Annotated in this window: 55 protein-coding genes and 1 tRNA gene (2 of these 56 only partly in view); 29 read left to right on the top strand and 27 right to left on the bottom strand. The window is 71.2% G+C overall.

Features of this window, described 5'->3' with window-relative positions:
* Positions 1–89, top strand: partial view of a glycosyl hydrolase family 28-related protein gene (locus ACIOEW_RS35625; protein WP_401969158.1) — the final stretch only. The gene continues 1621 nt to the left of window position 1, outside the view; only the last 89 of its 1710 coding nucleotides appear in the window; its start codon lies off the left edge, out of view; the stop codon is at positions 87–89.
* Between the two features lie 24 nt (positions 90–113).
* Here ACIOEW_RS35625 and ACIOEW_RS35630 read toward each other — a convergent pair whose 3' ends face one another.
* Positions 114–1124, bottom strand: a complete 1011-nt coding sequence (locus tag ACIOEW_RS35630; RefSeq protein WP_401969160.1) for a phosphotransferase family protein — start codon at positions 1122–1124, stop codon at positions 114–116.
* 245 nt (positions 1125–1369) lie between these two features.
* On the opposite strand from ACIOEW_RS35630, the gene ACIOEW_RS35635 reads away from it, so the two are divergent.
* Positions 1370–2170 (top strand): hypothetical protein, encoded by an 801-nt coding sequence (locus ACIOEW_RS35635; RefSeq protein WP_401969161.1) that lies wholly within the window; start codon positions 1370–1372, stop codon positions 2168–2170.
* Positions 2171–2192: 22 nt separating this feature from the next.
* Here ACIOEW_RS35635 and ACIOEW_RS35640 read toward each other — a convergent pair whose 3' ends face one another.
* Entirely contained in the window at positions 2193–2435 is a 243-nt protein-coding gene (locus tag ACIOEW_RS35640; RefSeq protein WP_350998131.1) for a hypothetical protein, read from the bottom strand.
* Positions 2432–2680: a hypothetical protein gene (locus ACIOEW_RS35645; protein WP_401969163.1), complete on the bottom strand. Its 249-nt coding sequence runs from the start codon at positions 2678–2680 to the stop codon at positions 2432–2434. The genes ACIOEW_RS35640 and ACIOEW_RS35645 overlap by 4 nt, the downstream gene beginning before the upstream one ends.
* A 183-nt stretch (positions 2681–2863) precedes the next feature.
* Here ACIOEW_RS35645 and ACIOEW_RS35650 point away from each other — a divergent pair, with 183 nt between their 5' ends.
* Positions 2864–3034 carry a hydrophobic protein gene (locus ACIOEW_RS35650; protein ID WP_350998125.1) on the top strand — a complete coding sequence of 57 codons (171 nt, stop codon included), beginning with the start codon at positions 2864–2866 and terminating at the stop codon, positions 3032–3034.
* Between the two features lie 282 nt (positions 3035–3316).
* The gene (locus tag ACIOEW_RS35655; protein WP_362557640.1) at positions 3317–3670 is read left to right on the top strand and encodes a PRC-barrel domain-containing protein; all 354 of its coding nucleotides are present in this window, start codon (positions 3317–3319) and stop codon (positions 3668–3670) included.
* Between the two features lie 150 nt (positions 3671–3820).
* Here the strand turns inward: ACIOEW_RS35655 and ACIOEW_RS35660 are convergent, their stop codons facing one another.
* The 3 genes from ACIOEW_RS35660 to ACIOEW_RS35670 form a co-directional block, all read right to left on the bottom strand.
* Positions 3821–5869, bottom strand: coding sequence for a CocE/NonD family hydrolase (locus ACIOEW_RS35660; RefSeq protein WP_401969248.1), 2049 nt, complete (start codon positions 5867–5869; stop codon positions 3821–3823).
* Positions 5870–5904: 35 nt separating this feature from the next.
* Positions 5905–7218, bottom strand: coding sequence for an acetyl-CoA carboxylase biotin carboxylase subunit family protein (locus ACIOEW_RS35665; protein ID WP_401969166.1), 1314 nt, complete (start codon positions 7216–7218; stop codon positions 5905–5907).
* Positions 7219–7349: 131 nt separating this feature from the next.
* Positions 7350–8111 carry a phosphoglyceromutase gene (locus tag ACIOEW_RS35670; protein WP_350998119.1) on the bottom strand — a complete coding sequence of 254 codons (762 nt, stop codon included), beginning with the start codon at positions 8109–8111 and terminating at the stop codon, positions 7350–7352.
* 206 nt (positions 8112–8317) lie between these two features.
* Here ACIOEW_RS35670 and ACIOEW_RS35675 point away from each other — a divergent pair, with 206 nt between their 5' ends.
* Positions 8318–9640 (top strand): MDR family MFS transporter, encoded by a 1323-nt coding sequence (locus ACIOEW_RS35675; RefSeq protein WP_401969169.1) that lies wholly within the window; start codon positions 8318–8320, stop codon positions 9638–9640.
* 86 nt (positions 9641–9726) lie between these two features.
* On the opposite strand, the gene ACIOEW_RS35680 is transcribed toward ACIOEW_RS35675, so the two are convergent.
* Together ACIOEW_RS35680 and phoU are read right to left on the bottom strand one after the other, a co-directional pair.
* Positions 9727–9876: a hypothetical protein gene (locus ACIOEW_RS35680; protein WP_351003609.1), complete on the bottom strand. Its 150-nt coding sequence runs from the start codon at positions 9874–9876 to the stop codon at positions 9727–9729.
* A gap of 314 nt (positions 9877–10190) precedes the next feature.
* Complete coding sequence (gene phoU, locus ACIOEW_RS35685) at positions 10191–10868, bottom strand: phosphate signaling complex protein PhoU (protein ID WP_362557733.1); 678 nt, start codon at positions 10866–10868, stop codon at positions 10191–10193.
* 198 nt (positions 10869–11066) lie between these two features.
* On the opposite strand from phoU, the gene ACIOEW_RS35690 reads away from it, so the two are divergent.
* Both ACIOEW_RS35690 and ACIOEW_RS35695 read left to right on the top strand, forming a co-directional pair.
* Positions 11067–12341, top strand: a complete 1275-nt coding sequence (locus ACIOEW_RS35690; protein ID WP_362557735.1) for an ATP-binding protein — start codon at positions 11067–11069, stop codon at positions 12339–12341.
* Positions 12338–13018, top strand: coding sequence for a response regulator transcription factor (locus ACIOEW_RS35695; RefSeq protein ID WP_073733027.1), 681 nt, complete (start codon positions 12338–12340; stop codon positions 13016–13018). Before ACIOEW_RS35690 ends, ACIOEW_RS35695 begins: the two co-directional genes overlap by 4 nt.
* Positions 13019–13120: 102 nt before the next feature.
* Here the strand turns inward: ACIOEW_RS35695 and ACIOEW_RS35700 are convergent, their stop codons facing one another.
* Positions 13121–13798 (bottom strand): DUF461 domain-containing protein, encoded by a 678-nt coding sequence (locus tag ACIOEW_RS35700; protein WP_401969172.1) that lies wholly within the window; start codon positions 13796–13798, stop codon positions 13121–13123.
* A 791-nt stretch (positions 13799–14589) separates the two neighbouring features.
* Here ACIOEW_RS35700 and ACIOEW_RS35705 point away from each other — a divergent pair.
* From ACIOEW_RS35705 to ACIOEW_RS35755, 11 genes are all read left to right on the top strand, one after another.
* Positions 14590–15072, top strand: coding sequence for a CarD family transcriptional regulator (locus tag ACIOEW_RS35705; RefSeq protein WP_006380568.1), 483 nt, complete (start codon positions 14590–14592; stop codon positions 15070–15072).
* Positions 15073–15498: 426 nt separating this feature from the next.
* The gene (ispD, locus tag ACIOEW_RS35710) at positions 15499–16245 is read left to right on the top strand and encodes a 2-C-methyl-D-erythritol 4-phosphate cytidylyltransferase (RefSeq protein WP_401969174.1); all 747 of its coding nucleotides are present in this window, start codon (positions 15499–15501) and stop codon (positions 16243–16245) included.
* A complete protein-coding gene (gene ispF, locus ACIOEW_RS35715; protein ID WP_362556049.1) occupies positions 16235–16792 on the top strand; it encodes a 2-C-methyl-D-erythritol 2,4-cyclodiphosphate synthase in 558 nt (185 codons plus the stop codon). Before ispD ends, ispF begins: the two co-directional genes overlap by 11 nt.
* A 144-nt stretch (positions 16793–16936) precedes the next feature.
* On the top strand, positions 16937–17545 hold the full coding sequence (locus ACIOEW_RS35720) for a GNAT family N-acetyltransferase (RefSeq protein ID WP_401969177.1): 609 nt from the start codon (positions 16937–16939) through the stop codon (positions 17543–17545).
* Between the two features lie 30 nt (positions 17546–17575).
* Complete coding sequence (locus ACIOEW_RS35725) at positions 17576–19099, top strand: ABC transporter substrate-binding protein (RefSeq protein WP_401969178.1); 1524 nt, start codon at positions 17576–17578, stop codon at positions 19097–19099.
* 4 nt (positions 19100–19103) lie between these two features.
* Complete coding sequence (locus ACIOEW_RS35730) at positions 19104–20852, top strand: ABC transporter permease subunit (RefSeq protein ID WP_401969180.1); 1749 nt, start codon at positions 19104–19106, stop codon at positions 20850–20852.
* The gene (locus ACIOEW_RS35735; RefSeq protein ID WP_401969182.1) at positions 20849–22117 is read left to right on the top strand and encodes an MFS transporter; all 1269 of its coding nucleotides are present in this window, start codon (positions 20849–20851) and stop codon (positions 22115–22117) included. Before ACIOEW_RS35730 ends, ACIOEW_RS35735 begins: the two co-directional genes overlap by 4 nt.
* The gene (locus tag ACIOEW_RS35740) at positions 22114–22518 is read left to right on the top strand and encodes a PPOX class F420-dependent oxidoreductase (protein WP_362556040.1); all 405 of its coding nucleotides are present in this window, start codon (positions 22114–22116) and stop codon (positions 22516–22518) included. Before ACIOEW_RS35735 ends, ACIOEW_RS35740 begins: the two co-directional genes overlap by 4 nt.
* A gap of 113 nt (positions 22519–22631) precedes the next feature.
* The gene (gene cysS, locus ACIOEW_RS35745) at positions 22632–24038 is read left to right on the top strand and encodes a cysteine--tRNA ligase (RefSeq protein ID WP_401969185.1); all 1407 of its coding nucleotides are present in this window, start codon (positions 22632–22634) and stop codon (positions 24036–24038) included.
* Positions 24039–24124: 86 nt separating this feature from the next.
* Positions 24125–25081 (top strand): 23S rRNA (guanosine(2251)-2'-O)-methyltransferase RlmB, encoded by a 957-nt coding sequence (gene rlmB / locus ACIOEW_RS35750; protein ID WP_362556036.1) that lies wholly within the window; start codon positions 24125–24127, stop codon positions 25079–25081.
* A gap of 207 nt (positions 25082–25288) precedes the next feature.
* Positions 25289–26965, top strand: a complete 1677-nt coding sequence (locus ACIOEW_RS35755; RefSeq protein ID WP_401969186.1) for a DoxX family membrane protein — start codon at positions 25289–25291, stop codon at positions 26963–26965.
* 116 nt (positions 26966–27081) lie between these two features.
* On the opposite strand, the gene ACIOEW_RS35760 is transcribed toward ACIOEW_RS35755, so the two are convergent.
* From ACIOEW_RS35760 to ACIOEW_RS35770, 3 genes are all read right to left on the bottom strand, one after another.
* A complete protein-coding gene (locus tag ACIOEW_RS35760) occupies positions 27082–27792 on the bottom strand; it encodes a nucleotidyltransferase family protein (protein ID WP_306071059.1) in 711 nt (236 codons plus the stop codon).
* Between the two features lie 35 nt (positions 27793–27827).
* Positions 27828–28241, bottom strand: a complete 414-nt coding sequence (locus tag ACIOEW_RS35765; RefSeq protein WP_362556032.1) for a hypothetical protein — start codon at positions 28239–28241, stop codon at positions 27828–27830.
* A 276-nt stretch (positions 28242–28517) separates the two neighbouring features.
* Positions 28518–29654, bottom strand: a complete 1137-nt coding sequence (locus ACIOEW_RS35770; RefSeq protein ID WP_350994509.1) for a sn-glycerol-3-phosphate ABC transporter ATP-binding protein UgpC — start codon at positions 29652–29654, stop codon at positions 28518–28520.
* A 181-nt stretch (positions 29655–29835) separates the two neighbouring features.
* Between ACIOEW_RS35770 and ACIOEW_RS35775 the strand changes: the two genes are divergently transcribed.
* A tRNA-Thr gene (locus ACIOEW_RS35775) sits at positions 29836–29912 on the top strand.
* A gap of 112 nt (positions 29913–30024) precedes the next feature.
* On the opposite strand, the gene ACIOEW_RS35780 is transcribed toward ACIOEW_RS35775, so the two are convergent.
* The 3 genes from ACIOEW_RS35780 to ACIOEW_RS35790 form a co-directional block, all read right to left on the bottom strand.
* Positions 30025–30276, bottom strand: a complete 252-nt coding sequence (locus ACIOEW_RS35780; protein WP_401969188.1) for a hypothetical protein — start codon at positions 30274–30276, stop codon at positions 30025–30027.
* Between the two features lie 191 nt (positions 30277–30467).
* On the bottom strand, positions 30468–31859 hold the full coding sequence (locus ACIOEW_RS35785) for an NAD(P)/FAD-dependent oxidoreductase (RefSeq protein ID WP_401969190.1): 1392 nt from the start codon (positions 31857–31859) through the stop codon (positions 30468–30470).
* 47 nt (positions 31860–31906) lie between these two features.
* Positions 31907–32581 (bottom strand): rhomboid-like protein, encoded by a 675-nt coding sequence (locus ACIOEW_RS35790; protein ID WP_401969251.1) that lies wholly within the window; start codon positions 32579–32581, stop codon positions 31907–31909.
* 33 nt (positions 32582–32614) lie between these two features.
* On the opposite strand from ACIOEW_RS35790, the gene ACIOEW_RS35795 reads away from it, so the two are divergent.
* A complete protein-coding gene (locus ACIOEW_RS35795; protein WP_401969192.1) occupies positions 32615–33517 on the top strand; it encodes an aminoglycoside phosphotransferase family protein in 903 nt (300 codons plus the stop codon).
* A gap of 31 nt (positions 33518–33548) precedes the next feature.
* Positions 33549–34022: a GNAT family N-acetyltransferase gene (locus ACIOEW_RS35800; RefSeq protein WP_362556024.1), complete on the top strand. Its 474-nt coding sequence runs from the start codon at positions 33549–33551 to the stop codon at positions 34020–34022.
* Positions 34023–34032: 10 nt separating this feature from the next.
* Here the strand turns inward: ACIOEW_RS35800 and ACIOEW_RS35805 are convergent, their stop codons facing one another.
* On the bottom strand, positions 34033–35034 hold the full coding sequence (locus tag ACIOEW_RS35805) for a zinc-binding dehydrogenase (RefSeq protein WP_401969195.1): 1002 nt from the start codon (positions 35032–35034) through the stop codon (positions 34033–34035).
* Positions 35035–35082: 48 nt separating this feature from the next.
* Positions 35083–36282, bottom strand: a complete 1200-nt coding sequence (locus ACIOEW_RS35810) for an NAD(P)-binding protein (protein WP_401969197.1) — start codon at positions 36280–36282, stop codon at positions 35083–35085.
* A 114-nt stretch (positions 36283–36396) separates the two neighbouring features.
* Here ACIOEW_RS35810 and ACIOEW_RS35815 point away from each other — a divergent pair, with 114 nt between their 5' ends.
* A complete protein-coding gene (locus ACIOEW_RS35815) occupies positions 36397–37098 on the top strand; it encodes a pentapeptide repeat-containing protein (protein ID WP_362556018.1) in 702 nt (233 codons plus the stop codon).
* Between the two features lie 37 nt (positions 37099–37135).
* Here the strand turns inward: ACIOEW_RS35815 and ACIOEW_RS35820 are convergent, their stop codons facing one another.
* From ACIOEW_RS35820 to ACIOEW_RS35830, 3 genes are all read right to left on the bottom strand, one after another.
* A complete protein-coding gene (locus ACIOEW_RS35820) occupies positions 37136–37633 on the bottom strand; it encodes a hypothetical protein (RefSeq protein WP_350994493.1) in 498 nt (165 codons plus the stop codon).
* 108 nt (positions 37634–37741) lie between these two features.
* Positions 37742–38380, bottom strand: coding sequence for a response regulator (locus ACIOEW_RS35825; protein WP_401969201.1), 639 nt, complete (start codon positions 38378–38380; stop codon positions 37742–37744).
* The gene (locus ACIOEW_RS35830) at positions 38377–39687 is read right to left on the bottom strand and encodes a sensor histidine kinase (protein ID WP_401969202.1); all 1311 of its coding nucleotides are present in this window, start codon (positions 39685–39687) and stop codon (positions 38377–38379) included. The genes ACIOEW_RS35825 and ACIOEW_RS35830 overlap by 4 nt, the downstream gene beginning before the upstream one ends.
* A 171-nt stretch (positions 39688–39858) precedes the next feature.
* Between ACIOEW_RS35830 and ACIOEW_RS35835 the strand changes: the two genes are divergently transcribed.
* The 4 genes from ACIOEW_RS35835 (at position 39859) to ACIOEW_RS35850 (ending at position 43729) form a co-directional block, all read left to right on the top strand.
* The gene (locus tag ACIOEW_RS35835; RefSeq protein WP_362556012.1) at positions 39859–40416 is read left to right on the top strand and encodes a heme-binding protein; all 558 of its coding nucleotides are present in this window, start codon (positions 39859–39861) and stop codon (positions 40414–40416) included.
* A gap of 33 nt (positions 40417–40449) precedes the next feature.
* Positions 40450–41109: an ankyrin repeat domain-containing protein gene (locus ACIOEW_RS35840; RefSeq protein ID WP_401969204.1), complete on the top strand. Its 660-nt coding sequence runs from the start codon at positions 40450–40452 to the stop codon at positions 41107–41109.
* Positions 41106–42233: a YncE family protein gene (locus ACIOEW_RS35845; protein WP_401969207.1), complete on the top strand. Its 1128-nt coding sequence runs from the start codon at positions 41106–41108 to the stop codon at positions 42231–42233. The genes ACIOEW_RS35840 and ACIOEW_RS35845 overlap by 4 nt, the downstream gene beginning before the upstream one ends.
* Positions 42234–42301: 68 nt before the next feature.
* Positions 42302–43729: a M1 family metallopeptidase gene (locus tag ACIOEW_RS35850; RefSeq protein WP_401969209.1), complete on the top strand. Its 1428-nt coding sequence runs from the start codon at positions 42302–42304 to the stop codon at positions 43727–43729.
* A gap of 36 nt (positions 43730–43765) precedes the next feature.
* On the opposite strand, the gene ACIOEW_RS35855 is transcribed toward ACIOEW_RS35850, so the two are convergent.
* A complete protein-coding gene (locus ACIOEW_RS35855) occupies positions 43766–45349 on the bottom strand; it encodes a M4 family metallopeptidase (protein ID WP_362556004.1) in 1584 nt (527 codons plus the stop codon).
* A 278-nt stretch (positions 45350–45627) separates the two neighbouring features.
* On the bottom strand, positions 45628–46203 hold the full coding sequence (locus tag ACIOEW_RS35860; RefSeq protein ID WP_148019381.1) for a TerD family protein: 576 nt from the start codon (positions 46201–46203) through the stop codon (positions 45628–45630).
* A gap of 192 nt (positions 46204–46395) precedes the next feature.
* Between ACIOEW_RS35860 and arfB the strand changes: the two genes are divergently transcribed.
* Positions 46396–46830, top strand: coding sequence for an alternative ribosome rescue aminoacyl-tRNA hydrolase ArfB (gene arfB, locus ACIOEW_RS35865; RefSeq protein WP_362556002.1), 435 nt, complete (start codon positions 46396–46398; stop codon positions 46828–46830).
* A gap of 71 nt (positions 46831–46901) precedes the next feature.
* Here the strand turns inward: arfB and ACIOEW_RS35870 are convergent, their stop codons facing one another.
* Positions 46902–47408 carry a flavin reductase family protein gene (locus ACIOEW_RS35870; protein WP_362556000.1) on the bottom strand — a complete coding sequence of 169 codons (507 nt, stop codon included), beginning with the start codon at positions 47406–47408 and terminating at the stop codon, positions 46902–46904.
* A gap of 429 nt (positions 47409–47837) precedes the next feature.
* Here ACIOEW_RS35870 and cdgB point away from each other — a divergent pair, with 429 nt between their 5' ends.
* Positions 47838–49487, top strand: a complete 1650-nt coding sequence (gene cdgB, locus ACIOEW_RS35875) for a diguanylate cyclase CdgB (protein ID WP_401969212.1) — start codon at positions 47838–47840, stop codon at positions 49485–49487.
* A 164-nt stretch (positions 49488–49651) separates the two neighbouring features.
* Complete coding sequence (locus tag ACIOEW_RS35880) at positions 49652–50644, top strand: carbohydrate-binding protein (RefSeq protein ID WP_401969214.1); 993 nt, start codon at positions 49652–49654, stop codon at positions 50642–50644.
* A 61-nt stretch (positions 50645–50705) separates the two neighbouring features.
* Here the strand turns inward: ACIOEW_RS35880 and ACIOEW_RS35885 are convergent, their stop codons facing one another.
* From ACIOEW_RS35885 to ACIOEW_RS35900, 4 genes are all read right to left on the bottom strand, one after another.
* Positions 50706–51557, bottom strand: a complete 852-nt coding sequence (locus ACIOEW_RS35885) for a ketose-bisphosphate aldolase (protein WP_401969216.1) — start codon at positions 51555–51557, stop codon at positions 50706–50708.
* 55 nt (positions 51558–51612) lie between these two features.
* A complete protein-coding gene (locus tag ACIOEW_RS35890) occupies positions 51613–52554 on the bottom strand; it encodes a 1-phosphofructokinase family hexose kinase (RefSeq protein WP_401969218.1) in 942 nt (313 codons plus the stop codon).
* A gap of 198 nt (positions 52555–52752) precedes the next feature.
* A complete protein-coding gene (gene nagA / locus ACIOEW_RS35895; RefSeq protein ID WP_401969221.1) occupies positions 52753–53907 on the bottom strand; it encodes an N-acetylglucosamine-6-phosphate deacetylase in 1155 nt (384 codons plus the stop codon).
* Positions 53907–54776, bottom strand: partial view of an ROK family protein gene (locus ACIOEW_RS35900; protein WP_362555989.1) — the 3' portion only. It continues 63 nt past the right edge of the window; only the last 870 of its 933 coding nucleotides appear in the window; its start codon lies off the right edge, out of view — the gene reads right to left on this strand; the stop codon is at positions 53907–53909. The genes nagA and ACIOEW_RS35900 overlap by 1 nt, the downstream gene beginning before the upstream one ends.

A 54776-nucleotide genomic window follows, 5' to 3' on the forward strand; every position in this document is an offset into this window, starting at 1 on the left:
ACACCCGCCTGGAGGCCTACGGCACCCCGGAGACCGTCCGCCCGCGCAACCTCCACGACGCCCAGCGGGCCCTGAGGATCCGGGGCTGAAGAGTGTCGGGGCCGCGGTCGCCTTCAGGGCCGCAGCCCCGACTCCACATCGTCGAGGGCCTTTTCGAGCCGCGGCGCCACCTCGTTCCACGTCCACGCGAGCTGCTCCGCGTCGGCCTCCCGCGGCACCGTCTCCACCAGCATGATCAGGTAGAGATACGCGCGGTACAGCGCAAGCCGCAGCCGCAACGAGCCGTCGAAATCCACCCGCCCGCCCGGCGCCGACTCCCCGTAACCGGCGAGGAATTCCTTGTCCTGCTCCATGTCCCCGAACAGGGCGAGCGACACGAAGTCGGCGGCCGGGTCGCCCCAGAACATCCGCTCCCCGTCGATGATCCCCCCGATGCGCCGCGCTCCCGGCTCCCCGGCGACCAGGACGTTGCCCTGCCACAGGTCGAAGTGGACCAGGGCGGGCCGGGTGACGTCGTCCAGTACGTACGAAGCGGCCCCGAGCCGACGGCGGATGTCCGCGGGCGTACGCGGCAGCCGCGCCCCGTACGTCTCCGCATCGTCCAGCACCGCACCGGTCATCGCGGTGAACGCGCCGCGCCACGTGGGGACCAACGGGCCGAGAGCCGTGGACGGATAGCCGAAACCGCCCGGCCCCGGCACGGTGTGCAGCCGGCCGACGATCCGTCCGAGCTCCGTGCGCAGCCGCCGCGCCTCACCGTCGGTCAGGGCTTCGGCCACCTCGTGCCAGGGCTGCCCGGGACGCTCCGTCATGATCACGTAAGCGCCCCCGGGGGCCGCCGGGTCCAGCCCGCTGTGCACGACGGCGGGGACGGCGGTCTCCTCGGCGAGCCCGGCCGCCGCGGTGTAGAACGCGACCTCGTTGACCAGCAGATCGCGCTCGTAGGTGAGACAGCTCGCGAGGGCCGGCGGCGGAGTCTTCACCACCCACCGGCGGCCGTCGGTGAGGCCGACGCGGGTGACGGCGTTGTACGTGCCCCCGGCCAGCGGGGCACAGGAGGCGATCAGTTCCGGGGGTATCCCCACGGAACCGAGCGCGGCGGGCAGGGCGGAATCCATCGGCATCAGCGAACCTCTTCGAGCGGTCACTCCGGGTCGTGTTGCTGATGTCTGCGTCGATTGCACAGTTCAGAGCCTTCACGGGGTGATCACGACGTCGTCACGATCACGGACGATGCCCGCTTTGACGGATGGCCAAACCACAGCGCACTCATAGAGTTGGCGTACCCCCACGATTCCTCACTGCCGCGCCGAACCCGGCGTGGGCCGCTCTCGTGCGGGCGAAACACCCTGAGACAGAAGGATGGGCCATGCGACCCACTGCCATACGCCGTACCGCCGTTGCCGCCACCGTGATGTCCCTGGCCCTGCTCACCGCGGCCTGCGGTTCGGACGCCGGGGACGCCGCGGACAAGGACGGCAAGGCGGGCGGATCCGCTTCCGGAAAGCCCGCGGGCAAGGGGGCTGACACGTCCGCCGTCAAGGCGCTGACCGCGGCCGAGCTGGAGAAGGTCTCCCTGGCGCAGGGTGACGTCAAGGGCCACAAGATCGCCAAGGCCGGTCCCGCCGACGCCATCGCCGCCAAGGACGTCACCGTCGACAAGGCCGCCTGCGACGTCTTCGCCGACGCGCTGATGGGCGCCAAGGCCGGCACGCCCGCCGCGTCCACGCAGCGCAAGGTCGTCAGCGAGCCGAAGAAGGGCGGCGACAAGGAGAGTGACGACCCGGCGGAGGCGTTCAAGGCCGCCTTCGACATCACGACGACGCTCACCACACTCGCCTCCTACGACGGCAAGGGCGCCGAGGAGGTGCTGGCCGGTCTGCGGACCGCCGCGACCGAGTGCGCCTCCGGTTTCACCTTCACCGCGGCCGGATCCAAGCAGAAGATCTCCAAGATCGCGGAGGTGCCGGTCAAGGGCGGCGAGGAAGCCGTCGCCTGGACGGTGACGGTCGAGGCGGACGGCGAGAAGAGCGCGATGAAGCTCATCCAGATCCGTCAGGGCGCCACGGTCGCCTCGCTGACCTCGCTCAACCTGGGCGCGTCCGGCGCGGGCGGCGACTTCGACCTGCCGACCGCGGTGATCGACGCCCAGGCCGGCAAGCTCGCCTGAAAGCGGTACGCCTGGTCCCGGATCAGGGCAGCGGGACGAGCCGCACCACGGTGACGGTCAGGACCGAACCGGAGACGTAGTAGAGCACGATCGCCCCGGCGACCGTCGCCTCACGGCGATCGTGCTCACCCTTGACGGCGGACGAGCCGTGCCCGTACGGCTCACACCCCAGCGTGCGTGCCATCTCGTCCCGGAAGGTGGTGCCGTCCCGCATCTTGGCCAGGGTGTCGTCGGCGGGCGGCGCGTAGGAGATCCGGAAGCTCAAGCGACGCTCCGCCTCTCGGCCTCGTCCCGCGCCAGCCTGTCCAGGATCCGCTCGGCCTCCGGATCGGGCACGGCCTCCAGCATCCAGTGCCGCATCACGGCCTGGATCTCGTGCACGCCCGCCTCGTTGATGGCGTGGTCGAACTCCTCGCGTCTCGTCTCGGGCAGCGCGTCGCGGATGGACGGGATGCTGTTGGGCACCTCGACCTCGGCGCCGCCGACAAAGGTCTTCAGGGGCTCACTCATGGTTGCTCTCCCCGCTCTCCCCGTATGCGCCACAGAGTACGACGAGCCGTGAGGCGCGTCACTTCCGGTCACGTCACCCCTGCGACCACGTGCACACGCCACGAGCCGTTTCGCCGGGTTCTGTCATCGGCAGTGAATGCGGGGCGAGTACCGGGGCAGATGAAGCCCCGGAGGTTGATACCCATGGTTCCCATCATTCTTGTTCTCCTGCTGGCCCTGCTCCTTTTCGGCGCCGGATTCGCACTGAAGGCCCTTTGGTGGATAGCCGTCGTCGTACTGGTGGTGTGGCTGCTCGGTTTTGTCATCCGCCCGGCATCCGGCGGAGGCAAGCGAGGCCGCTGGTACCGCTGGTAGGGGAAGGCTGAGCCCGTAATGACGCGGGGTGGACCACGACGCATTGTCGTGGTCCACCCCGCGTCGTTTGCGGCGGTCCCGGAAAGGCGGCGGCTCCCAGCGGGGACCGTGACTTCCCTTGCGAGTGCTCTTCTTGAACCTTCCGAACACCACGAATGTGTAGGGGCCTTGAAGCGGGGCAGGCGATCTTCCGAGAGGGCGTCAGCCTTTCAGTGAACGCCAGCACGACTCCACGGTCCGTTCGGTGGAGGAGTGAAGAATCTCGATGAAGGAGCTGTTTCCATGAGTGACAACATCTGGGGCTACCAGCCGACCGCCGGCTACACCGCGGGCACCGACCTGATCGGCTACAAGGTCGAAGCCACCGACGGGAGCATCGGAACGGTCGACAAGCACTCGGACGAAGTCGACTCCTCGTACCTCGTGGTGGACACGGGTGTCTGGATCTTCGGAAAGCACGTCCTGCTGCCGGCCGGAACGGTACGCACCGTCGACGCGGCCGCACGGAAGGTTTTCGTCGACCTGACGAAGGACCAGATCAAGAACTCCCCCGAATTCGACAAGGACAAGCACGTCGGCGATGCCGGGTACCACGAGCAGGTCGGCGGGTATTACCACAGCCACCGCCGCATCTGATCCCATAGCATCCCACCACCCCGGCACGACAGGGAGAAGGGGCCGCCCGGAGAATCCGGTCGGCCCCTTCTCCTTTTCTCCGTTGTCCGTTTCCCCTCTCTCCGTAGAGTTCTCCGTAGAGTTCTACGTAGAGTTCAGGTCGAGTCGGGTTCAGACGTTCACCCTCGGGATGCTCTCGTTCCACGTGCGGGAGAAGACCCTTCGGCCGTCCTCGTAACCGTCCAATGTGGCATCGACGTGGAATTCTGTCTCGTTCGAGGTAAGGACCGTGCGGGTCTCCACCCGGACGTCCCATGCGGGACGCCTGAACCGCATGGTCCAGGCCGACTCACCGCTCACCGAACCGAAGTCGTCCGCTGTGGAGAGGTACTTCTCGCAGGCCCTGAGGCCCACCTCGATCCCGTTCTCCTCGTACCTCTGAAGTCCGCGGTCCTTCACGATGTCCAGCGATGAGCGGTAGTCGACCAGATTCCTCGACACCGTCCAGTCCTGTTCGGGCTCGGTCTGCTGCGTGACCTCCGGGGGCTCGCAGCCCTCGGGCTCACCGAAAGGCTCCGCGGGAATCCCGTCCGGGGCCGCGGCCGGGCGGATCGGCAGCGTGAGACGGCTACCGGCCTCGTGGACGCTCAGCTGGACGGACGAGGGTGCGGGCCAGACCAGCGGCCAGTACGAGGTGGAGAGCGAGAGGCGGATGCGATGCCCGGCGGGGAAGGCCTGTGCGACTCCGTTGAGAGGTATCCGGACGCGATAGGTCCTGCCCGGTTCAAGCTGTTCGGGGCCGTCTTCACCTGATCGATGGGCAAGGTTGAGTACCCCGTACGTGACCCGGGTCGCACGGCCGTCGGGCGCGACGTCCGACAGCCGTACCGCGACCTGCGCCGAGCGGCTGGGCGAGGACACGAGCAGATCCACCGCGGGCGCGCCAAGGATCTCCACGCGTTCCGGCAGCGGCCGCGTATCGAACACCAGCGAACCGCCGTCCTCCTCGCGCTGGTCGTACGGCAGATCCGGCGGGGCGTTGTACGAAGCCCACTTGCCGGCGAACTGCCCCACGGAGAGAGGTGACTGCACCTCGTGGACGCGTCCCGGGGAATGCGCTGACTCCGATGACGCGCGTGCTTCTCCCTCGCGAACGATGGTGCGGTCGTCCAGGGGATGCACCACCTCCTGGACGTGTGGCGACGGCCAGCTCGGCTCTCCCACCCAGCGGCCCGGCCGCTCCTGGTAGGAGGTGGACGGCGGCACGCTCTCCTGCATCCAGGCGCTGATCATGGGCCCGTCCATGACGCCGTTGTCGAAGCCCTTCAGCCAGTGGTCCCACCACCGGACCACCTCCTGGAGGTATCCGATGGCCGGCCCCGGTTCACCGAGGTGGGGAAGCTTGTGGGACCAGGGCCCGATCAAGCCCTTGCGCGGTACGTCGACATGGCTCAGGAGCCTTGTCACGGCGTTGGAATAGCCGTCCGCCCAACCGCTGGACGCGAGCACGGGGCAGCGCAGGGCCCCGTAGTCCTCGCTGAGCGACGCATGGCGCCAGTAATCGTCGCGGTGCTGGTGGCGCAGCCACTCGAGAACCCAGGGCTGCGCGGCGTCGAGGCGCTCGTGCCACATCTCGCGCCAGCGCTCGCCGACGACGGCCGGGTCGGGCGGGCATGTGGCGTAGGCGAACATGGTCCCGGCTTCGGCCAGGTTGTCGGACAGCATGGCGCCGCCGACGTAGTGCATGTCGTCCGCGTACCTGTCGTCCGTGAAAGAGGCGATGACGATGGCGCCCAGGCTCGGAGGCTGCCGGGCGGCGACCTGGAGCGCGGCGAACGCGCCCCAGGAGATGCCCATCATTCCCGTACTGCCGTCGCACCATGGCTGCTCGGCGAGCCAGGCGAGCACTTCCTCCGCGTCGCACTGTTCTCGCTCCAGGTACTCGTCCAGCAGGACGCCTTCCGATTCCCCGGTGCCTCGCAGGTCGACGCGTACGCAGGCGTAGCCATGACCGGCGATGTAGGGGTGGTGGATCGCGTCGCGGGTGGAGGTCAGGTCGTTCTTCCGGTAGGGGACGGCCTCCAGGATCGCCGGGACCGGCTCCCGGTCGGACCCGGTGGGGCGCCAGACCTTCGCTGACAACCGCACCCCGTCCGACATCGTGATGGTGACGTGGTTCTCTGTCCTTACCGCGTGCGGCAGTTGATCGACATAGCGCATTCCGGCGGACTGCTCCCTCCTGCTTCTGGTCCTGCTCACGACGTCTTCTGGTCGCGTCCGCCCGGGGCGGTGTCGTCGAAGGTGAGGCCCAGTGCTGCGACGCACTGGTCGAACTTGCGCCGCAGGCCCTCCTCGTCGTCCGCCCCGGTGAAGATGTGGGCGATCTCGTAGCTGTAGCTGTCCTGCTGGGAGACCGAGGAGAGCTTCTGCCCCTCGGCGGGCACGACGTCGATGCGCACGCCCGGTATCTCCCGCTCGATGGCGGCGAGCTCGGAGGGCGTGGGCACCTGGTGCACCCTTCCCTCGCCGAACCACCGGTAGTACCACTTGGCGGCCATGCGGTACGGGCCCTGGCCGCCGGGTGACGCGGGATCGAGCCCGAGTGCGAGGCGGATCATCCTGTCGTGGTTGGGTACGCCGTCGACGTAGGCGAAAAGCTCCGCGTGCGACTGGGAGTGCCGCGGGTTGACCTCCAGCAGACTGATCTCGTCGGCCTGCGGGTCGTAGAAGTACTCGATGCTGAAGGTCGCCGAGTCCATGCCTATCTGTCGCATGGTGCGCTTGCTCACCTGGTGCAGCTTCTGGATCACCGAGTCGGGGAGTGTGCTCGGATACTGATGGCGCAGGAAGCAGGACGAGCCGGGGTAGTTGATCGAGTCGAGCACTCCGTAGACGGTGACGTCCCCGTCGTGGACGTAGCCCTCGACGGCCACCTGGATCCCGGTCATGGTCTCCTCGGCCAGACAGACCTGACCTCCCACCCCCACCATTTCCGGGGGGAGCTCAAGCATCTCGAGGACGCTGTCGAAGGGCCGCCCGACCCTTCCGATGCCCTCCCTTATCCTGTCGACGGCGGATTGGAACTCCGTCATGTCCGAGACGCTGTAGGCCAGTTCCGATGAGTAGGCGAGGGCAGGCTTGAGCCACATGGGGAAGCTCACGCCGTCCGGTGGCCGGGGGTCCGCGCTGTCGAGGTCCACCCGTCCGAAGTTCGGGTATTCCTCGATGGCCTTCTGCTGTTCCAGCCGGCTCCAGTACTTGTGCTCACATTTGACGATGGACTCCAGGCTGGTGGTGCGCGTGTTGTACTCGCGGCCCAGCATCGGCACGAGTGTGCTGACCGGGAAGTCCCAGTAACCGACGATCGCGTCGATGGGGCCTTCGTGCGCGTCGAGGACCGTGCGGGCCCGCGTCATCAGATCTGCGACCGAAACCTCCCCCTCCTGTAACTCGTCGAGGCTCAGCAGAGGGTGGAAGCGGTACGAGTCCGGCTCGGGCACGGCATTCAGCGTCGGCAGGTTCGCGTCGTCGAGGCCGAGCACGAAGATGTTCCTCCGTCGTGGGGACATGGTGTTGTCCTTTCGTGGGGGTCCACGACGCGTACCCGCCGTCGGCGCCCCAAATCGGCGTGCCCGGGACGGCCGGGGCACGCCGAGAAGCCCCCGCCCTGTGAGCAGGGCGGGGGCTTCTCGGCGTGCGCTTACTTCTTCTTGCCCTGGTTCTTCACGGCCTCGATGGCGGCCTTCGCCGCATCCGGGTCGAGGTACGTGCCGCCCGGCTTCAACGGGCGGAAGTTCTCGTCCAGTTCGTACGCGAGCGGGATGCCGGTCGGGATGTTCAGGCCCGCGATGTCGGCGTCCGAGACACCGTCGAGGTGCTTGACCAGGGCCCGGAGGCTGTTGCCGTGCGCGGCGACCAGGACGGTCTTGCCGGCGAGGAGGTCCGGGACGATGCCGTCGTACCAGTACGGCAGCATGCGGTCGACGACGTCCTTCAGGCACTCCGTGCGCGGGCGCAGCTCCGGCGGGATCGTCGCGTAGCGCGCGTCGTCGCTCTGCGAGAACTCGGTGCCGTCCTCCAGGGCGGGCGGCGGGGTGTCGTACGAGCGGCGCCAGAGCATGAACTGCTCCTCGCCGAACTCGGCGAGCGTCTGCGCCTTGTCCTTGCCCTGCAGGGCGCCGTAGTGGCGCTCGTTCAGCCGCCAGGAGCGGTGGACGGGGATCCAGTGGCGGTCCGCGGACTCCAGTGCGAGCTGGGCGGTGCGGATCGCGCGCTTCTGGAGCGAGGTGTGCAGTACATCGGGGAGCAGGCCGGCGTCCTTGAGCAGCTCACCGCCGCGGACCGCCTCCTTCTCGCCCTTCTCGGTGAGGTTGACGTCCACCCATCCGGTGAACAGGTTCTTCGCGTTCCATTCGCTCTCGCCGTGGCGGAGGAGGATCAGCTTGTACGGTGCGTCGGCCATGGGTCCGAGCGTAATCGAACCCGTACGGGCCGCGCGCGCCCGGCCACAGGGCGGACAGGGCCGTGGGCGCGCGGGGAGCGGGCGGTGCCGATTGACGGCTGCCGTCAATTGAGTGGCAGGCCCGAATCCCGGATTTGTAATGTTCGGACCGTTGGCGGACCGCTTACCGCTTGCATCCGAATCCGTACGTCCCGGGGGGAACCCGCATGTCTGTCGCCGGTCTCAGACGGGCCACCCGTGAAACGGTCTCCGGTCTCCCCCGGGAGTTCTGGTGGCTGTGGACCAGCACCCTGGTCAACCGCCTCGGGGCGTTCGTCGCCACCTTCATGGCCCTGTACCTGACCCTGGACCGGGGCTACTCCGCCTCGTACGCCGGTCTGGTCGTTGCGCTGCACGGGCTCGGCGGGGTCGTCTCCTCGCTCGGGGCCGGGGTGATGACGGACCGGTTCGGGCGGCGCCCCACGATGCTGATCGCGCAGCTCTCGACCGCCGTATCGGTGGCCGTGCTCGGCTTCATGGTCCATCCGGTGGCGATCGCCGGCGTCGCCTTCGTCGTCGGCATGGCCAGCAACGCCTCCCGGCCCGCGGTCCAGGCGATGATCGCCGACATCGTCCCCGCCAAGGACCGGGTGCGGGCGTTCTCGCTCAACTACTGGGCGATCAACCTCGGGTTCGCGGTCTCGTCCGCCGGGGCCGGGTTCATCGCCGAGTACAGCTATCTCGCGGGCTTCGTCGGCGAGGCGGTGATGACGCTCGTCTGCGCGGTCGTCGTCTTCATGAAGGTGCCGGAGTCCCGGCCGGTGAAGGCCCCGCCCACGACCCGGGGCGCGTCCGCCGCCGTCTCCGCCGACGACGTACGGCTCGGCACGGTGCTGCGCGACGGTCGGTTCATGGGGGTCGTCGGGCTGTCCTTCGTGATCGCCCTGATCTTCCAGCAGGGGTACGTGGGGCTGCCGGTGGCCATGGGGGCCGACGGGTTCAGCAGCTCCGACTTCGGTACGGCGGTCGCCGTCAACGGCGTCCTCATCGTGGTGCTGCAGATCCCGGTCACCCGGTTCATCCAGAGCCGCGACCCGCGCCAACTGCTCATCGTGTCGTCGCTGCTCGCCGGGTACGGCTTCGGGCTGACGGCCTTCGCCGGCTCGGTCGCGGTCTACGCGCTGACCATCTGCGTCTGGACCGTCGCCGAGATCGTCAACGCGCCCGTGCAGAACGGCCTGGTCGTCCAGCTCTCACCGGCCCACGGACGGGGCCGCTACCAGGGCATGTACACCCTGTCCTGGTCGGCCGCGGCGCTCGTCGCCCCGCTGATGTCCGGTGTGGTGATCGACCACTTCGGGGCCGGCTGGCTGTGGGGGACGTGCGCGGTCCTGGGCACCGTGGCGTCGTTCGGGTACTGGCTGCTGATGCGGAGTCTGCCGCAGGGCGGCCTGGCGACGGCCCCCGCGGTCGTGGGGAGCGGACCGGCCGGCGCCGAGGACGCCGCGGCCGGGACCGGCCCTGAGCCCGCGGTGGAGCGGATGGGCTGACGAAGGCACGACGAGGCACGACGAAGGCACGGGGCGCCCCGCGCGGACTGCTCCGCGCGGGGCGCCCCCTCGTTGCCCGGCTCCCGTCAGCCGGAGCAGCCGCCGCACTGGCACGGCGCGCCGGACTGGCAGCCGCACCCGCAGCCCGATCCGCATCCGCAGGCGCCGAGGACGCCTCGGTGCGCCACATCGGCGGGTGTCTCCTGCTGGGGTTCGGTCGTGGGGGAATCGGCCATGGTTCCTCCTCAAGGTGTACGACAGGGCCGCACACCCGCACGGGGCCCGCGGCCGGGGCGTACGGACAAGTCGTGCCGCCCCACCCCATTGCATGCCCAGCCGGGCGGGCGCATCAACGGCGCACACGCGCAGGAACGCGTGTGCGTATCGATGCGCCTCGGCCCGACCGCACATGGGGGGACGGCGTCGCGGGTCCGGTCACGCGCATCCGGCGCGTTGTCGATCACCAGGGCTCCGCCATGGCTCGATGCGCCGCCCTGCGGCTGCACGCACCCGGCCCCGCTCCTTCACCCGCCCCAGGTGCCCGCCGGCGCTACGCGCCTTCCACCGGCGTCGGCTGCTGGAGCTCGTCCGCGTGCTCGCCCGTCACCAGGTAGACGACGCGCTTGGCCACCGAGACGGCGTGATCCGCGAACCGCTCGTAGTAGCGGCCGAGCAGCGTCACGTCGACGGCCGTCTCGATGCCGTGCTTCCAGCGGTCGTCCATCAGGTGCTGGAACAGCGTGCGGTGCAGCAGGTCCATCTCGTCGTCGTCCTGTTCCAGCTGGAGCGCCAGGTCGACGTCCTTGGTGATGATCACCTCGGCGGCCTTGGCCATCAGGCGCTGCGCGAGCTGTCCCATCTCCAGGATGGTGGCGTGCAGGTCGTGCGGGACCGCCGACTGCGGGAAGCGCAGCCGGGTCAGCTTGGCGACGTGCTGGGCGAGGTCGCCCGAGCGCTCCAGGTCGGCGCTCATCCGCAGCGAGGTGACCACGATCCGCAGATCGGTCGCCACCGGCTGCTGGCGGGCCAGGAGCGCGATGGCCCTGGCCTCCAGGTCGTGCTGGAGGTCGTCGACCTTCTGGTCCGCGGCGATCACCGTCTCCGCGAGCTTGAGATCGGCGTCGAGCATGGACGTCGTCGCCCGGCCGATCGCCGATCCGACGAGCCGGGCCATCTCGACCAGCCCCTCGCCGATCGAGTCGAGTTCCTCGTGGTACGCGTCACGCATGGGTTGTCCCTCTCCAGTCCTGAACCGAGGCCGGGGCCAGCTCTGAACCCCACGGTGCCACCGTGACGGGCGTACGCGTCGGGTTCCGACCGGCCAAGTGAACCAGCGCTTGCCCCTCGGTGAACTCTGGGCGACGAGTGTTCGGATAGGCACTCGGACGGCTGGGAGAGTGTCCGTCGGGCCGCATAACCTGGAGGCATGGACGTGAACGCGGCGGTCGCCGCAGCTGCAGCGATCGCCGGGGTGTGTACCGGTGTGATCGCCATGCTGGCGTTCCGCTGGAGCGAGCGCGACCAGAAGAAACCCACGCGTACGTCTCTGCGGCCCGACAGCGGTGCCCCCCTGCCCCCCGGAGTCGACACGGTCCTTTCCGTGCTCAGCTCCTCCGCGGTCGTGCTCGACGAGAGCGACAGCGTCGTCAAGGCCAGCTCCGCCGCGTATGCGCTGGGGCTGGTCAGGGGAGGGCGCCTGGCCGTCGAGCCGATGCTGAACATGGCCAGGGACACCCGCCGCGACGGGGAGATACGACAGGTCGAGCTGGACCTGCCCCGGCGCGGCACGGGCAGGGGCGAGGCCCTCGCGGTCTCTGCCCGGGTCGCTCCGCTGGGCTCCCGGCTGGTGCTGCTGCTGGTCGAGGACCTCACCGAGGCCCGCCGCATCGAAGCGGTCCGGCGCGACTTCGTCGCCAATGTCAGCCATGAGCTCAAGACCCCGACCGGTGCGCTGTCCCTGCTCTCGGAGGCCGTCATGGACGCCTCCGACGATCCGGAGGCGGTGGAGCGGTTCGCCGGCCGGATGCAGATCGAGGCGACCCGGCTCACCAACCTCGTACAGGAGCTCATCGACCTGTCCCGGGTACAGAACGACGACCCGCTGGAGGACGCCGAGCCGGTCCGGGTCGACGAACTGGTCGCCGAGGCCATCGACCGCTGCCGGCAGCAGGCCGGCTCCAAACAGATCACCATGGCCGCGGGCGGCACCGCCGAGCTCCGCATATGGGGCAACCGCGGCCAGCTCGCCGCCGCACTCGGCAACCTCGTCGAGAACGCCGTCAACTACAGCCCCGCCCGCACCCGCGTCGGCATCGCCGTCCGCCGGGTGGTCGTACCCGGCGGGGACGAGATCGAGATCGCCGTGACCGACCAGGGCTTCGGCATCTCGGAGAAGGACCGGGAACGGGTCTTCGAACGCTTCTACCGCGTCGACCCGGCCCGCTCGCGCGCCACCGGTGGCACCGGCCTCGGCCTCGCCATCGTCAAGCACGTGGCCGCCTCGCACGGCGGGGAGGTCACTGTCTGGAGCTCGGAGGGACAGGGCTCCACCTTCACCCTGCGGCTGCCCGAAGCGGGCTCCGTACGGGAACGGGACCGCACCTCAGGCGGACCGCTCATCGTCAACGGCGACGAGGCTTCCTACCCGGACGCCGCACCCGACTCTTTTGATTCATTCCCTGCCCCGGAGGCTCTTCCGTGACCCGAGTGCTTGTCGTCGAGGATGAGGAATCCTTCAGCGACGTCCTGTCCTACATGCTCCGCAAGGAAGGCTTCGAGGTCGCCATCGCGGCCACCGGACCCGACGGCCTGGACGAGTTCGAGCGCAACGGCGCCGACCTCGTGCTCCTCGACCTGATGCTGCCCGGCCTGCCCGGCACGGAGGTCTGCCGCCAGCTGCGCAGCAAGTCCAACGTCCCCGTGATCATGGTCACGGCCAAGGACAGCGAGATCGACAAGGTCGTCGGCCTGGAAATAGGAGCCGACGACTATGTGACCAAGCCCTTCTCCTCGCGCGAGCTCGTCGCCCGCATCCGCGCGGTGCTGCGGCGCCGCGGGGAGCCGGAGGAGGTCACCCCGGCCGCCCTGGAGGCGGGCCCGGTGCGGATGGATGTGGACCGTCACGTCGTCACGGTCTCCGGCGGCAAGGTCGACCTGCCGCTGAAGGAGTTCGACCTGCTGGAGATGCTGCTGCGCAACGCCGGCCGGGTGCTGACCCGGATGCAGCTGATCGACCGGGTCTGGGGCGCGGACTACGTGGGCGACACCAAGACGCTCGACGTCCACGTGAAGCGGCTGCGCGCCAAGATCGAGCCGGACCCGGGCGCGCCGCGGTTCCTCGTGACGGTGCGGGGCCTCGGGTACAAGTTCGAGCCGTAAACCGGCCCGGAACGACAGGACAGCAGGTGTGGCTGAGGCGCCTCCCGGACCGGGAGGCGCCTCAGCCACACCTGCTGTCGTCGTGCGTTGCGCGGGGTGCGGTCAGCCCGGCTGCTGCGAGTCGGACGCCGCGTCGCTCGGGGTGGTGGTGTCGCTCTCCGAGGCCGAGCCGGAGGGGGTGCCGGACGTGGCACCCGGGGTCTCGGACACGGAATCGGACGGCGATGCCTCGGGCGACTGCTCCGACCGCTCAGGGAGCTTCGGCAACGAGCTGGGGCCGAAGCCCTTGAAGAAGCTGTCGGAGGGCACGACGGACGCGCCGAGCGTGATGGTGCCGGTCTTGCTGAGCTTGAAGACCAGCGGCTGCACGTTGCCGTTCTGCGTGGCCTCGTGGCCGTTCTCGATCACGGCGGAGGCGTTGCCCGCGCCGCCGAGGATCACCCGGCCGCCGGCCGGTACGACGACCGGTCCCGAGCCCTTGGCGGCGTGCAGCTCCACGGAGCCGCTGCTGCCCGTCAGGGTGATGGCGTCGAGGGTCTCCGCCGTGGTGCCGTTGTTGAACAGCGTGGCGGTGACCACGGCCGGGCCGTTGGCGCCGCGCACCGGCTGGGTGACGACGTTCGCATTCTGGATCTTGATGTCGCCGGACGAGGTGGCGGCGTTGTCAGGCCTGACTTCGAGCGTCTGCGCGTTCTTGCCGGCTCCGCATGCGGAGAGCGCGGCGATCGAGAACGCGATGGCAGTGGCGGCGAGGGCGCCGTGTCGAAGGCTGCGGCTCACGGCGGCGGCAACTCCTAGAACGAGCGGACTTACGGACGGGGTCGGGCGACGTGGTGTAAAGCCGCCCTAAGGGTGTGTCAGCGGCCAGGTTACCGAGCCCCCGTCCGCGCCCCGCACCCGACCCGCCCCTGACGGCCCCGGGGATCGCGGGCCGTCGTACGCGAGATCATTCGCACGGCGTTCACATAACACGCTTGATCAATTCCGCCACGCGTTCGCCCCGCGTTCCCCCGCGCTTCGCACCGCTGTTCACGGCGCTGTTCATGCGGCCCGCGGCACATTCATTGCACATAATCCTCGCGGTGCCGGGCGTTGATCAATTTCATTGGCCACCGGCACCGAGAGGGCCCGTCAATTGAGGGTTGGTGTCGCGGGGCCGGTCGCGCTCATCTGCGGCGTTGTCGTCAATCAACAACACTCCGCGGCGTCAATCCTCGGCCTTGCAGCTGTACGGGTCCGGTCCCGTCCCTTCACCTGCCCCCAATTGCCGGACCCTCTTACCCCCGTACGGGTGATCGATCTCCGAACGGAGTACGGAATGTTCATCATCCGGAACCAGGCAAAACGGGACGTTCAGCCACTTCTGAGTGCGTCGCGGTACGTGTAACGTCCGCGTTTCTCCCCGCCCGTGCAGCCGCTCCGACCTGCGAATACCGTCCTCCGCGAGCCTTCCGCAGCACGTCCCTGTCGCAGTTGTCAAGCCCCGAGATATGCCCTGACCTGCGAAAACGCCATTCAGGAGAAGCTGTTCTCGTGTTACTCTTGATAGCCACGGAAGGGGTACCTGTCACATGACGTTCAAGGTTGGCGACACCGTGGTCTATCCCCATCACGGGGCCGCGCTGATCGAGGCTATCGAAACTCGCCAGATCAAAGGCGTGGACAAGACCTACTTGGTGCTCAAGGTCGCTCAGGGCGACTTGACGGTGCGTGTGCCGGCGGACAATGCGGAGTTCGTGGGCGTGCGTGACGTGGTCGGGCAGGAAGGGCTGGACCGGGTCTTCGAGGTGCTGCGCGCACCGTATGCCGAGGAGCCGACGAACTGGTCCCGACGCTACAAGGCAAATCTCGAGAAGCTCGCATCCGGTGATGTCATCAAGGTCGCGGAAGTAGTTCGTGACCTGTGGCGTCGCGAGCGTGAGCGTGGACTCTCCGCAGGTGAGAAGCGCATGCTCGCCAAGGCTCGCCAGATCCTGGTGAGCGAGCTCGCTCTCGCGGAGAACACGAACGAGGACAAGGCCGAGGCTCTCCTCGACGAGGTCCTCGCGTCCTGAACCGGATCGCACCGGTCCTCAATAATGTGCCGCGGTGCCCGCTGACCAGCCGTATACACGGTGTGTCGTCGGGCGCTGCGGCATGTCCGGCTGCGCGCGGCGACGCACGGAATCCGGACAAGGGACCCCGGTCCGGGTACGCGGATCCGGCAAACGACCCCGGCCTGCGGACGGCGCGGCCCGACGGAGCCGGATGTTCTCCCCGATGCGCCGATGCGTTGGCCTCATCGACGATCCCCCGGTACTTTGCTCGCGATCTTGTGAAGTCGACGTGTGAGGCCGATCCCGAGCGGCCGGGGCGGTACCCGTCTCGCCCGGGGTCACGGAAAGGGTCCCGGTCGAGTCATGGCATAGCGCCCGGCTCGCTTGTGGCCATACCCACGTCGGCCCTGGAGACAAACATGCCGACGCTTCGGAGTGCAACCGATGTCTGATCAATCGCGTCCTTACCGCACCGCCGCCGTGATTCCCGCTGCCGGCCGCGGCGTACGGCTCGGCCCGGGCGCCCCCAAGGCGCTCCGCGCGCTGGGCGGGACGCCCATGCTCATCCACGCCGTACGGGCCATGGCGGCCTCCCGGCACGTCTCCGTGGTCGTGGTCGTCGCACCGCCGGACGGCGCACCCGAGGTGAGGAACCTGCTCGACGAGCACGCCCTGCCCGAACGCACCGAGTTCCTCGTCGTGCCCGGCGGCGAGACCCGGCAGGAGTCGGTGAAGCTCGGGCTCGACGTGCTGCCCGCCGATGTCCGCGCCGTCCTCGTCCATGACGCGGCCCGTCCGCTCGTGCCCGTCGAGACGGTGGACGCGGTGATCGAGGCCGTACGGGACGGGGCACCTGCCGTCGTCCCCGCGCTGCCGCTCGCCGACACCGTCAAGGAGGTCGAGCCCGGTGCTCCGGGGGAGCCCGAACCGGTTCTCTCCACCCCGGTACGGGCCCGGCTGCGCGCGGTGCAGACCCCGCAGGGCTTCGACCGCGACACCCTGGTGCGCGCGCATGAGCAGGTCGCCGTCAGCGGGGAGGGTGCGACCGACGATGCGGGCATGGTCGAGCAGCTCGGGGCGCCCGTCGTGGTCGTCCCCGGGCATGAGGAGGCGTTCAAGGTGACCAGGCCGCTGGACCTGGTCCTGGCCGAGGCGGTTCTCGCACGCAGGAGGGCGAACGATGGCTTCTGAGGTATCCGAGGTGGCTGGGGCGGCTGAGGGCCCCGCGGCTGCTGAGGGATCCGGGGGGCGCGTCGCACCCGTGATCCCGCTGGTCGGTATCGGCACCGACATCCACGCCTTCGAGGAGGGCCGCGAGCTGTGGTGCGCGGGCCTGCTGTGGGAGGGCGAGGGGCCCGGTCTCGCCGGCCACTCCGACGCCGACGTCGTCGCGCACGCCGCGTGCAACGCGCTCTTCTCGGCCGCCGGTCTCGGCGACCTCGGGCAGCACTTCGGCACCGGCCGCCCCGAGTGGTCCGGCGCCGCCGGTGTCACGCTGCTGACCGAGGCGGCCAGGATCGTCCGTGCCGAGGGCTTCGAGATCGGCAACGTGGCCGTCCAGGTCGTCGGCGTACGGCCGAAGATCGGCAAGCGGCGTGACGAGGCGCAGAAGGTCCTCTCCGCCGCCGTGGGCGCACCCGTCTCCCTCTCCGCCGCCACCTCCGACGGGCTCGGATTCACCGGGCGGGGCGAGGGCATCGCGGGCATCGCGACGGCCCTGGTCTACCGCGCGGGCTGAGCCGCCCACAGGCCCGCCGGCGGTCGGCGTGGGGGCGCCGCCGACTCTCCGGCGGGCGCCCGCCCCCGTCACCTTGTTGCACATGGCTCGCAGGTACGCTTGTACGGCAATGGCATGTGCGGCAAGGGACGGTGAAGCTCGGGGATGGGCACGACGACGATCGCTCCGGTGGGGGCCGACGCCGACGGGTACCTTCTGCGCCCCGCCGGTCCGCAGGACATCGGCGGGGCGCGGGCCGTGATGCTCGACACCGTCTACCGCGATCTGCGGTCCGGTTACGTACCGCGCTGGCATGCCGACATCATTGATCCCGAGGCTGCCTATCTGCGCCCCGGGCGCTGCACTCTGTTGGTGGCCGAGCGGGGCGGCGAGATCGTCGCGACGGGCGCCGTGCGGGACCGGGGCCCTCAGGCGCCGCCCAATCCGCAGTGGGTCGCGGACCGTTTTCCGTCCGGCACCACCGCCCAGCTCTGCCGGATCTATGTCGCCCCGGGGCACCGCAGGCGCGGGCTCGCACGCCGGATGGTGCGCGAGCTCTGTGACTTCGTGGCGCGGGCCGGCGGCTACGAAGCGGTCTACCTGCACACCGACCCCGCAGTGCCGGGCGCCGAGCCGTTCTGGCGGTCGCTGGCCCGGGAGGTGTGCGACGAACGCACGCTGCCGGGCGGCGGCCAGGGCATCGTCCACTTCGAACTGCCGCTGCCGGGGGACCGGTTGCGCGATGGCGCTGCCGGCGCTCACCCTCACCGCTAAATGACAATCGTTTTCATATAAGGTCGTTCCATGCCCACGCCCCGACGCCGTCGCTCCGCGCTGCCGCTGACCCTGTCCGCGACCGCCCTCCTCGTCCCGCTCGCCACCGCCTGCTCCGGCAGCGCGTCCGACGGCGCCGCGGACGGCGGACAACGCCTCCGGGTCGTCATGGCCTTCCCGCCCGCCCAGGCGATGTCCCCCTACGGCGACGACGCCGTCACCCTCAGCCGCCTCGCGGTCATCGAGGGCCTCACCGGTCTCGGCAGCGACGGGACGGCGAAGCCCGCACTCGCCGCCTCCTGGAAGCGCGACAGTGCCAAGGAGTGGACCTTCACCCTGCGCAAGGCGTCCTTCCAGGACGGCACGAAGCTCGACCCGGCCGCCGTCGTACGCTCGCTGACCGCCGCCGAGAAGGCGTCGCCCAAGCCCCGCGTCCTGTCGGACACCGGCATCACCGCCACGGCCCAGGGCGCCGACACCGTACGGATCGTCACCGACGAGGCCGACCCGCTGCTGCCCCAGCGCCTCGCCAACCCCTCCCTCACGATCCTGTCCGCCGCCGCCTACACCGACGGCAAGGTCAGCCCGGCCGGACACGCCACAGGACCCTTCACCCTCGCCGCCGTCAAGGGCGCCGTCAGCGCCACCCTGGAGCGCAACGACACCTACTGGGGCGCCAAGGCCAAGGCCCCCGGCGTCGACGTGACCTTCGTCGCCGACGGCACCGCCCGCGCCAACGCGCTGCGCACCGAGGCCGTCGACGTCGCCGAGTACGTACCGATCTCCCAGGCCTCCCTCCTCGGCGACGGGCTCGTCCACGAGTTCCCCTCCGCCCGCACCAACGGCCTCTCCCTCAACACCGGGAGCGGCGTCTTCGCCGACCCGGCGATGCGCGCCGCAGCCCGCGAGGCCGTCGACTCCCAGGCCCTCGTCAAGGCCGTCTACGAAGGCCGCGCCGACACCGCGCAAGGCCTCCTCGGCCCCGGCGTCCCCTGGGCCACCGCAGCCCGCACCGCCGCCCCCGTCGACCGGGCGAAGGCCGCGGACAAGGCGCAGGTGGCGAAGACGGAGGAGATCGTCCTCGCCACCTACACCAACCGGCCCGAGCTCCCCGAGGTCGCCACCGTCGTCCAGCAGCAGCTCACCGCCCGCGGCTTCACCGTCAAGCAGGTCGTCCGCGACTACGCCCAGCTGGAGGCCGACGCCCTCGCCGGGAAGTACGACGCCTTCATCCAGGCCCGCAACACCCTCCTGGACACCGCCGACCCAGTCTCCTACTTCGCCTCCGACTTCACCTGCGACGGCAGCTTCAACATCTCCCAGCTCTGCGACAAGCGCGTCGACGCCGACGTGAACAAGGCCGCGGGCACCGCCGGAACCGATGCCCGCCACGCCGCCGCAGCGGCCGCCGAGGCCGACGTCCTCGGCACCGACGCCCTCGTACCGCTCCTCCACGAACGCTTCGTCCAGGGCTACGACGACAGCCGCGTCCAGGGCGTCTCCCTCGACCCGATGGAACGCACCCTCATCACCGCAGACACCCGCGTCGGGTGACCGGGTGAAGCACCTCGCCGGACGGCTGGCCGCACTCCTCGCGGTCGTCGCCGTCATCGGGCTGCTGCCCCGGCTGACCCGGACCGACCCGGCCCTGACGATCCTGCACGCCCGGTACGCCGACCGGCCGCCCACCGCGGAGACCCTCGACGCCATCCGCGCCGAGACCGGCCTCGACGGCGGCCCCCTCCACGTCCTCGGCGGCTGGCTCGGCGGACTCCTGCGCGCCGACCTCGGCACCTCCTGGGTCTCCGGGCAGCCCGTCGGCCCCGACGCGATATCCGCCCTCGGGGTCTCCCTGACCCTCATGGGCGTCTCGCTCGGCGTCGCCCTCCTGGTCGCCGCCGCCCTCGTCGCACACACCCTGCGGCGCGGGGCGCGCACCCGGATCGTCTCCGCCGGGGCGGGCACCGGCGCCGCCGTCCTCGCGGCCCTCCCCGAATTCCTGATCGCCGCCGTCCTCGCCGCCGTCGTCGCCGTCCGCCTGGACTGGCTGCCCGCGCTCGGCTGGGGAGCCCCCGAACAGACCGTGCTGCCCGCCCTCGCCATGGGCATCCCCGCCGGTGCCCTCCTCGGCCGGCTCCTGGACGACGCTCTGCCCGCCGCGTTCGCCGAACCCTGGGCCCGCGCAGCCACCGCGGCCGGTATGCCCGGACACCGCACCGCCCGCCACGCCGTGCGCCGCACCCTGCCCGGCCTGCTGCCCCAGCTCGGCCTGATCGTCGTCGGCCTCACCGGCGGAGCCGTCGCCGTCGAGACCCTCTACGCCATCCCCGGTCTCGGGGGCACCGCCCTGGCCGCCGCGCTCGCCCAGGACCTCCCCGTCCTCCAGGCCTGCGTCCTGATCCTGCTGCTCCTCGGCACGGCCGCCGGACTGGCCGCACGCCTCGCTTCCCGCGCCCTGCTCGGCCCCGCCCTCGACGACGGCGCCCTGCCCGCACTCGTCCCGCCCGCCGCACGCGCGCGCCCCGCCCTCCTCACCGGCGCCCTCCTCCTCGCCGCCCTGTTCGCCGCCGTGACCCTCGCCGGACTCCTGCGCGACCCGCTCCACATCGACGCGGCCGCCCGCCTCGCCGGGCCCTCCACCGCCCACCCCTTCGGCACGGACTCCCTCGGCCGCGACATCCTCGCCCGCCTCGGACACGGAGCCGCCCGCACCGTCCTGACCGCCGTCGCGGTGTCCGCCGCCACCCTGCTGCTCGGCCTCGCCCTCGGAGCCGTACGCGCCGGAGCGCTCACCGAGACCGCCAACGCCCTGCCCGCGATCCTCACCGGCCTCGTCGTCGCCGGCATCGCGGGCCCCGGCCCCTGGAGCGCCGCAGCCGCTGTCACCGCCGTCGCCTGGGCCCCCCTCGCCGCCCACACCGCCGCCCTGTCCGCCCAGGAACGCGCCGCCCCGCACCTCGTAGCCGCCCGCGCACTCGGCGCCGGACGACTCCACCTGCTGCGCCGCCACCTCCTGCCCGGCGTCCTGCCTCCCGTCGCCCGCCACGCCGCCCTGCGCATCCCCGCCATCGCCCTGGCCCTCGCCTCCCTCGGCTTCCTCGGCCTCGGCACCGAACCCCCCTCACCCGAATGGGGGCGCATGCTCTCCGAAAACCTCCCCTACGCCGAACGCGCCCCCTGGTCCGTCCTCGCCCCCGCCGCCGCCCTCGCCGTCCTCGGCGCCCTGGCCGCACTCACCACAGCGGCGGTACGAGGCCGGCACCCCCGGAAAGCCACCGAAGGCAGCCGTGTGAAGGCCACCGCGTGACGGCCGCACCCACCACCCCCTACCTCCGGCTCCTCACCACCACCCAGTTCGCGTTCAACACCGGCTTCTACGCCGTCCTGCCCTACCTCGCCACCCATCTCGGAACCGGCCTCGGCATGACCGGCTGGCTCGTCGGCCTCGTCCTCGGCCTCCGCACCTTCAGCCAGCAGGGCCTCTTCGTCATCGGCGGCGCCCTCACCGACCGCTACGGCCCCCGCCCCGTCGTCCTCGCCGGCTGCGCCCTGCGCATCGCGGGCTTCGGCTGGCTCGCCTTCGCCGGCTCGACCGCCACCGTCATCGGCGCCGTCCTGCTCACCGGATTCGCCGCCGCCCTCTTCTCACCCGCCGTGGAGTCGGAAACCGCCCGCGAGGCCGTCCGGCACGAAAAGCGCACCGGCACCCCCCGCGCCCACGTACTCGCCCGGTTCTCCGCCGCCGGACAGGCCGGTGCCTTCCTCGGCCCCCTCCTCGGCTCCCTGCTGCTCCTCCTCGACGCCGGATTCCGCGCCGCCTGCCTGGCCGGCGTCCTCGTCTTCGCCGCCATCCTCGCCGGACACGCCCGGCTCATGCCGCACCGCGCCCCCGTCACCCGGACGGCCGCACACCGCGGCGCGGTGCGCCAGGTCTTCACCAGCCGCCCGTTCCTGCTGCTCTGCCTCGCGTACAGCAGCTACCTCGTCGCCTACAACCAGCTCTACCTCTCCCTGCCCGCCGAGGTGCAGCGCGCCACCGGATCGCAGGCGGCCCTCGGCTGGTTCTTCGCCCTCTCCTCGCTGCTCGTCGTCTGCGCCCAGCTGCCCCTGACCCGCTGGTCCGCCCACCGGCTCGCGCCGCGCACCGCCCTCGTGGCCGGGCTCGTCACCGTCGCCGCCGGATTCGCCGCCGTACCCCTGACCCCCGCAGGGCCCGCCGGACTGCTGCCCCCGGCCGCCCTCGTCGTCCTCCTCACCCTCGGCCAGATGCTCCTGGTGCCCGCCGCCCGCGGCCTCGTACCCGACCTCGTCGACGACCGGCACCTGGGCCTCGCCACCGGAGCGCTCTCCTCCGTCTCCGGCCTCGCCGTGCTCGGCGGCAGCGCCGCCACCGGCGCCCTGCTCGACGCCCCCGCACCCGTCCGATGGGCCGCACTCGCCGCCGTCCCGCTCACAGGTGCGGCCCTGGCACTGACCCTTCCGATGGGTGCGGACGGGAAGCGGAGACGAGGAAGCAGGAGTGGGGTAGACGTAGAAGCACCACCGATCCGTTCAGGAGGACGTACGCCATGACCGCCGCACTCTCCGCAGAACTCAAGGCACTGCTCGACACCCCGGTCTTCGTCACCGTGGCCACCATCCAGCCCGACGGGAGCCCCCAGGTGTCCCCGGTCTGGGTGAAGAGGGACGGCGACGACGTCCTCATCTCCACCACCACCGGCCGCCGCAAGGAGCAGAACCTCGCCCGCGACCCCCGTGTCTCCGTCGTCGTCCAGCCCTTCGACGCCCCGTACACCTACGCCGAGATCCGCGGCACCGCCACCCTCACCACCGAGGGCGGCCAGGAACTCATAGACGAGCTGTCCCTGAAGTACACCGGCAAGAAGTACGCCGACTTCAACCCCGCATCCGCCGACGACGACCCCCGCGTCGTCGTCCGGATCACCCCGCGCAAGGTCGTCGGACGCCTCTGAACGGCCCGGGCGATCACCGATCACGGCTCCGGCCCGCCCGGAGCCGTAACAACTGTCCGAGCAATCCCTCAACGGGTCGCGGGGCACTGGTGCGCGCCCACTACCCTTGAGGCGTGACTATTCGCCTGTACGACACCAGCGCCCGGCAGATCCGTGACTTCGCCCCGCTCACAGCGGGCTGTGTCTCGATCTACCTCTGTGGCGCTACTGTCCAGGCCGCCCCGCACATCGGGCACATCAGGTCCGGACTGAACTTCGACATCATGCGCCGCTGGTTCGCCCACCGCGGCTACGACGTGACGTTCGTCCGGAACGTCACCGACATCGACGACAAGATCATCAAGAAGTCGGCCGAACAGGGCCGCCCCTGGTGGTCCATCGGCTACGAGAACGAGCGCGCCTTCAACGACGGCTACGACGCCCTCGGCTGCCTGCCGCCCACGTACGAACCCCGCGCCACCGGTCACATCACCGAGATGATCGAGATGATGCGCGGCCTCATCGAGCGCGGACACGCCTACGCGGCCGACGGCAACGTCTACTTCGACGTCCGCTCGTTCCCCGGCTACCTGGAGCTCTCCAACCAGGACCTCGACGACCTGCGCCAGCCCTCCGGCGACAACGAGACCGGCAAGCGCGACAAGCGCGACTTCGCCATGTGGAAGGCGTCCAAGCCCGGCGAACCCAGCTGGGAGACGCCCTGGGGCCGTGGCCGCCCCGGCTGGCACCTCGAATGCTCCGCCATGGCGCACAAGTACCTCGGCACCGCCTTCGACATCCACGGCGGCGGCATCGACCTGATCTTCCCGCACCACGAGAACGAGATCGCCCAGGCCAAGGGCTACGGCGACGAGTTCGCGAAGTACTGGGTGCACAACGGCTGGGTCACCATGGCCGGCGAGAAGATGTCCAAGTCGCTGGGCAACTCCGTACTGGTCAGCGACATGGTCAAGGCCTGGCGCCCGATCGTGCTGCGCTACTACCTGGGCACCCCGCACTACCGGTCCATGATCGAGTACAGCGAGGAAGCCCTGCGCGAGGCCGAATCCGCGTTCGCCCGCATCGAGGGCTTCGTCCAGCGCGTCACCGAGAAGGCCGGCGAGACCGTCGCCCCCGCCGCCGAGGTGCCGCCCGCGTTCGCCGAGGCGATGGACGACGACCTGGGCGTCCCGCAGGCCCTCGCGATCATCCACACCACCGTCCGTCAGGGAAACTCCGCCCTCGCCGCCGACGACAAGGAAGCCGCCGTCGCACGCCTCGCCGAGGTCCGTGCGATGCTCGGTGTCCTCGGCCTCGACCCGCTCGACGACCACTGGGCCGGTGGCGAGAGCGACCGCGGCGACGACCTCCACGGCGTCGTCGACACCCTCGTACGCCTCGTCCTCGACCAGCGCCAGTCCGCGCGCGACCGCAAGGACTGGACCGCGGCCGACGCCATCCGCGACCAGCTCAACCAGTCCGGCCTCGTCATCGAGGACAGCCCGGCCGGACCACGGTGGACACTCGGCCCGCGCCAGTAGTCCTCCATGTGCCGCCCGGCCCTCCGGGCGGCACACTTTCACTTACGTACACGTACGCACGTCTGAAGCAACGAAACAGGTAGGTCATGGCCGGGAACAGCCAGCGCAGGAACCGCCGCACGTCCAACAAGAAGGGCGCTACGGCCGGCAGCGGTGGTCAGCGACGCCGTGGCCTCGAAGGCAAGGGACCGACGCCGCCCGCCGAGGACCGCAAGAAGCACAAGAAGAACCGCATCGCGACCGCCAGGGCCAAGCAGGCCGCCAACCGCCGCCCCGCGCCCCGCCGCGGCGGCGTCAAGGGCACCTCCGAGATGGTCGTCGGCCGCAACCCGGTCTTCGAGGCCCTGCGCGACGGCGTGCCCGCCACCACGCTGTACGTCCAGCAGTACATCGACAACGACGAGCGCGTCCGCGAGGCCCTCCAGCTCGCCGGCGCCCGCGGCAACATCAACCTGATGGAAGCCCCGCGCCCCGAGCTCGACCGCATGACGAACGGCCTGAACCACCAGGGCCTCGTCCTCCAGGTCCCGCCGTACGAGTACGCGGACCCGCAGGACCTCACCGCCGCCGCCTACGACAGCGGCGAGGACCCCCTCATCGTCGCCCTCGACGGCGTCACCGACCCCCGCAACCTCGGCGCCATCGTCCGCTCCGTCTCCGCCTTCGGCGGCCACGGCGTCGTCGTGCCCGAGCGCCGTGCCGCAGGCATGACCGCCGGAGCGTGGAAGTCCTCCGCCGGCACCGCCGCCCGCACGCCCGTCTCGCGCGTCACCAACCTGACCCGTGCGCTGGAGGCGTACAAGAAGGAAGGCATCGCGATCGTCGGCCTCGCCGCCGACGGCGAGCACACCGTCGAGGACCTCGAAGCCCTCGGCGGCCCCGTCGTCATCGTCATCGGCAGCGAGGGCAAGGGCCTCGGCCGCCTCGTCGGCGAGACGTGCGACTACCGCGTCCGCATCTCCATGCCGGGCGGCGCCGAGTCCCTCAACGCGGGCGTCGCCGCCGGCATCGTGATGTACGAGGTCGCGCGCCGCCGCGCCTGATCCGCACCGGCACACGGCCCGCGGGACCACCCGCACGGGCGGCGGCCGACGGAGGACACCTCCGCCGGACGCCGCCCCGGCACGGCCCCACCCGGGGGCGCGTCCGGGCCCGCGCACGCCCCGGCGCACCCCGCCACCACCTGTTGACGGGCCTCGGACACTTCGACACCGTCAAGGCAGTGTCCTAAACACACATCACTCGGTTAGATGAGTGTGGACACCAGAACGCCTCGGTTCGACGAACAACCCGCCCTGAGCATGACCAAGGTGGACTGCGACCCTGCGCAGGTCATCGTCAACCACGCCAGCTTCCGGGTGCAGCTCGCCCCCGGCCAGCGCGCACGGCTCCGCGGCGTGGCCCCCGCCGGAGCGCCCAGGATCCCCGCCATGAGCGGCTCCGGAGCCGGCCGCGGCCGACGCGCCCCCGTCGTGTGGAGCGGCAAGTCCGCCCCCGGCGACCCCGGCGCCAGCGGACTCCTCCAGGCCGTACGGAACTCCACCGCGGGCCGGCCCGACACCGCCTACGACCCCTACGCCTCCTACGAGTTCGACGGCGGACGCGGCGGCTCCGGCACCCAGGTCGTCCCGCTCCTCGAGGAGACCCAGCCCAACCCCGTCATCACCGCCCCGCGCCGGCCCCGCCGCCCCGGCGGCCCGCTGCTGCCGCCCATGCGCCAGGCCGTCGGCGCCTACGACCCCGTCGACCCGGGCCCGTACGACGCGGACGGACGCGACCGGGACGTACACGGCCGGGACGGATACGGCCGGGACGGATACGACGACCGGGACGCCTACGAAGCCGACGACGTCACCGACTCCCGCGACCGTCGCCAGGGCGCCGACAGCGTCCGGCACGCGTACTACCCGGGCCGCCGCATGAACCTCGGCGTCGTCCTGCTCCCCATGCGCGTCTTCCTCGGCTTCATCTCGATCTACGCCGGCATGGGCAAACTCTGCGACCCCGTCTACTTCGACGGCGGCGACCGCGGCTCCATGGTCAAGTGGCTGACCTCGCTCCACCCCTGGGCCCTCGCGGAACCCCTCCGCGACTTCGCGCTCTCCCACCCGGTCGGCGCCGGACTCACCATCGCCTTCCTCCAGGTCGTCGTCGGCGTCCTCACCGTCCTCGGCCTCTGGCAGCGCGTCGCCGCCTCCTTCGGCGCCCTTCTGTCCGCCGCCCTCCTGGTCACCGTCAGCTGGCGCACGGTCGCCGCCTACGACGCACCCGACATCATCTACCTCGCCGCCTGGAGCCCTCTGGTCATCGCGGGCGCCCCCGTCTACTCCGTCGATGGACGCCTCGCCGGCGAAGCCTGGCGCAAGCTCGGCCCCCGCTCCGAGATCTGGGACCTCCGCCGCCGGGTCCTGCGCCGAGGTGCCGCCGTCGCCACCGTCGTCGTCGGCCTCACCCTCCTCATCGGATCCATGCTCGGCGGCGCCGTCCGCTCCTCCGAGGTCGTCACCGTCCCCGGCCCCAACGGCGTCCCGACCAACCAGCTCCCCGGCTCACCGCTCCCCGACAAGTCCCGCGGCGGCAAGGCCTCCCACACCCCCGCCGGACAGAGCCCCGCCCCTTCCCGCAGCACCGCTCCCCGTACCCCGTCCGCCCAGCCCTCCACCCCCGCCACAGACAGCGTCCGCGAGTCGGGCCAGGCGGCCGGAGCCGGACAGCCCAGCCAGACCCAGGGCACCGGGCAGAGCACCCCGCAGCAGACCACCCCGCAACAGCCCCCGGCCAGCAGCTCCGGCCCCAGCTCCTCCGGCCCGACCGGTGGCTCCACCACCGGCGGCACGGACCCCGGCACCGGCGGCACCGGCTCCACGGGCGGCTCCTCCACCGGCGGTGGCGGCGGCCGCAACCCCATCGGCGGCCTCCTCGGCTGACACCCGTCCCGCCGGACACAGAAGAGGCGCACAGGCAGAAGGGGCGGGCACCGGAAACGAATCCGGTGCCCGCCCCTTCTGCCTGTGCGCGTCGAGGCGACGTATACGGGCCGGGCCTACTGCCCGTCCAGCTCCTTCGCCGCCTCCGTCAGGTCCTTCGCCGTGTCGATCGCCCGCCAGTACGCCCCGTGCGGCAACGGATACCCGGCCAGCCTGCGTTCGCGCGCCAGCCTCGGGAACGTCGTCCGCTCGTGGTCGCCCAGGTCCGGCAGCATCCCCGTGAACGCCGGAGAGAACACGTACACCCCCGCGTTGATCAGATACGGGGACGGGGGGGACTCGATGAAGTCCGTGATGTGCCCGAACGCGTCCGTCTCCACCGCACCCCACGGAATGCGCGGACGGGCCAGCGCCAGCGTCGCGGTCGCATCACGCTCCGCATGGAACGCGGCCATCTCACGCAACGAGAAACGGGTCCAGATATCGCCGTTGGTCGCGTACCAGGGCTGCTCCGGATCGGGCAGCCGGGCCGCCGCGTACTTCAGCCCGCCACCGCGGCCCAGCGGCTCGGACTCCACCACCGTCGTGACCCGCAACGGCAGCACCGCCGCGTCCAGCCACTCCTGCAGCACCTCGGCGAGGTGCCCGCACGACACCACGGCATCGGTCACGCCCTCGGCGGCCAGCCAGGCAAGCTGATGGCCGATGATCGGAGTCCCGGTGCCCGGGATCTCGACCATCGGCTTGGGGCGGTCATCGGTGTACGGGCGCAGCCGCGAACCCTGGCCACCCGCCAGGATCACGGCCTGCGTCGGAAACGTATGCATGTCAGGCACGATATGCCGTGCCCGGACGGGAGCGGTCAGCTGAACTGCGCGACACCCGAGGCGAAGGACGTGTCGCAGACGGGCCGCGAGAAACGGTGCGCACGGGTCGGGCCGTAGTGCTCGACCGCGGCCTTGCCCAGCGCCTTCGCGATCGACATGCAGTGCCGCGCGAGCGACGGACGTCCCTCGACGGCGCGCTGGAGATCCGTCAACGCGACACCGGGGTCCTTCTCCTGGAGCTCCAGGAGAAGCTTGTCGCGCAGGATGTCCTGCGGGGTACGCGCCTTGGCGCGCTTGGAGACGGTCTGGGCCGACGCGGTGAGCATCGTCGAGTCGGAGTTGTGAGCTGCCCACGGCACGGCGGTGACCGCGAGGGTCCCGGACAGGACCATGACGACAGGCAGTACGAAAGCGAGAGTTCGGCCGATACGGCGCGCGGTGTGGGTCACGCAGCGAGCGTAGCGGGCAGTGATGATTTGGCGACATTACGTCACTCTCGCGAGGGATGGTTCGAGTGTGCTTTTCGAATCCCGTGTTGACGGCCCGGAGTGAAATGACCGTTGTGCCGGGGAATTTTCCACCGCCCGGCCAAACCTCGCACCGCGTTCCCGGACGGCGTTTCCGGACGGCGTTCCCTCGCCGCGCTCCCGGAAGGGGCGGCGCCCCCGAACGCGCGACGGCCCCGCACGGAGAACGTGCGGGGCCGTCGTACAGCGTGTGCGGGATCAGCCGGTGAGACGCTCACCGGTCGACGTCGCGAAGACGTGCAGCTCGTCCGGACGCGGCACGACGTGAAGCTTGGTGCCCTTCTCCGGGACGGCACGGCCGCCGACGCGGACGACCAGGTCCTTGTGCTCGCCGCCGACCTCGGCAGCGCCGTAGACGAAGCCGTCGGCGCCGAGCTCCTCGACGACGTTGACCGAGACGGCCAGGCCGGCCGGGGCGTCGGCGGAGTCCTTGGTGAGGGACTTCGCGGCGGCGCCGCCGTGCTCGACGATGTCGAAGTGCTCGGGACGGATGCCGACCGTGACGGTCGTGTCACCGCGGTCCGCGGCGGCGGTGAGCGCCTCGCGGGAGACCGGGACGACGCTGTTGCCGAACTTCACACCACCGTCGGTGATCGGGACCTCGATCAGGTTCATGGCCGGGGAGCCGATGAAGCCGGCCACGAAGAGGTTCGCCGGGCGGTCGTACATGTTGCGCGGCGAGTCGACCTGCTGGAGGAGACCGTCCTTGAGGACCGCGACACGGTCACCCATGGTCAGGGCCTCGACCTGGTCGTGCGTGACGTACACGGTCGTGATGCCCAGGCGGCGCTGGAGCGAGGCGATCTGCGTACGGGTGGAGACACGGAGCTTGGCGTCGAGGTTCGACAGCGGCTCGTCCATGAGGAAGACCTGCGGCTCACGCACGATCGCGCGGCCCATCGCCACACGCTGACGCTGACCACCGGAGAGCGCCTTCGGCTTGCGGTCCAGGTAGTCGGTGAGGTCCAGCATCTTGGCGGCCTCTTCGACCTTCGCGCGGATCTCGGTCTTGTTGATACCGGCGATCTTCAGCGCGAAGCCCATGTTGTCCGCGACGGACATGTGCGGGTAGAGCGCGTAGTTCTGGAACACCATCGCGATGTCCCGGTCCTTCGGCGGCAGGTGCGTGACGTCGCGGTCACCGATGCGGATGGCGCCGCCGTTGACGTCCTCGAGACCCGCGAGCATGCGCAGGGAGGTCGACTTGCCACAACCGGAGGGACCGACGAGGACGAGGAACTCACCGTCCGCGATGTCGATCTCGAGCTGGTCGACGGCCGGCTTCGTGGAGCCGGGGTAGACGCGGGACGCCTTGTCGAACGTGACACTGGCCATGCTGAATCTTCTCCTCAACCGGCAGGAACGTGCCGGACGATCCGTTGTAAAGGGAGTGGTCTGGTCCACCTGGGTGAACTTTCAGCGACGCTACCTGGCGGTTTGGGATCTGTCAGTAGTTCGAGGGGTGTGAGATTTCTGCACGGTGTGGGGCCCGGTGTTGGTTACACTGCTCCGGCACGCCTCCTTAGCTCAGCTGGCCAGAGCAACGCACTTGTAATGCGTAGGTCATCGGTTCGAATCCGATAGGGGGCTCCACCGGGAATCCCGGCTCAGGCAGTCCCTGAGCCGGGATTCTTCGTTTCGTCGGGTGGTGCGGCAGCTACCCGGGACGCGCCGCAGCGGGCGCGCTCGGCGCGTGGCTGCGCGGTTACGGGAGGTTGAGGTCCCCCGGGATCAGGAGCGGAGTGTCGATCGCGTACACGTGCCCGTCGGCGTAGGTGCACAGCTTGCCGAGTGCGTCGCTGGTGACGATTCCTCCGCGGTCCAGGCACTCCTGCACGGTGAGGACGGCCACGTTCGGATCCGGTGGTGCTGCCTGCGCGGTGGCGGCGCCTATGGCGCTCGTGCCCGCGAGGGTTGCTGTGGCAAGGGCGAGGCCCAGCATTCGTCGCATGCGCATGGTTTTTCCTCTCGGGTACTCCCGAGTCCGGCCCTCAAGGCCCTTGGGAAGAGCGGAGAAGGGCTCCTGCTACCCAGCATGGGCGGCGGACGGGAGGCCCGCGAGTGGTCACGGACGTGGGCGCCGAGGCTGTGACGGCCGGGGCGCGGGACGGGTACGTCCGGGGCGCCCCTTCTCGTGCCCGGTGCCGCTCACCCCCGCCCCGAGAGACGGTCCGCGATCTTCGCGATCGGGTCCGTGCCGGGGCGCGGTGAGGTGAGTTCGCGGCGGTCGGCCGTGCGGTAGGCGGCGTACAGGGTGTGGACGCCGAGCCAGCGCAGGGGTTCCGGTTCCCAGCGGCGGACGCGGTGGTTGACCCAGGGGAGGGCGGTGAGTTCGGTGGGGCCGGACTGGCCGGAGTCCTGCTGGATGAGGTCGCGCAGGGTGCGGGCTGCGAGGTTGGTCGTGGCGACGCCGGAGCCGACGTAGCCGCCGGCCCAGCCGAGGCCGGTGGAGCGGTCGAGGGTGACGGTGGCGCACCAGTCGCGGGGGACGCCGAGGACGCCGGACCAGGCGTGGGCGATACGGGTGCCTGCGGTGGTGGGGAAGAGGCGGATCAGGAGTTCGCGCAGGGCCTCGATGGTGGCGGGCTGGGTGCGGCCGTCATTGTCGGTGGCGGAGCCGTAGCGGTACGGGACGCCGCGGCCGCCGAGTGCGATGCGGTCGTCGGCGGTGCGCTGGGCGTACATGTATGCGTGGGCCATGTCGCCGAGGGTTTCGCGGCCGTCCCAGCCGATGGTGTCCCAGACGGAGGCGGGGAGGGGCTCGGTGACGATCATCGAGGAGTTCATCGGGAGCCAGGTGCGCTTCTGGCCCTTGAGGCCGGCGGTGAAGCCCTCGGTGCAGCGCAGGACGTACGGGGCGCGGACGGTGCCGTAGGGGGTGACGGCGTGCTTGGGTCTGATCTCGGTGACGGGGGTCGATTCGTGGATCGTGACGCCGAGTGCTTCCACGGTGTCGGCGAGGCCGGTGACGAGTTTGGCGGGGTGCAGGCGGGCGCCGTGCGGGGTCCAGGTGGAGCCGACGGCGCCGTTGACGCGGATGCGTTCGGCGGTCTCGCGGGCGCCGTGCAGGGTGCGGTCCCTCTCGCCGAACGCGATCTCGACGGTGTGGAAGTCCTTGAGGCGGGCGAGCTGGGCCGGGGTGTAGGCCACTTCGAGGACGCCGCCCTGGTGGATGTCCGCGTCGATCTTCTCCTCGGCGGCGACGCGGATGACCTCGTCGACGGTGTCGTTCATCGCCCGCTGGAGACGGACGGCGGCGTCGTGGCCGTGGAGCTTCGCGTAGCGGTCGCGGCCGGCGATGCCGTTGTAGAGCCAGCCGCCGTTGCGTCCGGAGGCGCCGTATCCGCAGAACTTGGCTTCCAGGACGGTGATGTTGAGGAAGGGGACGGCCTTCTTGAGGTAGTAAGCCGTCCAGAGCCCCGTGTATCCGCCGCCGACGATGCAGACGTCGGCGGTGCTGTCGCCGGGCAGGGGTTCGCGGGGGATCGGGGTGCCCTGGTTCGCGTACCAGAAGGATATGCCGCCGTTGACGGTGTTCATGTTGCCCCTGCTTGTCCGGGTGGCTGCGTGGCTGTTGTGGCGGGACGTTACTGGGCGGGGGTGGGTTTCGTCTCGTCGTGGGTGCGTGTCAGCGGGTAGCAGGCGAGGCCGATGAGTGCGGCGGTGAAGTGGCCGACATCGGTGAACGTGGCGCCGGTGACCAGGGGGACGCCGTAGATGACGAGGACGGCGAAGAGGTAGACGTACCGCCAGGGGCGGACGACGTAGTAGGTGAGGACGGCGACGACACCGGCGAGGGCGTAACTGACGCCGACGTCGAGGGTGTTGGCGGCGGTCGCGGGTGCGTGGCCGTGCTGGATGGCCCAGGCCAGGACGCCTTCGCTGACGAGGGTGGCGAGGACGTGGGCGGTGGCGGCGACGGCGAGCCAGCGCATGGTGCCGAGGCGGCGTTCGGCGGGTGCGTGGAAGACGGTGTAGAGGACGGCGTAGGGGAGCCATTTTCCGCCGTCGATCCAGAAGGCGCTGCTGATGAGGACGCGGACGGGGTTCTGGGAGAGTTCGTGGATGTTGGTGGACCGCTGGCGGAGGAAGTCCTCCTCGAAGGCGGGAGACATCTGGTGGACGATGACCGTGGTGACGAAGAGGGCGGTCAGCCAGACGTAGGTGCCGGGGGCGCTGCGGATCCATGAGCCTGCGCTGCGGATCCACGCGGCGGGTGCGGGGCGGGGCCGTGTGGGCGGGGCGGGGTGGCTCGGGGTCATAGCCGATTGACGCACGCTCCTAGGATCGGCGGCGTGATTGACATTCCGGATGCGCTGATCGCCACACAGTCCACGTACAACGGTGAGGCGGGGCGGGCGTTTGTCGCCGCGTTGCCGGGGATGGCGGCGGATTTCCTGGAGCGGTGGGGGCTGCGGCCGGACGGCGGGTCGTTGCACGGGGTGTGTGCGCTGGTTCTTCCGGTGGTGCGGGTGGCGGACGGGCGCCGGGCGGCGTTGAAGTTGCAGCCGGTGGACGAGGAGACGGTGGGGGAGCCGGTCGCGCTGCGGGTGTGGGGTGAGGCGTCGGCGGGCGCGGTGGAGCTGCTGGAGCACGATGCGGCGACGGGGACGATGCTGCTGGAGCGGTTGGACGGGGAGCGTGCGTTGTCGGGGGTGGCGGACGCGCGGGAGGCGGTGCGGGTCGTTGCGGAGTTGCTGGCGGGGCTGACGGCGGTGCCGGTTCCGCAGGGATGCGGTCTGCGGGGGCTGGGGGACGTGGCGGCGCGGATGGCGGGAGCGGCGCCCGGGGTGGCGGGGGCGTTGGCGGACGAGGGGGAGCGGCGGCTGGTGCTGGACTGTGCGGCGGCGGTGCGGGAGGTGGCGGGGGAGCCGGGGGACCGGTTGCTGCACTGGGATCTGCATTTCGGCAATGTGCTGGCGGGGCGGGGCGCGCGCTGGGTGGCGATCGATCCGAAGCCGTTGGCCGGTGATCCGGGGTTCGAGTTGTTGCCCGCGCTGGCCGACCGGTTCGATGCGGCGGATGTGGTGTGGCGCTTCGATCTGCTGACGGGGGTGCTGGGACTGGACCGCGGGCGGGCGCGGGCGTGGACGCTGGGGCGGGTGCTGCAGAACGCGTGCTGGGACACGGAGGAGGGCGGGCGGCGGCTGGTGCCGGAGCACGCGGAGGTGGCGCGGCGGTTGCTGGGCCGGGGGTAGGAGGCGGGCCAGTGCTGTCTACGCTGCCCTCATGATTCGTACCGCTACCGCTGCCGACGTGCCCGCCATCCACGCGATGGTCCGTGAACTGGCCGATTACGAGAAGGCGCTGGACGAGGCGAGGGCCACCGAGGAGCAGTTGCGTGAGGCGCTGTTCGGTGAGCGGCCTGCCGCGTATGCGCACATCGCCGTGTCGGACGAGGACGGTGAGGTGGTCGGTTTCGCTCTGTGGTTCCTGAACTTCTCGACGTGGCGCGGGGTGCACGGGATCTATCTGGAGGATCTGTATGTGCGTCCCGACCGGCGCGGCGGCGGGTACGGGAAGGCGTTGCTGACGGAGTTGGCGCGGATCTGTGTGGAGCGTGGTTATGAGCGTCTGGAGTGGTCGGTGCTGGACTGGAATGCCCCGTCCATCGCTTTCTACGAGTCGCTGGGTGCTCGGCCGCAGGACGAGTGGACGGTGTACCGGCTGACGGACGGGGCGTTGGCGGAGCTCGGCCGCTGACGTTCTGCGGTCAGGGGATGAGGACGACTTTGCCGGTGGTGCCGCGGGTTTCGAGGGCGCGGTGGGCGGCGGCTGCTTCGGCGAGTGGGTAGCGCTGGACGGCGGGGCGCAGCCGTCCGGCTGCGGCTTCGGCGAGCGCGCGGGTCTCGAGGGCGCGCAGGCCGCCGCCCCGTTGGATCATGGCCGGTCCGAGGACGCTCTCGGACGTGATGGCGCGTGCGGCGAGTTCGTCGGCGGTGAAGGTGAGCGGGCCGCCGTCGCGGAGTCCGCCGCCGGACCAGCCGTAGACGACGTGGTGTCCGCCCCTGCCGAGGAGGCCGACGGCGGCGCGGGCAGTGGTGGAGCCGACGGAGTCGTACACGACGGTGGCGCGCCGGCCGAGGGCGTCGAGGTGCAGGCGGACGCGGCGCGGCCAGTCGGGGAGGGTGTAGTCGACGGCGAGGTCCGCCCCGTTGGCGTGGACGAGGGCGACCTTGGCGGGGCCGCCGGCGAGGCCGATGACGGTGGCTCCGGCGTTCTTGGCGTGCTGCACGAGCAGGGTGCCGATGCCGCCGGCGGCCGCGGTGACGAGGACGACGGAGTCCGGGCCGAGCGGGGTGAAGCCGAGGATGCCGAGGGTGGTGCGGCCGGTGCCGATCATGGCGACGGCTTCGGCGTGGCCGAGTCCTTCGGGTACGGGGTGGAGCTTGTCGGCGTCGGTGACGGTGAGTTCGGCGTAGCCGCCGGGGGCGGTGCCGATGTGGGCGACGACGTGCCGGCCGAGCCAGGTGGGGTCGGTGCCTTCGCCGAGTGATTCGACGGTGCCGGCGACTTCGCGGCCGGGGACGGTCGGCAGGGCCACGGGGGCGGGAAACGGTCCGGTCATGCCTTCGCGCAGGGCGGTGTCGAGGAGGTGGACGCCGGCGGCGCGTACGGCGATGCGGACTTGGCCGGGGCCGGGGACGGGGTCGTCGGTCCTCTCGTAGGTGAGGTTCTCTGCGGGGCCGAAGGTGTGGAGGCGGACGGCGTGCATGGCGGGCTCCCCGGGCGTGGGTCTCGGTGACCCCGCCACCCTCCTTCCTCAAGCGCCCTTGAGGTCAAGGGGTGTGGCGGACGGGGTGGGGTGTGCGGTGGAGCCGAGGGCGAGCAGGGCTGCTTCGATGCCGCTGGTGAAGGACACCTCGCTGAGGAGGCCGGGGGCGGCGACCTGGTCTCCGGCGAGGTAGATGCCGTTGCCGCGGTCGATGGCGGGGCGGTCGCGCCAGGTGGTGCCGGGGTGGTCGACGGCGCCGGTGCGGCCCGAGGCGAGGGCGTCGCGGCGCCATACGGTCCGGTCGCGCCAGCCGGGGAAGCCCAGGTCGAGGAGGTCCTCCGCGCGGGCGGTGCCGGTGGCCCGGGTCTCGTCGGGGGCGACGGGGAACTGGCCCTGGACGAGTTGCTCGCCGGCGGGGGCGAGGGTGCGGTCCTGGGCGGTGAAGCGTTCGATCCAGCCGGGGGCGTCGAGGTCGGAGACGGCGAACGCGTCGCCGCGGCGGGTGCGCAGGGCGAGGTCGACGAGGGCCGTGCGGCCGGAGGCCCAGGTCAGTGCGGGGTCGCCGAGGAGGGCGCGGGCGGCGTCGAGGGAGGTGGCGACGACGACGGGGCCGGTGCGGGCGAGGGTGTCGAGGGCGGCGGTGTCGATACGGGACGCGGTCTCGATGCGGACGCTGAGGTTCCAGGCGCGGGATGCCATCCGGTCGATGATCCGGTCCCAGCCGCCGACGGGGTAGCGGGCCTCGGGCGGCAGGGCGCCTGCGCGGCGGAGGCGTTCCTGGACGAAGGCGGCGGAGAGGCTGCCGGGGTCGTGGTGGTAGAGCGCGACGGCGGCGTAGTGCGCGGCGGCGCGGGCGCCTTCCTCGCCGATCTGTGCGGCGGCCCAGGTGTGGAAGTCGGTGTCGACGGGGGCATGGGTGGCGTTGCGGCGGCTGAGGCGCAGGACGGCGAGGGGCGGGGTGCGGCGCAGGGTGCCGTGGTGGCGGAAGCGGAGCCGGGTGGCTTCGAGGGGTGGCACGGTGACGGTGGGGCCGAGGAGGTTGCGCCGGTCGAGCCACGTCCAGTGGGGGCCGTGGCGGTAGAGGGCGTGCGGGCCGTCGTTGGTGCGGTAGGGGCCCTCGGCGGTCCTGGCCCGGCCGCCGAGGGTGTGGTGGGCCTCGTGGATGGTCACCAGGGCGCCGGACTCGGCTGCGGTGATGGCTGCGGTGAATCCGGCGAGGCCGCCGCCGACGACGTGGATGCGCTGCATGGTCCCGGTCTCCTTCGTCTTCGCTGAAGGTGTGTCTGGTCATGGGACGGGCGGCGGGGCCGGGGTGTGACATCGGCGGCGGGCGTTGTCAGTGGTGTGCGTCACGATGGGGGCATGGTGCGCAGCGGCGGTAGTGGTGGCGGTACGGGCAGGGGCGGCAAGGGCGGGGTCGCCGAGGCGCGGCGGCCGGAGGTGCGGTTGCCGCCGTTGGTGGCGTACGAGGGCGGCGGGCTGGAGCCGGACGGGGACTACGACAGCGTGCGGTTCGACTCCGTGGACCTGGCGGACGAGTCCGGTCCTGGTGCGCGTTTCATGGACTGCGCTCTCGACGGCTGCGCCCTGGACCGTACGGAGCTGGTCAGGGCCAGGTTCATCGACTCGGTGCTGACGGGGGTACGGGGCGTGGGCACCGATCTCGCGGGGGTGTCGTTGCGGGACGTGGAGATCGTGGACGCGCGCCTGGGCGGGGTGCAGATGCACGGTGCGGTGCTGGAGCGGGTGCTGATCAGGGGCGGGAAGATCGACTACCTGAATCTGCGGAAGGCCCGGCTGAAGGACGTGGTGTTCGAGGGGTGCGTGCTGTCGGAGCCGGATTTCGGGGATGCGCAGCTGACCCGGGTGGAGTTCCGGGACTGTGTGCTCAAGCGGGCCGATTTCAGCGCGGCGCGGATGGAGTCGGTGGATCTGCGGACGGTCGCGGAGCTGGACATCGCGCGGGGCGTGGAGCGGCTGGCCGGTGCGGTGATCAGCCCGGTGCAGCTGATGGAGCTGGCTCCGGCGTTCGCGGCGCAGATCGGGGTGCGGGTGGAGGCGTGACGCGGCCGCCCCGAGCGCCCCGGGGGGCGGGCTCCGGTCAGAGGCGGGGGAAGCGGGCCTGGAGGTCCCAGATCGTGGGGTTGTCGGCGAGCCCCTCGTGCATGTCGGCGAGGTCGGCGATCAGGTCGTGCAGGAAGTCGCGGGCCTCGCGGCGCAGCAGGGAGTGGCTGAAGGTGAGCGGTGCTTCCTCGGCGGGCATCCAGTCGGCCTCGACGTCGACCCAGCCGAAGCGGCGCTCGAAGAGCATGCGGTCGGAGGACTCGGTGAAGTCGAGTTCGGCGAACTGGCGGCGGTGCGAGCGGTTGCCGCGGGGGTCCTGGTCGACCTGTTCGACGATGTCGCACAGGGCCCAGGCGAAGTCGAGTACCGGCACCCATCCCCAGGCTGTGGATACTTCGCGGTCCTCCTTGGTGTCCGCGAGGTAGACGTCCCCGGAGAACAGATCGTGGCGCAGGGCGTGGACGTCCGCTCGGCGGTAGTCGGTCTGCGGGGGATCGGGGAAGCGTCGGGAGAGGGAGTAGCCGATGTCGAGCACGGTTCGATGGTGTCATGCCCGGCGTGCCGGTCCCGCCCCGGAGGATGTGGGGGCCGAGGTACGCAGGTTTCTCAGGGCGGGAGTCGTTGCTCCTTGGCCACAGGGTTCTCAGGGCAGGAGTCGTTGCTCCTTGGCCACGGAGACGGCGCCGGCGCGGGTGTCGACGCCGAGCTTGTCGTAGATGCGGCCCAGGTGGGTCTTGACGGTGGCCTCGCTGATGAAGAGGGCACGAGCGATGTCGCGGTTGCCGAGGCCCTGGGAGAGCTGGCCCAGGATGTCGCGTTCGCGGTCGGTGAGGGTGGGCTGCGGTGCGCGCATGCGGGCCATGACGCGGCTGGCGACGGGCGGGGACAGGGTGGTGCGGCCCTCGGCGGCGGAGCGGATCGCGGCGAAGAGCTCCTCGGGGCGTTCGGCCTTCAGCAGGTAGCCGGTGGCGCCCGCCTCGATGGCACGCGTGATGTCGGCGTCGGTGTCGTACGTGGTGAGGACGAGGACGTGGGCGTCGTCGGTGGCGGCCACGATGCGGCGGGTCGCCTCGACGCCGTCGATGCCCTTGCCCAGCTGGAGGTCCATCAGGACGACGTCGGGGGTCAGCCTGGCGGCCAGGGCGACGGCTTCCTCGCCGCTGCCGGCCTCGCCGACGACCTGGATGTCGGGTTCGCTGCCGAGGAGGGCGAGGAGCCCGGCGCGTACGACCGCGTGGTCGTCGCAGAGCAGGATCCGGATGGTCGGGTGCGCGGCGGTCATGCGGGGTCCTGTGGGGTGAGGGGGCCGGCGGGGCGGGCGGGTGCGTCGGTGAGGGGCACGGCGGCGGTCACCACGGTGCCCTCGCCGGGTGCGGATTCGATGGTCAGGGTGCCGCCGAGCTGCCGGAGCCGGGCGCGCATCGCGGGCAGTCCGTGGCCGCGCACCCCGCCCGGCGGTCCGGTGCCGGTGGCGGGGGTGAAGCCGTGGCCGTTGTCGGCGATGTCGAGGACGGTCCGGTCGTCGAGGTGGGTGAGGGTCAGGGCGGCCTCGGTGGCGCCCGCGTGCTCGGTCACGTTGGCCAGGGCGCCCTGGGCGATCCGCAGCAGTGCGGACTGCACGCGGTCGGGCAGGGCGGAGTGCGGTGTGCCCTCGACGTGGCAGCGGACGGTGAGCCTGCCCTCGGCCTGTGCGGTCTCGCGGGCGGCGAGGGCGTTCAGCGCCGCCTCCAGGCCGCCGCCCTCGGCGAGGTCGGCGGGGGCCAGGTCGTGGACGAAGCGGCGGGCCTCGGCGAGGTTGCGCTCGGCGATACCGGTGGCGGTACGGACATGGCGGCGGGCCGTCGCCGGGTCGGCGTCCCAGGTGCGGTCGGCGGCCTGGAGCAGCATCTGCTGGCTGGACAGGCCCTGGGCCAGGGTGTCGTGGATCTCCATCGAGAGCCGTTGGCGTTCGGCGAGGGTGCCTTCGCGCCGTTCGGTGGCGGCCAGCTCGCGGCGGGTGCGGAGCAGGTCGTCGATGAGTTCGGCCTGGCGTTCCGCCTGGCGCTGCATATGGACGAAGACGGCGGTCGCGACGGCGGCCACGGCAGGCGGGGCGAGGACCAGGTTCGGGTCGAAGCCGTCGGCCAGCCGCAGTTGTGCGGCGACGACGAACAGCGTCAGCAGGGCGACGAGCGCGAGCGCGGCACGCGGCGGCAGGATGCGCAGCCCGGTGTAGAAGAGCGGTACCGCACACCAGGCGAAGCTCGGCGCGAGGACGACCAGCACCATCCACACGGCGACCAGCGCCCCGAGCCAGACGAGGCTCCGCGGCGTCGGCCGGGAGCCGAGGACCGGGCCGAGCACGTACAGAACGGCCAGGGCGACGGACAGGCCGATGATCCAAGGGGTGCGCGCCTCGCCCGGGTGCCGCAGCAGGAACCGGGTCAGCGAGGCGCCCAGCAGCAGGAAGAACGCGGCGTGCATGAGCAGGGCCAGAGCGCGGGTGCCGGGGGCGTCGGCCGGGCCGGCGCCCCGTACGGACCGGCTTCGCTGCTCCACCTGCCACCCCCCTGCTCCCGACCGTGGCCCGCTGCTGACCTGCGCGGACATTCCATCGTCACCCCGAACGGTCACCTTCGCATCAACCGATCGGCCGATGGGGCCCTCAGCCGTCCCGCGCGCGGCGTCGAGCCGGTACGACGACCGTGCGGGCCCGGAACCGGCCCAAGGATGGAACACAGAACGCAGGAACCACGCACTGCCACCGCTGAGGAGCTCACCATGAAGAAGATGTCGCTGCGCACCCGTGTCCTGACCGGTGCCGTCGCCGCCGCCGCCCTCGGGGCCGGCACCTTCGGCGCCATGTCCGCGAACGCCTCCACCCCGGCCGCCGCGCCCGCCACCACCGTCAAGGCCGACACCGCGAACCGGAACCTCCAGCAGTCCACGCACCTGACCGTGGACGCCGCGTCGAAGGCCGCGCAGGCCGCACTCGACGCAGCGGAGAAGGAGAACCAGCGCGTCGCAGTCTCCGTCGTCGACCGCAACGGCAACACCATCCTGACGCTGCGCGGCGACGGCTCCGGCCCGCAGGCGTACGAGTCGGCCGAGAAGAAGGCGTACACCGCCGTGTCGTGGAACGCCCCCACCTCCGAGCTGGCCGGGCGGCTCGCCCAGGCCCCGAACCTCAAGGACATCCCTGGCACCCTGTTCCTCGCGGGGGGTGCCCCGGTGCAGGTCAAGGGTGCTCCGGTCGCGGGCATCGGCGTGGCCGGCGCACCCAGCGGCGACCTCGACGAGAAGTTCGCCCGGGCCGGCGTCGCCGCCCTCGCGAAGTAGCCGAGCAGTCGCACCGACCCACGGGAGACGGACATGAACGCCCTCGATCAGCAGCTGCTCGACGCCGCACGCACCGGCGAAACCGATTCCGTGCGGTCCGCGGTCGCGGGCGGCGCCCGGGTGGACGCCCGCGACGAGAAGCTGCGCACCCCGCTGCTCCTGGCCGTCCACGGCGGCCATGCGGAGGCCGCGCGGCTGCTCGTCGAGGCGGGCGCGGACCCCGACGCGCAGGACAGCCGCGAGGAGAGCCCCTGGCTGGCCACGGGTGTCACGGGCAGCGTCGAGATGCTTCACGTCCTGCTGCCCGCCGGCCCGGACCTGAAGCTCCGCAACAGGTTCGGCGGCATCGCGCTGATCCCGGCGAGCGAGCGGGGACACGTCGCCTACGTACGGGAGCTGCTCCGGCTCACCGACATCGACGTCGACCACGTCAACCGGCTGGGCTGGACGGCCCTGCTGGAAGCGGTGATCCTCGGTGACGGCGGCCGGGCGCACCAGGAGATCGTCGAACTGCTGCTGGCCGCCGGGGCGACGCCGGGGCTCCCGGACGGCGACGGTGTGACGGCTCTCGCGCACGCGGAGCGCCGCGGCTTCGCGGAGATCGCGGCGCTGCTGCGGAGCGCGCGGGACGCCTCGGACGCCCCGGATCCCTCGGACCCGCGGGACGCCCCGGGCACCCCGGACACCCGGTGACAGCCCGCCGCGCGGCGTCGGTGCTCGCGGCGCTGGCCGCCGCGGCGGTGCTCGCCGGCTGCGCCGGGGAGGCCACGGGCACGCCGGACGGGAGCGCGGCGACGAAGAGCCCGGCGGGCACCCCGTCCGCGCAGGCCCCCGCCGGGACCACCCCCGACGGCACGCTGCTCGTCGCCGACTTCGGCGGTGACACCGTGACGTTCGTCGATCCGGAGCGCGGCGCCTTCGACCGGGTCGAGGTCGGCACCGCGCCCTACGGTCTGGTGGTCGGGGCGGACGGCCGGGCCTGGGTGGCCACCGCCGAGGGCGTCGCCGTCGTCGACACGAAGTCCCGCACCCGGCAGGCCCGCATCCCGTACGAGACGGAGACCGGCCCCGTCGCCACGGGCGAGTACCGCGGCGGGGGCATGGGCATCGCCCTCGCCCCCGACGGCCGGCACGTCTACGTCGGCGTCAACCTGCCCGAAGCCGACGGGGTGCTGGAGGTGATCGACACGGATTCCCGTGAGGTCACCGGCACCGTCCCGGTCGGCCGCCGCCCCTTCGACGTGGACGTCTCGCGCGACGGCGCGGAGGTGTACGCCACCGGCCACGACTCCTTCGACGTGACGTCCGTCCGTACGGACACGCTGCGCACCCGGCGCATGGAGGTGGCCCCGTACGGCACCGAGGGCGGCCTCGGCTCCTGGCTGAAGCCGCACTACGCGGTCGTCCGCCCCGGGGACGGGAAGCTGCTGCTGCCGTTCGAGGGCGAGCGGCTGGCCGTGCTCGATCCGCGCACCGGCAGGGTCGTCGTCGAGCCGATGACGGCCGGCACCCACCAGCACGGAGCCACCCTGGCCCCCGACGGCACGCTGCTCGTCGTCGGCACCGGCCCGGTCGCATCGGACGACGAGGACGCGTCGCTGACCGTGCGCAGGCCGGACGGCACCGAGCGCGTCATCGGGCTGGACGGTCCGCACGAGGACGTGGCGGTGTCGCGGGACGGCCGCACGGCGTACGTCACCGGCGGCTTCACCCGGGACGGCTACTGGAACGGCATCACCGTCGTGGACCTGGCCGGGAAGACGGCCCCGGTCCGGCTGGCGGCGGGGGAGCGGCCGCTGGGCATCGCGGTGCTCTGAAGGGCGGGAGGTACGGGGCGGTCGGGTCTGCCCCCGTACCCCGGCACTCCGCACTTAGGATCACCGGTGTGGATCAGCGACCTCCGGCACACACACCCCGCAGGGCAGGGGCCGCCGCACTGCTGCTCGCCCTCGCCGTCCTCGCCCCCGCCTGCACTGCCGGGACCGGCGGGGTGGAGGGCAGGCCGGGTGCCTCCGGTGTGCGCGACCCGTACTTCCCGAAGCTCGGCAACGGCGGCTACGACGTCACGCACTACGACCTCACGCTCGACGTCGACCCGGACGGGCAGACGCTGCGCGGGACCGTCGAGATCACCGCGCGGGCCACTCAGGACCTGAGCTCGTTCAACCTCGACCTCGCCGGTCTGACCGTGGACTCGGCGACGGTGGAGGGGCGTCCGGCCGCCGTCAACCGGGCGGGCGACGAGCTGACGCTGCGTACGGACGCGAAGGTCGAGGACCGGCTCCACAAGGGTGAGACGTTCCGTACCGTCGTTCACTACTCCGGCTCCCCGCGGACCATCACTGACGCGGACGACTCCGAGGAGGGCTGGCTGCCGACCGACGACGGCGCGCTCGCCCTCGGTGAGCCGACGGGCTCGATGGCGTGGTTCCCGGGCAATCACCACCCGAGCGACAAGGCCTCGTACGACCTGAAGGTCACCGTCCCCAAGGGGCTGACGGCGGTCTCCAACGGGGTGCCGGCAGGTCCCGCGACGACGGCGGGAGACCGCACCACGTACCGCTGGCACACCGCCGAACCGATGGCGAGCTACCTCGCGACCCTGGCCGTCGGCCGGTTCACCACGAAGACGTCCACGATGGCGGGCGGCATCACGGTGTTCACCGCCGTGGACCCGGAGTCGGCGAAGGCGAGCGCGCGGACGCTGGCCCGGGTCCCCGAGGTGGTGGCGTGGGAGGCGGAGCACTTCGGCCCGTACCCGTTCTCGGCGACGGGCGCGATCGTCGAGCGCGAGGGGGACGCCGGCTACGCGCTGGAGACGCAGAACCGGCCGTTCTTCCCCGGCCCGCCGAGTGTCGGGCTGCTCGTCCACGAGATGGCGCACCAGTGGTTCGGCGACTCGGTCACGCCCGAGACCTGGCGTGACATGTGGCTCAACGAGGGCCTGGCGACGTACGCGGAGTGGCTGTGGGAGGAGGAGAAGGAGGACACCCCGGCCCAGGACTCCTTCGACGAGGCCTACGAGGACAAGGACAACTGGGCGTTCCCGCCCGCCGATCCGCCGACCGCCGCGGACATCTCCGCGCAGCCTGTGTACGGGCGCGGAGCCATGGTGATCCACAAGATCCGCGAGGTGGTCGACGACGACGAAAAGTTCTTCGCGTTGCTCACCGGCTGGACGAAGGCCCACCGGCACGGCAACGCCTCGACGAAGGACTTCACCTCCTACGTGGAGAAGGCGACCGGGGAGGATCTGTCGGAGCTGTGGAAGGACTGGCTGTACGGCAGGAGCCGGCCCGCCGCGGACGGCTGACCGGCTCCTGGGGCAACACGGTGGTGGCGGGCCCGCCTACTTCACGTTGACGCCGGTCCAGGCGGCGCTGACCGAGGCGAGCTCGGCGCTGTCCGCCCCGTACAGGTCGGTCGCCGCCTTCTCGGTCGCGACGCGGGCGGCCGCGTAGTCGGTGGTCGACGTCATGTACTCGGAGAGGGCCTTGTACCAGATCTGGACGGCCTTGTCCCGGCCGATGCCGGTGACGGTGGAGCCGTCGGAGGTCGGGGAGTCGTAGTCGACGCCGTTGATGGTCTTCGCGCCGCTGCCCTCGGCCAGCAGGTAGAAGAAGTGGTTGGCGACACCGGACGAGTAGTGCACGTCCTGGTCACCGACGCTGCTGTCCCAGTAGTCGGCCGAGCCGCCGTCCTTGCTGGGCTCGTCCATGTAGCGCAGCGGGGTGCCGTCACCGTTGATGTCGATCTTCTCGCCGATGAGGTAGTCGCCGACGTCGGTGGCGTTGTCGGCGAAGAACTCCACGGACGTGCCGAAGATGTCGCTGGTCGCCTCGTTGAGGCCGCCGGACTCTCCGGCGTAGTCGAGGTTGGCGGTGGCGGCGGTCAGGCCGTGGCTCATCTCGTGGCCGGCGACGTCGAGGCCGGTGAGGGCGCTCTTGTTGTCGGCGCCGTCGCCGTAGGTCATGCAGAAGCAGCTGTCGTCCCAGAACGCGTTGACGTACGCGTCGCCGTAGTGGACCCGGGAGTAGGCGGCCTTGCCGTCACCGGCGATGCCGTCGCGGCCGAGGGCCGACTTGTAGAAGTCCCAGGTCATCGCGGCGCCGTAGTGGGCGTCGACCGCGGCGGTCTGGCGGTCGTTGCCGGTGCCGTCGCCCCAGGTGTCGTCGTCGTCGGTGACGAGGTCGCCGGTGCCGCTCTCGCCCTGGTTGAGGTCGTACGTCTTGTGGCCGCCGCGGTCGCCGTCGGTCAGTTCGAAGCCGGAACCGGAGGCGGTGGTGGAGAGGTCGACCGTGCCGCTGTACTGGCTGTTGCCGACGCCGGCCGTCTCGACGGCCTCGTAGCTGTGCAGCTGCTTGCCGGTGGTGGCGTCCGTGATGATGTGCAGCCGGCTCGGGGTGCCGTCCTTCTGCACGCCGGTCTTCACGGTCTCGAAGGCGAGGACGGGCGTGGAGCCGCGCGCCCAGATCACCTTGCGGGCGCTCGCCACCGTCTTGATCTTCGCCGTCGTGGACGGCACGGAAATGCGGGCCTTCGTCGCCTTGGTGACGCTCTTGAGCTTGCCGCTGCTCGCGGTGTGGGTGACGAGGTCGCCGCCGAGGACGGGCAGTCCGGCGTAGGTGCGCTCGTAGCGGGTGTGGACCGTGCCGTTGGCGTCCTTGATCACGTCACGGACGATCAGCTTCTCCTGCGTGCCGAGCCCCAGCGAGCCGGCGGCCGAAGTGGCCTCGGTCTGGGCCGACTTGATGGCACTCGTGCGGGCGGAGGCGCTGTTGAAGGCGGGCGAGGCGGTGCGGGGAGAAGCGGAGGGACCGTCGCCCGAGGTGCTCGGGTCGGCGTTCGCCGCACCGGTCTGCACTCCGACGACGACCATCGCGGCCACGGCGGCCAGGGCTGCGGCGCGACGGGTGTTCATGTGGGGGGTCATGCGTTCTCCGTTGCTCGTTCCGTGGGGGGTTACGAGCGGAGAGCGTGCCACCGAATGACCGGCTTTGACGGTGTACCAACAATTACCTCACAATTCTTTGACCAGTTCTTGTCCGACTGGGATGCGTTCGTGTTCGTTATCCGGCGGACTTCCATCAATTGGACAACGCCGCGTGGCGGAACCGTCGTTGGGCGCCTTCCGTGGTATGCGGACATGCGGGAGCCCCCGGCCGCAGGACGTTCGGCCGGGGGCTCCCGTGAAGCAGGTGAAGCGGAGCGTCAGAGGTTGACGCCGAAGTCCTGCGCGATGCCGCGCAGGCCCGAGGCGTAACCCTGGCCCACGGCGCGGAACTTCCACTCGGCGCCGTTGCGGTACAGCTCGCCGAAGACCATGGCGGTCTCGGTGGCGGCGTCCTCGCTCAGGTCGTAGCGCGCGATCTCGGCGCCGCCGGCCTGGTTGAGGATGCGGATGTAGGCGTTCCGCACCTGGCCGAAGTTCTGGCTGCGGGTCTCGGCGTCGTAGATCGACACCGGGAAGACGATCTTGTCGATGTCGGCCGGCAGGCCCGCCAGGTTGACGTTGATCTGCTCGTCGTCGCCCTCGCCCTCACCCGTGACGTTGTCACCGGTGTGCACGATGGTCTGGTCCGGCGTCGCCTTGTTGTTGAAGAAGACGAAGTGCCCGTCGGAGAAGACCTTCCCCGCGGTGTTGACCGCGATCGCGGAGGCGTCGAGGTCGAAGTCGGTACCGGTGGTGGTGCGGACGTCCCAGCCGAGGCCGACCGTGACGGCGGTGAGGCCGGGGGCCTCCTTGGTGAGGGAGACGTTGCCGCCCTTGGACAGGCTTACTGCCATGGGAAGTCCCTTTCATCTGTCGTGTGCGGGCTTCGTGCCATCACGAAGCTACCGTCACAGTCCATAACGCAGGCAGGGCACCGGGAGGTTCCTTCCGCCTTTACTTTCTTTACCGAACTGATGACGCGGTGCGGCAGACGGATGAAGGCGTGCGCCAAAAGGAGGTGACGAACCCCCCGTGGGACGGGGAACATGGGTGTCATGTCCGGGCCCTATGTCATCCGCGGTGCGGTCTCCCTGCCGGAGGCCGAGCTCATGTGGCGTTTCTCGCGGTCCTCCGGGCCCGGCGGGCAACACGTCAACACCAGTGACTCCCAGGTGGAGCTTCGCTTCGACCTCGCGGCGACCGAGTCGCTGCCCGAGGTGTGGAAGGACCGCGCGCTGGAACGGCTGGCGAACAGGCTGGTCAACGGCGTCGTGTCGGTCCGCTCCTCGGAGCACCGCTCGCAGTGGCGCAACCGCGAGACGGCCGCCGTGCGGCTCACGGCCCTGCTGGCCGAGGCCACGGCGCCGCCGCCCAAGCCGCGCGTGAAGCGCAAGATCCCGCGAGGGATCAACGAACGCCGGCTGCGCGAGAAGAAGCAGCGCGGCGACACCAAGCGGGGCCGTTCCGGCCGCGACTGGTAGACCCCCGCGGCCCCGGCCGACAGCGGCCGCAGCCGCCGAAGGCTCCCCCGGCCCGGGCCTCCGTACCCCCGTCAGCCCAGCTGCCGGTAACGCCCGCGGAAGTACGTCAGCGGGCTGCCGTCCCCGCTCGGCAACTGCGCCCCGAGCACCCGGCCGATCACCAGTGTGTGGTCGCCGGCCGTGATCCGCTGCTCCGTGCGGCACTCCAGCGTCGCGAGCGCGCCCCCGACCAGGGGTGCGCCGGTGACCTCCCCCCGTACATAGGGGATGTCCTCGAAGAGCAGCCGGTCGCTGATCCGGCCCTTCATGGCGAACCGTCCGGCGATGTGCCGCTGGCTCTCCGCCAGTACGGAGACGGCCCACAGCGGCTGTTCCGCCAGCAGGTCGTCCATCCGGGAGTCGTTGCGCAGGCTCACCATGACCAGTGGCGGGTCGAGTGACACCGACATGAAGGCGGTCGCGGTCATTCCCACGTCCTCGCCGCGGCCGTGCTCGTCGAGCGGGGGCTCCTGTGCGGTGATCAGGACCACTCCGGCTGCCAGCCGGGTGAGGGCGCCGCGGAACTCGTCGTTGCTCACCCCCTCAGCATGGGGGACGGCTTCGGTACGCGGGGTGGGAGGCTTCGTCTGCAACACACCGGGAACGCTAGCCGCGTACGGTGGGCCCCCGCATCGGGCCAGGGGACCAGCCAGGTCCTAGGACCTGCCCGTTCGTCCGCCTGCCCGTTCGTCCGCCTGTCCGTTCGTCCGCCCGTCCGTCCTGGGCCCGCGGTGGCGGGATCTGCGTTTTGCGTTCAAGAAGAGGACTGACCACTGAGAGGTGGCATTTGAGACCCTTCACCATCTGTTGTGACTTGAGTCACAGAGCGCAATATTTGTTGACCCTGTGTACCGGGTGCACAGCTCACTGTGATTCAGTGGCCGTGACACTGCAGTAAGTACGTCTAGTACGTCTAGTGCGCCGATATGAAATCTGGAGTGCTGTCGAGGTCTCGGGGAGTGCGAGCGATGGAGGCCGAGTCGGAGCCGTACGTCCGTCTTGCGACGATGCGGCAGCTGCATCAGGCCGTGGCCGATCTCAACACGGCGCGGAGCCTGGCCGACACACTGCAGACCGTTGCCGACGGAATCGTCGCCGGTCTCGGGTACGAGCTTGCCTGCGTCAACCTCGTCCGTCCCGACGGTGATCTCGTTGTCGCCGCCTTCGCGGGCAACAGTGCCGCCGAGGCCCTGATCACCGGCCGCGTCGGCGCCCGTGCCTCCTGGGAGCGCCGGCTGGCCATGGGTGAGATATGGGACGAACTCCGCTTCATACCCCATACCGACGGCTGGATCCTCCTCGACGACGATGTCCCCCAGTGGCACACCGAGGGCCCGGAGCCCCGCTTCGAGGACGAGTGGCACCCGCAGGACCGGCTCTACGCCCCGATGTACGCCTCGGGCGGAGGCCAGGACCTCCTCGGTGTGATATCCGTCGACCGCCCCCGCAACGGCCGCCGGCCCGGCGCCTGGGGCCGTGAGGCGCTCCAGATGTACGCCTCCCAGTCGGCCATTGCGATCAGCAACGCCAGGCTCCGAGCAAACATGCAGCGCGCCCTGGTCCGCCTGGAGCGCGAACAGCAGGCGCTGCGGGCCAGCGAGGAGTCCTTCCGCCAGGCCTTCGAGTACGCCCCCAGCGGCATGGCCATCGCGGAGATGGGCGGCGACCAGCACGGCAGACTGCTGCGCACCAACGACGCCCTGTGCCGGCTCCTGGGCCGTCCCGCCTCGGTGCTGCGCCGGTACTCCTTCGCCGATCTGGTCCACCCGGAGGACATCGGCACCCTGCTGCGTACCTCCGCCGAGGGCGGCCGTGCCGAGCTGCGGCTGGGCCGCCGGGACGGCACGTATCTGTGGGTCTCGCTGCGCAACTCCGTCGTCGCGGACACCGCGGACGGTCCGCGCTTCCTCCTCACGCACGTCGAGGACATAGAGGAGCGCAAGCGGCACGAGCTGAATCTCGCGCACCGCGCCTCGCACGACGCCCTGACCGGCCTGCCCAACAGCGCGGAGTTGCGGGCCCGGCTCAGCGCCCGGCTGTGCGAGCGCCCGCACTCGGTGGCGTCCACCGACGTGCAGGCGCTGGACGCGGCGTACGGGGATGTCGACGAGGCGCGGGCGCACGGCTTCCCCGCCGGGGGTTTCGACGCCGGGCGGGCCGTCGGCCCGTACGACCACCATGTGCATTCCGTCGCACCGGACACGGTGAACGACGACGGGTCGAAGGGGCTCGCGGTCCTCTTCTGCGACCTGGACGGCTTCAAGTCGATCAACGACCGTTTCGGTCACCACACGGGTGACGCGGTTCTCATCGAGGTCGCCCGGCGGCTCACCACGTGTGTCCGCGACGGGGACACCGTCGCCCGGCTCGGGGGTGACGAATTCGTCGTTCTCGCCGACGGGCTGGGGGCCGCAGACGCCGCGGACCTGGCCGTACGCCTGCGTAACGCCATCATTCCGCCCATTCGCGTCGACGGCCGGGCGGTGCGGGTCGGGGCGAGTTTCGGCATCGGCTGGGCCGCGTGCGGCATGACGGCCGAAGAGGTGCTGCGCTCCGCCGACCAGCGGATGTACGTCGAGAAGCGGTCGCGTTCGAAGGTTCACCGCCGAGCCGGCTGACGTTCGCCGGCCTGTGGTCCCGGGGGTGCGTCACTTACCCCACCCCGGTTCCTGACGCACCTCCGGCAATTCTTGACGTGGTCCGTTCGGGGTAGGCTCGGCCGGTCGGCGACGGCTGGCGAAATTCGGCGACGGCTGGCGACATGGTGAGGAGTGACCCAGGGATGGCCGGGAACAACGGCGCGAGCACACCCGAGGACGACGATCCGTTCGGCTACCTCTACGAGGACGGGCAGGCAGCCGGCGCGCAGCCGCCGGGGCAGGGCGGCTACGGCTACCCGGGCCCCGCCGCGCAGCCGGGCGTGCCCCGGACCTCGTACAACCAGGTGCGGACCGTCGGTGAGCGCCAGTACGGGCAGGTGCCGCCGCAGCAGGCGTACGGGCAGCCCCAGGCGCCCTACGGCCAGCCGAACGCGCAGTACGGCCAGCCGAACGCGCAGTACGCGGCCCCGGAGACGTACCCCGGTGGTGGCGCCAACGGACAGGTGCCGCACCAGGGCGGCCGCGGCAGTGGCAGTGGCGGTGGCTCCGGCAGGGGCGGTCCGAACACCAAGGGCCTGTTGATCGGGGCGCTCGCGGTGGTCGCGGTCGTGCTCATCGGTATCGGGGTCGCCCTGATGACGGACGACAACAAGGACAAGAAGAAGGAGGAGGCCACGTCCTCCTCCGGCCCGGCCGGCGAGGTCGAGCAGTCGCCGACGCCGGAGCAGTCCGAGAGTTCCGAGGCCCCCGTCGAGCTCCCGAAGCAGGACGCGGCGTCGCTGAAGCTCGGCGGCGACGCGGGGCTCGACAACACCGTCAAGGGCGCCAAGAGCAGCAACGGGCAGTACATCAACCTCAACGCGGTCGGCAGGTCCGCGACCTGGTCCGTCGAGGCGCCGGAGGCCGGCGAGTACACGCTGTTCGTGACGTACGGCGTGCCGGGCAAGGACGCCAAGACGTCTCTCACGGTCAACGCCGAGGCCCCGCGGTCCATCAACATGACGAACTTCGCCAACGCCCCCGAGGGCGATCTGGAGAAGGGGTGGACGACGACGTACGCCTACGTCAACCTCACCAAGGGCCCGAACACCCTGATGATCTCCTGCAACGAGGGCGACCAGTGTGACGCCAACCTGGACCAGCTGTCGCTGAAGGCCGGTCACCAGAAGCGCTGATCCGTCCCGCCCGCACGCGTTTCGGCCCCCTCGCCCCGCGGCGAGGGGGCCGGTGCGTTTCTCAGCCCATCAGGGCCAGGAAGCCGGCCACCGTCCCGGCCATCGCGGCGCGACCCGGGGCGATGTACTTGCGCGGGTCCACGCCCGTGGTGTTCTCGGCCAGGTGGGCGCGTACGGCGCCGGTGAACGCGGTGTTCAGCGCCGTACCCACGTTGATCTTGACCATGCCGGAGGCCGCGACGGCCTGGCGGATCTCGTCGTCGGGGACGCCGCTGGAGCCGTGCAGCACCAGCGGGACGGGGACGGCGTCGCGCAGCCGGCCGATCAGCTCGTGGTCCAGGGCGGCGGTGCGCTCGGTCATGGCGTGCGAGGAGCCGACGGCCACGGCCAGGGCGTCGACGCCGGTGGCGCGGACGTACGCGGCCGCCTCGGCCGGGTCGGTGCGGACACCGGGTGCGTGGGCGTCGAGCGGTGCCTCGCCCTCCTTGCCGCCGACCTTGCCGAGTTCGGCCTCGATCCAGATGCCGCGCTCGTGGCCCCAGGCGACCGCTTCGGCGGTGGCCCGCACGTTCTCCTCGTAACTCAGCTTGGAGGCGTCGAACATCACCGAGCCGAAGCCCTCGTCGTGCGCCTGGTGCAGCAGATCCACGGACTCGACGTGGTCGAGGTGGAGGGCGAGCGGGACGCCGGAGGTGCGGGCGACGGCCGCGGCCGCGGCCGCGATCGGGGCGAGCCTGCCGCCGTGGAACTTCACGGCGTTCTCGGAGATCTGGAGGATGGCGGGGGCGCCGGCCTGCTCCGCTCCGGCGGCGATCGCCTCGGCGTGCTCCAGAGTGATGACGTTGAAGGCGGCGATCCCGCGTCCCCGGGCCTGGGCGGCCGAGACGAGTTCACCGGTGCTGACGAGCGGCATGCTGACCTCTGTTGTTTCCTCGGGCCCGTCACGGGGCCCGGTGCGGACGCGGCGCTCAGGCCGCCGGTGCGTGTTCCTCGATACCGACGCGCGGCAGCAGCTCCTCGTACGCCGCGCGGTCGAAGTCACCGGCCGTGGGGGAGAGCACGGTCGCCGTCGACAGTGCCACCGCCCGTCGCAGCCGGTCCGGCCAGTCCAGGCCCTCCACGAGCCCGGACAGGAGCCCGGCCACCGCGGAGTCGCCGGCCCCGGTCGGATTGCCCTTCACGGGTGCGGGCGGGGACGCCTGCCAGTTGCCGTCGGGGGTGACTGCCAGCATGCCGTCGGGTCCCAGCGAGGCGATCACCCCGTGCGCGCCCCGGCGGCGGGCGTCGCGGGCGCCGCGCAGGGGTTCGCGGTCGCCGGTGAGCTGGGCGAGCTCGTCGGCGTTCGGCTTGATCAGGTCGGGGCGGGCGGCGATGCCGCGGCGCAGCGGTTCGCCGCTGGTGTCCAGGAGGACGGGGACGCCGGCGGTGCGGGCGAGGCGGACCAGTTCGGCGTAGGCGCCGACGTGGATGCCGGGCGGCAGGCTGCCGCACAGGGCGACGGCGTCGGCGGCGCGGAGCAGTTCGCCGTACGAGGCGAGGAATGCGGTCCACTCGTCGGCGGTGACGTGGGGGCCGGGTTCGTTGAACTGGGTGGTGTCCCCGGTGGCGCGGTCGACGACGGCCAGGGTGCGGCGGGTGTCGCCGGCCACGGACACCAGTGCGTCCGTGACGGTCGAGGGGCCGGAGGGGAGGGCGGCGAGCAGCCCGCGCAGCACGGCTCCGGTGGCGCCTCCGGCGAAGCCGGTGACGACGCTGTCGTGGCCGAGGGCGGCGAGGACCCGGGCGACGTTGAGTCCCTTGCCGCCGGGGCGCTCGGAGAGGTCGGTGACGCGGTGGCTGGAGTGCGGTATGAGTGCCGGCACGCCGTACGTCAGGTCGAGTGCCGTGTTCAACGTGACCGTGAGGATCACTTCGGCCGCCCCCTCGATCTTTGTGGAGCGCGGATCCCTTGCCAGAACGCGCTTTCCCTGCTGGTTTCCCAGGCGATCATGCCAAAGAGACGGCGGGTGGCCCAGACGTCGGGACCAACCGCCGTCTCTTCGTTACCCGGCGGACCGGGCGGCACCCGGCGGACCGGGTGACACCGGGTCCCGCCGGGCGGAGGGATATCAGCCGGCCTGCGGCTGAATGATCCACTCACCCTTGCGCATGACGCCCTTGAGCCGGAAGTCCGCGTCCAGGACGACGAGGTCGGCGTCCTTTCCGGGCTCCAGCGAGCCGACCCGGTCGTAGACCCCGAGGAGCCGGGCCGGGTTGGCGGAGATGGACTGCACCACGTCCCCGACCGGGATCCGGTCGATGGTGACGGCCCGGTGGAAAGCGGTGTCCAGGGTGAGGGTGGAGCCCGCGATGGAGCCGCCCTCGACGAGCCGCGCGACGCCGTCCTTGACCTCGACGGCGAGCGGGCCGAGCTGGTACTGGCCGTCGCCGAAACCGGCCGCGTCCATCGCGTCGGTGATCAGCGCGACGCGGTGGGCTCCGGCGTGGTGGTAGGCGAGCTCCAGGGCGGCCGGGTGCAGATGCGTACCGTCGTTGATGAGCTCGACGGTGATCCGCTCGTCCTCCAGGAGGGCGGCGATGGGGCCGGGCGCGCGGTGGCCGAGGCCCGGCATCGCGTTGTAGAGGTGCGTGGCGACGGTGGCACCGGCGTCGATCGCCTCGACGGTCTGCTCGTACGTCGCGTCGGTGTGGCCGATCGCGGCGATGACGCCGTGCTCGGCGAGCAGCCGTACGGAGTCGATGCCGCCGGGCAGTTCGGTGGCGAGCGTGAACATCTTCGCGGTGCCGCGTGCCGCGTCCATCAGCTTGCGGACCTCGGCCGGGTCCGGGTGGCGCAGCAGCCCCTCGCTGTGGGCGCCCTTGCGGCACGGGGAGATGAAGGGGCCCTCGAAGTGGATTCCGGCCAGGTCGCCCTGTTCGACGAGCTCGGAGAGGATGCCGGCCCGTTCGGCGAGGAAGTCCATCTCGCCGGTGACGGTGGAGGCGACCAGGGTGGTGGTGCCGTGCTCGCGGTGGGTGCGGACGCCGGTGAGGACCTCGTCCACGGTGCCGGAGGTGAAGGAGGCGCCGCCGCCGCCGTGGTTGTGCATGTCCACGAAGCCCGGAACGATCCAGTGGCCGGACAGGTCGACGGCCGGGGCGCCCTCCGCCGAACTGCCGGCGATGCGGGTGCCCTCGACGATCACCCGGCCGTTCTCGACGGTGCCGGTGGGAAGTACCACCCGGGCACCTGCGAGAACGGTGCTGTCTGCGCGTCCGGCCATCAGGCGGATACCTCCGTGGAGAGAAGATCCCAGGCGAGCAGCCCTGCGCCCAGGCATCCGGCGGTGTCCCCGAGGGCCGCCGGAACGATGTGGGGCAGCTTCTGGAACGTGACACGTTCCTCGACGGCCGCACGGAGTGGTGTGAACAAGGTTTCCCCGGCCTCGGCGAGACCGCCACCGATGATGAGCGTGCGGGGGTCGAGCAGGGTGAGCGCGGTGACGAGTCCGGCGGCGAGGGCGTCGACGGCGTCGCGCCATACCTCGACGGCCCGGGGGTCGCCGGATTCGACGGCCTTGGCGCAGTCGGCGGCATCGGCCTTCGGGTCGCCGGAGGCGGCGGCCCAGGCCCGGCTGACGGCGGACGCGGAGGCCAGCGTCTCCAGGCAGCCGCGCTGGCCGCAGGGGCAGTCCGGGCCGTCCGGCCGGATCACGATGTGGCCGATCTCGCCCGCGTAGCCGTGGGCGCCCGCCTCGATGGCACCCGCGATGCCGATGGCCCCGGCGATCCCGGTGCCCAGCGGGATGAACATGAACCGGTCCGCGCCCTGGCCCGCCCCGATCCGGCCCTCGGCGAGCCCGCCGGTCCTGACGTCGTGGCCGAGGGCCACGGGTACGCCACCGAGCCGTTCGCCGAGCAGTCGGCGCATGGGTACGTCGCGCCAGCCCAGGTTCGCCGCGTAGACGGCGACCCCGTTCTCGGCGTCGACGATGCCGGGCACGGCGACGCCGGCCGCGAGGGCGCTCTCGCCGAAGTGCTCCTCGCCGTACGCGCGCAGATCCGCCGCGAAGACGAGGATCGACTCCACGACGGCGTCGGGGCCGCGCTCTCTGCCGGTCGCGCGCCGTGCCTCGTACAGCAGGGTGCCGTC

The organism is Streptomyces sp. NPDC087901 (assembly GCF_044742205.1).
In the GTDB taxonomy this organism is placed as follows: domain Bacteria; phylum Actinomycetota; class Actinomycetes; order Streptomycetales; family Streptomycetaceae; genus Streptomyces.

Bases quoted from the DNA above. Each gene is read 5' to 3' on its own strand.
- ACIOEW_RS35770 (WP_350994509.1), bottom strand. From the start codon at position 29,654: ATGGCCAGTGTCACGTTCGACAAGGCGTCCCGCGTCTACCCCGGCTCC.
- ACIOEW_RS35860 (WP_148019381.1), bottom strand. From the start codon at position 46,203: ATGGCAGTAAGCCTGTCCAAGGGCGGCAACGTCTCCCTCACCAAGGAG.
- ACIOEW_RS35755 (WP_401969186.1), top strand. From the start codon at position 25,289: ATGAGTGTGGACACCAGAACGCCTCGGTTCGACGAACAACCCGCCCTG.
- ACIOEW_RS35645 (WP_401969163.1), bottom strand. From the start codon at position 2,680: ATGAGTGAGCCCCTGAAGACCTTTGTCGGCGGCGCCGAGGTCGAGGTG.
- ACIOEW_RS35670 (WP_350998119.1), bottom strand. From the start codon at position 8,111: ATGGCCGACGCACCGTACAAGCTGATCCTCCTCCGCCACGGCGAGAGC.
- ACIOEW_RS35630 (WP_401969160.1), bottom strand. From the start codon at position 1,124: ATGCCGATGGATTCCGCCCTGCCCGCCGCGCTCGGTTCCGTGGGGATA.
- ACIOEW_RS35655 (WP_362557640.1), top strand. From the start codon at position 3,317: ATGAGTGACAACATCTGGGGCTACCAGCCGACCGCCGGCTACACCGCG.
- ACIOEW_RS35675 (WP_401969169.1), top strand. From the start codon at position 8,318: ATGTCTGTCGCCGGTCTCAGACGGGCCACCCGTGAAACGGTCTCCGGT.
- ACIOEW_RS35790 (WP_401969251.1), bottom strand. From the start codon at position 32,581: ATGACCCCGAGCCACCCCGCCCCGCCCACACGGCCCCGCCCCGCACCC.
- ACIOEW_RS35855 (WP_362556004.1), bottom strand. From the start codon at position 45,349: ATGACCCCCCACATGAACACCCGTCGCGCCGCAGCCCTGGCCGCCGTG.
- ACIOEW_RS35680 (WP_351003609.1), bottom strand. From the start codon at position 9,876: ATGGCCGATTCCCCCACGACCGAACCCCAGCAGGAGACACCCGCCGAT.
- ACIOEW_RS35805 (WP_401969195.1), bottom strand. From the start codon at position 35,034: ATGCACGCCGTCCGCCTCCACACCTTCGGCCCCGCAGAGAACCTCACC.
- cdgB (WP_401969212.1), top strand. From the start codon at position 47,838: ATGGAGGCCGAGTCGGAGCCGTACGTCCGTCTTGCGACGATGCGGCAG.
- ACIOEW_RS35840 (WP_401969204.1), top strand. From the start codon at position 40,450: ATGAACGCCCTCGATCAGCAGCTGCTCGACGCCGCACGCACCGGCGAA.
- ispF (WP_362556049.1), top strand. From the start codon at position 16,235: ATGGCTTCTGAGGTATCCGAGGTGGCTGGGGCGGCTGAGGGCCCCGCG.
- nagA (WP_401969221.1), bottom strand. From the start codon at position 53,907: ATGGCCGGACGCGCAGACAGCACCGTTCTCGCAGGTGCCCGGGTGGTA.
- ACIOEW_RS35785 (WP_401969190.1), bottom strand. From the start codon at position 31,859: ATGAACACCGTCAACGGCGGCATATCCTTCTGGTACGCGAACCAGGGC.
- ACIOEW_RS35810 (WP_401969197.1), bottom strand. From the start codon at position 36,282: ATGCAGCGCATCCACGTCGTCGGCGGCGGCCTCGCCGGATTCACCGCA.
- ACIOEW_RS35740 (WP_362556040.1), top strand. From the start codon at position 22,114: ATGACCGCCGCACTCTCCGCAGAACTCAAGGCACTGCTCGACACCCCG.
- ACIOEW_RS35665 (WP_401969166.1), bottom strand. From the start codon at position 7,218: ATGTCCCCACGACGGAGGAACATCTTCGTGCTCGGCCTCGACGACGCG.
- ACIOEW_RS35650 (WP_350998125.1), top strand. From the start codon at position 2,864: ATGGTTCCCATCATTCTTGTTCTCCTGCTGGCCCTGCTCCTTTTCGGC.
- ACIOEW_RS35835 (WP_362556012.1), top strand. From the start codon at position 39,859: ATGAAGAAGATGTCGCTGCGCACCCGTGTCCTGACCGGTGCCGTCGCC.
- ACIOEW_RS35825 (WP_401969201.1), bottom strand. From the start codon at position 38,380: ATGACCGCCGCGCACCCGACCATCCGGATCCTGCTCTGCGACGACCAC.
- rlmB (WP_362556036.1), top strand. From the start codon at position 24,125: ATGGCCGGGAACAGCCAGCGCAGGAACCGCCGCACGTCCAACAAGAAG.
- ACIOEW_RS35690 (WP_362557735.1), top strand. From the start codon at position 11,067: ATGGACGTGAACGCGGCGGTCGCCGCAGCTGCAGCGATCGCCGGGGTG.
- ACIOEW_RS35660 (WP_401969248.1), bottom strand. From the start codon at position 5,869: ATGCGCTATGTCGATCAACTGCCGCACGCGGTAAGGACAGAGAACCAC.
- ACIOEW_RS35880 (WP_401969214.1), top strand. From the start codon at position 49,652: ATGGCCGGGAACAACGGCGCGAGCACACCCGAGGACGACGATCCGTTC.
- ACIOEW_RS35885 (WP_401969216.1), bottom strand. From the start codon at position 51,557: ATGCCGCTCGTCAGCACCGGTGAACTCGTCTCGGCCGCCCAGGCCCGG.
- ACIOEW_RS35725 (WP_401969178.1), top strand. From the start codon at position 17,576: ATGCCCACGCCCCGACGCCGTCGCTCCGCGCTGCCGCTGACCCTGTCC.
- ACIOEW_RS35720 (WP_401969177.1), top strand. From the start codon at position 16,937: ATGGGCACGACGACGATCGCTCCGGTGGGGGCCGACGCCGACGGGTAC.
- ACIOEW_RS35830 (WP_401969202.1), bottom strand. From the start codon at position 39,687: ATGTCCGCGCAGGTCAGCAGCGGGCCACGGTCGGGAGCAGGGGGGTGG.
- ACIOEW_RS35815 (WP_362556018.1), top strand. From the start codon at position 36,397: ATGGTGCGCAGCGGCGGTAGTGGTGGCGGTACGGGCAGGGGCGGCAAG.
- ACIOEW_RS35705 (WP_006380568.1), top strand. From the start codon at position 14,590: ATGACGTTCAAGGTTGGCGACACCGTGGTCTATCCCCATCACGGGGCC.
- ACIOEW_RS35635 (WP_401969161.1), top strand. From the start codon at position 1,370: ATGCGACCCACTGCCATACGCCGTACCGCCGTTGCCGCCACCGTGATG.
- arfB (WP_362556002.1), top strand. From the start codon at position 46,396: ATGGGTGTCATGTCCGGGCCCTATGTCATCCGCGGTGCGGTCTCCCTG.
- ACIOEW_RS35760 (WP_306071059.1), bottom strand. From the start codon at position 27,792: ATGCATACGTTTCCGACGCAGGCCGTGATCCTGGCGGGTGGCCAGGGT.
- ACIOEW_RS35780 (WP_401969188.1), bottom strand. From the start codon at position 30,276: ATGCGCATGCGACGAATGCTGGGCCTCGCCCTTGCCACAGCAACCCTC.
- phoU (WP_362557733.1), bottom strand. From the start codon at position 10,868: ATGCGTGACGCGTACCACGAGGAACTCGACTCGATCGGCGAGGGGCTG.
- ispD (WP_401969174.1), top strand. From the start codon at position 15,499: ATGTCTGATCAATCGCGTCCTTACCGCACCGCCGCCGTGATTCCCGCT.
- ACIOEW_RS35800 (WP_362556024.1), top strand. From the start codon at position 33,549: ATGATTCGTACCGCTACCGCTGCCGACGTGCCCGCCATCCACGCGATG.